The sequence below is a fragment of the Corynebacterium sp. HMSC075F02 genome (assembly GCF_001838335.1).
Lineage (GTDB): Bacteria > Actinomycetota > Actinomycetes > Mycobacteriales > Mycobacteriaceae > Corynebacterium > Corynebacterium jeikeium_D.
In genome coordinates this window covers 173015-230170 of record NZ_KV836306.1, presented here as the reverse complement: position 1 = coordinate 230170, position 57156 = coordinate 173015, and the positions used below count along the sequence as shown (strand labels likewise).

Below are 57156 nucleotides of genomic sequence, written 5' to 3'. Positions count from 1 at the left end.
GGCCCGTCTCCCGCAACCGGATATCACCCCAGCGCAGTTGAAGGCCCGAAATTGGTGGAGTGGTCCAACCATCAATGTCATCGTGGACGACTATGACCTCGTGGCCGGCTCGCGGGGTAACCCCTTGCAGCCGCTGGCAGAAGTCATCGCTCACGCCGCCGACATTGGGCTCAATATCTTTTTTGCCCGTCGAATCAGCGGGGCGTTGCGATCCCTCCACGACCCGGTCATGGGTGCGGTTAAGGACCAGGGTGCCAGCGTCTTTGTTATGGACGGCACACGCGACGACGGCCCCATCCTCGGCGTAAAGCCTTGCGAGCAGCCGCCGGGCCGTGGCTATTGGGTGGCGCACGGCCAGAGTCCGCAGGTTGTGCAGTTGGGGTGGTTGGATACCACTGGTGACCAGGAGGACAGTTGATGATTCGGGTCGAATCTTCCTCCACCACCCAGACCCCGACGCTGCGCCACGGCACCTGGCACCTGTGGGGACTCGCGGCACCTGCAGACACCGCAGAACCGGCGGTGCATGGCCCTAGACCGCTTCTCGAGAGCATGCAAACAGTCATTGTGCCCAGCTATTGGGGTGCTGTGCGACAGTGCCGGTTGGCCTCCGCGCTATTGGCTGCTGAACTCAATCCGTACATCCTGACGCTTGCCGACGCCGTTGTGGAACTCGATGAGGCAACTGTGTCTCATAGCGTGTTGGTGGAAGTAGAGGAAACGCGTGTCTGTGTCACTCGTCTGAGCGGGGGCCACATTGCCAGTCGGATGACACATTTGGTCGGAGCGAACGACAGCGCACCATTGGTGGAAACAGTCATTGCGCTGGCTTATCAGCTGACCATGTATCCGGATGCGCCCCAGGGGATACCCGATGATGTGGAAGTTAGTGGTGGGCGCGGTATCACTGAGTATCCGCCCCGCTGGCAGGAGGATATTGAGTTCATCGTCGGCGAAGTTCCACCCGGGCTAGCGAACCCGCGGCGAGCTCTACTAGTCGATCGTCTGCGCGACCGTGGATTTTTAGTCTTCGACTGCCCAGCATCGCGGCTCGGGGAGTGCGTAAATCCGGCCTGGTTGAAAAACATCGGCGACGCTGAAGCCGGTGAAGTGGAGCCGTCGGAGGATTTCGCGGGGCGGCGTCCTGCAGCCAGGGCAGAAGTCAGCTCAGCGTCGAATCAAAGCACAGTTGTGTCAGTAGCTGCCGTTGGTTTGTTGACGGTGGTGGTTCTGATTGTTGGGATTGCTGCATGGCTCTTTAGTGGCGGCATAGTTAGGGAGAACGAAGGGAGACAGAAGCAGCGTGAGACATCGCACGCACAGGCTCCTCCTGTAACTACGCCTCCTGTAACGACGCCTCCATCCACATCGAAACCAGTTCCCGATTCTGCTCCAATAGTCAAACTGACCAATGCGGGCGTGGAAGCTCGGTTTCCCGGCGGGTGGGAGCTTGACTCGGCAAGTCCGTTAGACCGTCTGATTGCGGTGGATGGCGGAGATATGCGCGTCTTGGTGCTCGCTAGCCCGCTTTCGCAGGACATGGCGCTTGAACATCTAGCCGCCGCTTTGAGCAGCTCCGTTGCCGGGGATGAGACAAAGTCCGCGCCGGAACGCAGACAAGTACTGGGCACCGATGTCGTAGTCGTAGAGGAGCGGCTGCCGTCAGGTAATTCGATAGTGCTCTGGCATCACAAAGTGATGTACGGAACTCAAGTCAGTGTGGGGTGCCAGTTCAGAGGAAGGACTATTGCGCCGGTACGACCCGTATGCGACCAGGCAGTAGTAAGCGCTCGGCCGGTGCCGTAATACGCGAGGGGCGTAGAGAAAGTGACTGGGGGATGGGCGGGGGGGGTAGGCAGGGGTAAAGGTTGGAAAACCAAAATGGAACCGAATCGGGGTTTTTCGCGCCAAACAATATGACGGGTTTTTAACGCGGGAAGCTGGCTGGCTCGCGCGGGGAGGTAAAAATGCCGTCGTTAATCAGTCACTCAACACGAATAAGGGGGAAACAGTGGCAAACCTATTTGCAGCCGAATCAGATCAAATGACCACTACCGCGGGGGACGTCGATGGCGTCAACTCGGAAGTACAGGGCGAGCTGGGTCGCATTCGAGGCGTCGTGGACGGTCTGGCGGGGGAATGGAAGGGCCAGGCTAAAGACAGCTTCGATGATCTGATGCTTCGTTGGGATGACGCAGCTATGCGTCTATCCAATGCGCTGACGGATATCGCGGATAACATCCGCGCAAATTCCAGCAGCTTCGATGCGGGCGAGGACGAGGGGGCGTCGTCGTTCAAGCAGGTGGCAGCAGCGGGTGCGTCGTTGCTGAACCTCTAAACGTTTTATCGAATCGCACAACCACAACACTGAATCACACAACACACATCACCTTTTGGGGAAAGGGTTCTTAATGCAACCAATTAGGTACAGTTTTGGCGGCATCGACGGTGCTGCCGATGACATTCGGTCCACTTCTGGCACCATCAACGGGCTGCTCGGAGATTTGAAGAAGCGCATCGCGCCGATGGTCTCTACGTGGGAGGGTGACTCTTCGGATTCTTACCAGGAGGCTCAGCGTGAATGGGACACAGCAGCGGAGGAGCTCAATATGATTCTCACGACTATCGCGGATACGGTCAGCGCAGGTAGCCAGCGAATGGCGGATATTAACCGCCGCGCGGCAGCTAGCTGGGGATAGCTTGGTTCCTGCTTGAGGCACTTTTGATTGAGCTATGTAACCGGGGGAGGGGAGGACATTGCTCAATTGAGATCTTCAGTTAGGTATCTGCCTTTGAAGTATTCTTGCTAGCAGCACTCCAGGGGGGGGAAAGGCCAGTCTCAGCAGTTTGCGGCTGAGACTGGCTTTGGCATTTTTTGTTCTAGTGCCATCTCAAGGTAGAGTAGTCAAACTGTGTGCGCACACGTGAATGTTGCCTCGGGTCTCCACCGGCCGCCGGGGAATAACAACAGTGTGCACGGTGGCTGGCAAATCTACACGGACCCTAAAAGGAGTCATGTTGTCTACTTTCCATCCGAAGGACGGTGACATCGAGCGCAAGTGGTACGTCATCGACGCTACCGACGTTGTTCTCGGCCGTCTGGCTACTCACGCCGCAGACTTGCTGCGCGGTAAGGGCAAGGCTTACTTCGCCCCTAACGTCGACTGCGGTGACCACGTCATCATCATCAACGCCGATAAGGTGCACGTCTCCTCGAACAAGCGGGAACGTGAGATGCGCTACCGCCACTCGGGCTTCCCGGGTGGCCTGAAGTCGATGACCCTGGGTCGTTCCCTCGAGGTTCACCCGGAGCGTGTTATCGCTGAGGCTATTGAGGGCATGATGCCGCACAACAAGCTTTCGCGTGCGTCCATCAAGAAGCTGCACGTCTTCGCCGGTTCCGAGCACCCGTTCGCCGGTCAGAAGCCTGAAAACTACGAGATCAAGGCGGTGGCACAGTGACCAACCCACAGGACGTCAATGAGAACCAGAACGTAGAGGCCACCGAGGCTTCCTACGATGATGTTCAGGCTGCCGCTGCTGCTGCCACTGAAGAGTTCACCTCTTCCATCGGCGACGCAGTTGCTACCGAGACCGAGGCTGAGGCTGCTCCGGCTGCACCGCTGACCCTGGATCGTCCGATTCAGACTGTCGGTCGTCGTAAGCGCGCTGTCGCCCGCGTCGTTCTGACCGCTGGTTCCGGCAAGATTGTCTGCAACGGCCGCGAGCTCGAGGATTACTTCCCGAACAAGCTGCACCAGCAGGAGATCAAGGATCCGCTGGTCCTGGTCGAGCGCGAGAGCCAGTTCGACATCAAGGCCAACATCAACGGTGGTGGCCCGTCCGGTCAGGCCGGTGCTCTGCGCCTGGCTATCGCTCGTGCCCTGAACGAGTTCAACCCGGAGGAGCGCAGCGTTCTCAAGAAGGCTGGCTTCCTCACCCGCGACGCTCGTGCTGTCGAGCGCAAGAAGGCTGGTCTGCACAAGGCCCGTCGCGCACCGCAGTACTCCAAGCGTTAAGCTTTACTGCTTCGAAAAGCACCTCAGTTTGCGTATTACACGCAAGCCGAGGTGCTTTTTTGGGTTAAAGTCCGCCGTTACCAGGCATGGCTGCATTTTTGAGACAAGCCCCGTACGTTAGACTTTTATCCGTTAAAAACTGCCACGAGAATCGTTTATCGCGGTGCGATTGCAGTGCGATGAAAGTGCGATTGCAGTGCGATGGGAAGAAGGAAACCGTATGGCGGTGAGCACCACAGCCACCAAGACCTCCGACGCGAAGAGCTCCTCTAGCTCGTCGTCGGTGGCGAAGCATCCCTTCCGCATTCGACGCGTACCAGGCATTGATGGGCTGCGCGGTCTGGCTGTTGCCACAGTGGTGATCTACCACTACTTCGATAATGTGCTGCCCGGTGGCTACATCGGTGTGGATATCTTCTTCGTGCTCTCCGGATTTCTTATCACCTCGCTTCTGGTGCGCGAACGCGCGGTCACTGGGCGCATCGATCTAAAGGACTTCTGGCTTCGTCGGCTGCGCCGCATCGCCCCGGCTGCGATGTTCGTGTTGTTTATTTCCATCGCCGTCGCAGGTCTGGTCGGCGGGGATCCCGCTGTTGGCTTGTCGACGCAGTTTCTCGGCACGGTCTTTTTCGTCAATAACTGGACGCAGATTGCGGGCTCTCAGTCCTATTTCGCGGATTCCGGAGTGCAGCTGTTAGCGCACTACTGGTCACTGTCGGTGGAGGAGCAGTTCTACTTGCTCTGGCCATTGATCTTTGTGGCTCTTCTCGCCTTGAAGCTGGCATCTCGCAAGCTGGCAGCAGTGGCGGGCATTGGGGCGGTTGCTTCTTTCGTGTGGATGGTCTCGCTCTACGATCCGAAGGTCGACCCCACGAGGGTCTACTACGGTACCGATACTCACGCCTTTGGTCTCCTGTTTGGCGCGGCCCTCGCATTGTGGTTGACATCGACGTCGTCACGCGCAGAGGCGGACTCCTGGCCACGCACGGAACCCCTCCTGCGGGACTTCTTTGGCAGTTCCGCCCAGGCTTTCGTAGTGGCCTCGCTGCCGCTGATCTTCCTTTCGTTGGTTCTGCTGATGATGTCGGATACCGCGTCGGCGACTTACCGCGGTGGGTTGGTGTTCGCCTCGTTGCTGTCGGCGGCGATTCTCTATCTTGTCGTTCGCGGTGTCTCACCCGTGCGTCAGATTTTTGAGTTCAAGCCACTGTGCTGGCTGGGAAAGATTTCCTTCTCGCTGTACCTGTGGCACTGGCCGGTCATCGTGCTCATCCGCGAACTGCTGGAGCGCAATGAGGCCATGCAGTATGAGAACCTCGCTGCCTTCGCAGGCATCGCGCTATCGCTGCTTTTGGCGAACTGGTCGTACAAGAATGTGGAATCGCCAATTCGCCGGATGGGTTACCGCCGTTGGATGTTGCAGTTTTCGGGCACGCAGTTTGCCGGTTCCTGGAAGCCGCGCGTTGCAGCAGGGCTGGCGCTGGTCGTCGTGGTTGGTGCAGTTGTGGGAATGGCTACGGCGCCGAAGATGACGCGTTTGGAGGCACAGCTACAGGAGGCAGCTGAGCGCCGTGCACAGGCACAAAAGGCGGAGGAAGCCGAGTTGGCCAAGCGTGTTATGCCGCGTGGTGACCAGATCACCGCTATCGGCGACTCTGTGATGCTCGCCTCGGCGTCGGCGTTGGAAGAGAAGCTGCCCGGTATCTATATCGATGCGGCTGTTTCCCGTGGTTATCCGGCCGCCCCGGAGATCATCGCGAGTATGAAGGCGGCGGGTACGCTCGATCCATTCGTCGTGCTGGGCCTTGGTATCAATCAGTCGGCTGCGGCATCGGACGAACACCTGTTGGATGAGATCCTCGATTCGCTGGGTGAAGACCGCATCATTGTCCTAATCAACCCGTACGGTGATCGTGTGTGGATGCCGCAGTCGGAGAGGGAAGTCCTCGACGCGGCAAAGAAGCGCGACAATGTCTATGTGGCTGACTGGTGCCATGGTGTGCGTGATGATTTGTCCAAGCTGCGCGCGGACCTTATCCACCCGACCCCGGATGGCGCCGAGGTCTATGCCAATGCCGTGGTCGATGCTTTCCAGCAGTATGCGAAGAACAAGAAACGCATTCCGGACACCTGCGGAATCTAATAAAAATCTAGTTAGTAGTGTTTCCACGGTAAAGTAAGTGGCTGTGGCCAAACAAAAGTCTTCCTCCAGTCACCGTGGATTAAAGATTTTCCTCGGCATCGTCCTCGGTATCTTCGCGCTCTTCGGTGTGTTTTACGCTGTCGATTACGTGCTGAACAAGGACCATGTCCCGCGCGGGTCTACCGTTGCGGGGATTGACATCAGCACGCTGAGCGCGAATCACGCTGAGGCGAAGCTCGAAGAGCAGCTCGGTGATCTTTCCACTCACCCAGTGGCGTTGCGTGCCGGCGAACGCACGGCGGAGGTTCTGCCCGAGGAGGCGGGGCTGAGCATCGACTGGGAGAAGACGGTCGCGCAGGCGGGCAAGCAGACGGCAAACCCAGTTACCTGGGTGCGCAGTTTCTTTACTACCCGTGAGCTGGATTTGGTCAGCGATATCGATAACTCTAAGTTCGAGCCGCAGGTCGACCGTCTCGTCGGCGAACTGACTATTGCTCCCGTCGATGGTGAGGTCAAGCTTGTCGACGGCCGCGTGGAAACAACTCCACCGGTCATCGGCCAAGATGTCGACCGCAATGCGGTCAGCGGGGATTTGGCCGCCAAGTGGTTGTCGCCGGAGGGCATCGATGTAGAGACCACCGCGCACGACCCGGCTATCGGTGAGGAGCAGGTCCGTGAGGCAGCTGAGGGAGAGGCCGCCGATGCGGTGTCGGGCCCCATTGTTGCCAAGGGCCGTGATGGCAAAGATGGTGTAATTCCGCCGGAGCGCATGGCTGAAATCATCAGCTTTGTGCCGCGCGACGGCGGATTGGCCGCTGATATCAATGTCGACCGCGCACGCGAGATCCTCGAGGAGGGGCTGGCTGCTTCCGAGGTTGATAAGCGCAATGCGTCGATACGCTTTAGCGGTGGTGCGCGTGAAGTGGTCCCCTCGGTTGATGGCGTGGCCGTGAAGTGGGATGAAACTATGAAGGACTTCGCCGAGCGTGTGACTTCGACGGATAAGCGCGAGTTTGATGCGGTCTACGAGGACAAGCCCGCCACCTACACCACCGAACAAGCGGAAAGTGCCACCTTCGATGATGTCATTGGTGAGTTCACCACCGGTGGCTTCAGCTCGGCATCGGGAACAAACATTGCCCTGGTGTCGCAGATGGTCAACGGCGCATTCGTGGCGCCGGGCGATACATTCAGTCTGAACGGCTACACGGGTCCGCGCGGTACTGCGCAGGGTTTTGTCGAGTCGGGCATTATCCTCAACGGCCATGCGGATAAGGCTGTCGGTGGTGGCATTAGCCAGTTCGCCACCACTTTGTACAATGCTTCGTACTTTGCGGGCATGGAGGATGTCGCGCACACCCCGCACAGTTACTACATTTCGCGTTACCCGGCCGGCCGTGAGGCGACGGTGTACGAGGGCGCAATCGACCTAGCGTTTAAGAACAGTTCCGACACTCCGATTCTTATCGAGGCCGTTACTACTGGTTCCGACGTCACTGTGCGCATCAAGGGTGTGAAGAAGGTCAACGTCGAGTCCATCAATGGTGGCCGTTGGGCATACACGCAACCACAGCGTATGCAGGTCAGTGGCAGCTCTTGCCAGCCGTCGTCGGGTGCGCAGGGCTTCACCACTTCTGATACACGCGTTATTCGGGACCTCTCGGGCGCGGAAATCTCGCGTGAAACTCAGACTACGGTTTATGACCCGCAGCCAATTGTGTCCTGTGGCTAGTCTGGATTCGCCTGCGCGACCGGCTAAAGTAATACAGCATTGACAATGCAATAGTCCGCGATACCAAAACTCATAAAACCCCCAAGGAGTGGTCTAGCAACAATGGCACGTCTTTTCGGAACTGATGGCGTCCGCGGTTTGGCGAATAAGACTCTGACCGCACCGCTGGCAATGCGGCTGGGTGCTGCTGCGGCCACTGTGCTGACTAGCGGCACGAATCCGTCGGGGCGTCGTCCCCTGGCCATTGTTGGCCGCGATCCGCGTGTCTCCGGTGAGATGCTCGCCGCAGCGCTGTCTGCCGGCATGGCTTCCCAGGGCGTCGACGTTTTGCGTGTCGGCGTGCTGCCCACTCCGGCTGTCGCTTTCCTCACCGACGACTACGGTGCCGACATGGGTGTGATGATTTCGGCTTCTCACAACCCCATGCCGGACAACGGCATCAAGTTCTTCGCCGCGGGCGGCACCAAGCTTGACGACGCGGTGGAGAAGGAAATCGAACACGCTCTCCACAACCTGCCGGAGACCGGCCCCACGGGCACCGGAGTGGGGCGTGTCATCGAGGAGGCCCCAGACGGGCTCGACCGCTACCTGTTCCACCTCTCCCGTGCGGTCAGCACCAAGCTCGACGGCATTCGCGTCGTAGTGGATTGTGCAAATGGTGCTGCTTCGCAGGCCGCCCCCATGGCGTACGCGGCCGCCGGTGCCGACGTCGTCGCTATTCATGACAAGCCGAACTCCTACAACATCAACGACAACTGCGGTTCCACCCACATTGAGGTTTTGCGCGCGGCAGTGCTGGAGCACGGCGCGGATCTGGGTCTGGCTCACGATGGCGATGCCGACCGCTGCCTGGCTGTGGACTCGCAGGGCAACATCGTCGATGGTGACCAAATCATGGCCATCCTGGCCGTCGCCATGAAGGAAGAGGGGCTACTGCACCACAACACGCTGGTGGCCACTGTGATGAGTAACCTCGGCCTCAAGCTGGCGATGGAGGAAAACGATATCGCCCTGCGTACCACCAAGGTCGGCGACCGCTACGTGCTGGCAGATTTGAACGCCGGCGGTTACTCGCTCGGCGGTGAGCAGTCGGGGCATGTGGTCATTCCGGATCACGCCACCACTGGTGACGGCACCCTCACCGGTCTGTACCTCATGGCGCGGATGGCACGCACCGGTAAGTCTCTGGCTGAGCTGGCCTCCGTAATGAAGGTGCTGCCGCAGACTCTTATCAACGTGCCGGTGTCCAACAAGGCCGCAATTCTGGAGTCTGATGAGGTCAAGGCCGCCATCGATGCAGCCGAGGAGAAGCTGGGTTCCACCGGTCGCGTGCTGTTGCGCCCGTCCGGCACCGAGGAGCTCTTCCGCGTCATGGTGGAGGCCGCCGATGCGGAATCGGCCCGCAAGATTGCCGGGGAGTTAGCTGCGGTTGTGGCCGCAGTCTAGAGTCAGGAGTGTGGAAATGAATGACGCGCCAGAGGACATTAAAGCCCGCTTTGCCCCGGGTGAAGCCGACATCCAGGTAGAGGTGGTCGATCGTGACGGTCGGGTTCTCGGTACCGTCGGCAAGCTTGAAGCACACGTTCCGCCGGGAATTTTGCACCGTGCTTTTTCTCTTTTCCTCTTCGATGAGCAGGGACGCATGCTGCTGCAGCGCCGTGCGGAGTCGAAGTATCACTCACCACTGCTACTGACGAATGCGACCTGCTCGCACCCACTGCCGGGGGAGCCGGTGGCCGATGCCGTTGAGCGTCGTGCGAAGGAAGAGCTCGGTGCGGATGTCTCCCAGTTGGAGGAAATCGGCATTGTTATCTACCAGGTCATCGATGATCGTTCGGGATTGGCAGAGCACGAGTACAACCACGTGTACGCCGGCATCGTCGATCCGAAGTCGGTGGATATCAACCCCGATGAGGTCGATGAAGTGGTGTACGTGACCCCGCAGGAGCTCGCAGAACGTCGCGCGAACGAACCGATGACGGAGTGGTTTAACCACGTCTGGGGTGTCGGGGCGGAGAAGTTCTCCAAGTACGGTTTCGACATTGCGGGTGTGCCGGGTATCCATGGCCCCGCAGAGGCGCAGGCTGCCGCACAGTCGGTTTCGGAAAAGGATGTGTAGCTTCGTGACCAGCGTAGAAAACGCCAGCGTCGACGACTTCGGCCTCGACAAGTCCGAGGAATTGGAGACCGGGGAGTTCTATGCCCTGGCCAATGAACAGGGTGCCGCATTCGGTGAAGGCCATGCCAAGTCGATTTTGTTGGGCGAGCACTCTGTCGTCTACGGCAAGCCGGCTATCGCACTGCCGGTGACGTCGCTGCGCACGATGGCGTGGATTGACCGCGTGGAGGATTCTCCAGTCCTGTTTTCCATGGACGGCGAGGTCATCGACATCGACGAGCTGCCGGAGCGCTTTGCCTCCATCGCCGCTGCACTCCGCGCTGGCCTGCGCACCTTCGGTATTCCCGAACGCGACCTGCTGGTTCGTCTCCGCTCTGGTATCCCGCCCGCCGCAGGGCTGGGTGGTTCTGCCGCAGTGGCACATGCGCTTATCGACGCAGTGCGTGACCTCGCCGATGGCACTCTGACCGAGCGTCAGCGCTTTGACCTGGTGCAGGAAGCTGAGCGTCTGGCGCACGGTAACCCCTCTGGCCTGGATGCCACGGTTGCCCGCGCATCGCGTCCGGTTTACTTCAAGCAGGGTGAGTTCCATCCGCTGAAGGTGGCCAAGAAGATGTTGCTGGTGCTGGGGGATACCGGTGTGCGTGGTTCGACGTCGCTGGCCGTTGCCCGCGTGCGTGGTTTCGTCGATTCCCACCGAGTCCACGGCCAAGAGTTGTTGGACCACTTGGGGCAGCTGGCCGATGGCGCGGTGCACAACCTGGCCAAGGGCGATTTTGCCCGTCTGGGACATCGCATGGACTCGGCGCAGGAAGCGCTAGAGGAACTAGGTGTTGGGCATGAGTCCATTACCGATCTCGTCACTGCCGCCCGACTGGCAGGTGCCCACGGGGCAAAGCTCACTGGTGCCGGTTGCGGTGGCTGTGTGATGGCGCTGGCAGAGTCCGCCGATCACGCGGAACTGATTAGCCATGCCATGATGGGCGCCAATGCCGTTGCTACTTGGACTGTGGAGGTAAATCCCTCGTGACCACGACCGCTACCGCCGTCGCTCATCCCAACATCGCTCTGATTAAATACTGGGGCAAGCGCGATGAGGCCGTGCAGCTACCGGCCACAGGTTCGCTGTCCCTTACTCTGGGCATCGCTCCGACGACGACCACGGTGTCGCTTATCGACGATCCCAGCGTCACCGCCGACTCGGGCACTCTGAACGGCCAGGAGATGGTGGGCAAGGACCTCTCCCGTGTCCAGAAGTTTTTGGATTTGGTCCGCGAGCGTGCGGGCAGCACTAGCTTCGCAGAGGTGACCAGCACCAACGAGATTCCGACGGGTGCGGGTCTGGCTTCGTCCGCGTCGGGTTTTGGCGCTCTCGCGCTGGCCGCGGCGAAGGCCTACGGCCTGGACTACACCCCGGAACAGCTCTCGGCTCTGGCCCGTCGCGGTTCGGGCTCGGCCTGTCGCTCTATTTTCGGCGGCCTCGTTGAGTGGCTGCCCGGCGATGACGATGCTTCCAGCCACGCAGTGGCTCTGCCGGATTCCGGCCTGGATCTCTCCCTGGTCGTGGCGGTTTTGGCCCCGGGGCGCAAGAAGATTGACAGCCGTGCCGCCATGCGTCGCACGGTCGAGACATCACCGTTCTTCCCGGCCTGGGTGGAGCAGGTGCCTCGTGATATCGAGGACATGAAGGCCGCCATTGCCGCTGCGGACTTCACTGCGGTCGGCGAGCTTGCCGAGGCCAATGCCATGCGCATGCACGCCACTATGCTGGGGGCTCTTCCTCCGGTGCGGTACTGGAATCCGGATTCGGTGGCGGCTCTCGATCTCGTCGCTACGCTGCGTGACGAGGGCACCGAGTGCTACGCCACCATGGATGCCGGGCCGAACGTGAAGGTGCTGTGCCGCAGCGGCGATGCCGAGACCATCGCGGATCGTTTCCGCGCAGAGTTCGAGGATATTGACGTGCTGGTTTCCGGCTCCGGCCCCGGCGCTTACCTGGTGTAGCTGGGGGAGTAGTTGAGCAACGCTAAAGGCGGACCTATCGAAGGCGAGTCCATCGGCCGTGGCTGCGGCAAGCTGTACCTCACTGGTGAGTATGCGGTGATGGATGTCGAGGGGCTGGCCGTCATCGCAGGTGTCGACCGCTATGTGACAGTTCGGTGCCGCGATGCCGAACCATCGCAGCCGGTCTCTCGCGTGTACTCCAGCTATTACGGCCCGCAGGGGCGCGTCATTGATATCGATGCACCAGATGACATCGCTACCCATACGATTTCCCTGGTCTATCGCATTGCTGCGGGCGAGTTGGAAAACACCCCAGAGCGCCCCATAAATATCGTCATTGAATCAGACCTCGATGACGCCGACAGTGGTGCGAAGTATGGCCTGGGATCCTCCGGGGCTGTCGCTGTGGCTGTAACTCGTGCGCTGGGGACGCACCTGGGTCTGGAGCTGGATTCACTGGACGTGTACAAGATTGCGATGGTGGCCACGCTTCTGGCTGGTGCAGCTGGTTCCGGCGGCGATATCGCGTGCTCCGCGCACGGCGGGGTGGTGCTCTATCGCCGGCCGAATCCGACGGCGCTCGCAGAGCTCGTGGCGGCTGATCCTGTCGCTGCCGTGGCGGCACCGTGGCCGAATCTTCGCATTGACGCCCGCACCGACCTCGGTGGGCTACAACTGTTGGTCGGCTGGACGGGCAGTCCGGTGAAGACGGACTCGCAGTTGAAGAAGGCCGGTGGCGCAGACCGTGATTTTGTGCGCGGGGTCTCGTCGATAAGCGAAAGACTCTGGCAGGCGCTTGCCGACGGCGACCACACGGCGGCGTTTGCCTGCCTGCGTGAGAATCGGACGCTGCTGCAGGACTATGAGCGTGAGCGTGCTGTGTGCATCGAGACGGAGAAACTGAAAGCGCTCGCCGACATCGCCGATGGCGCGGGGGCCGCGGGCAAGAGCAGTGGCTCCGGTGGTGGTGACTGTGGAATCGCGCTGGTGGGAGTCTCAAAAGATGCCGATGCCGAGGAGACTGCCGCGGACATCACCGCGCGCTGGCAAACCGCTGGCATCCAGCCGTTGCCGCTGAAGCTGGCCGCTCAACTTTGACCACAGTTTTTTGACCGTAGAATTTAAGACAGCTGAAATTTACAGAAGCTGGGAACCGAAGCTGCATGCAGCTAGAAAGGGTCGCTTAGGACAATGGCTGAAAAGAGCTCGCACGACCTGGAATATGCACACGTACCGCTGAGCTGGATTGGTCCGGTGCGCATTAGTGGCAACGTCATGAATGACGAGGTGAAGATTCCGCTGGCGACTTACGAGACCCCGCTGTGGCCGTCGTGTGGTCGCGGTGCGAAGGTCTCCCGCATGATCGAAGGTGGCATTACCTGCACTTTCGTCGGTGAGAAGATGACCCGATCGGTGATTTTCACTCTCGACTCGGCAGCTGATGCCGTCATTGCGCGCGACAACATCCTGTCTCGTTATGACGAGCTGAAGAAGGTCGTGGAGTCCTCCTCGCGTTTTGCCAAGCTGGTAGATATTCACTTCCAGATCGCATCGCGTCTTCTCTTTGTCCGCTTTGACTTCTTCTCCGGTGACGCCTCGGGCCACAACATGGCCACGCTGGCGTCTGAGCGTTTGATGTCCTACCTGATGGAACAGATGCCAGAGTTGGGCTATGGCTCGATCTCGGGCAACTTCTGTACCGATAAGAAGACTTCCGCAGTCAATGGCATTCTGGGCCGCGGTAAGTACGTGATCGCCGAGGCCGTCATTCCGGAGCCGGTTGTCCGCGAGCGTCTGCGCACAACTGCCAAGCGCCTGGCTGAGCTCAACGAACGCAAGAACCTCGTCGGCTCCATCATGGCCGGTTCGCTGCGCAGCGGTAATGCGCACTACGCCAATATGCTGCTGGGCTTTTACCTCGCTACCGGTCAGGACGCTGCGAATATCGTCGAAGGCTCGCAGGGGCTGACGCAGGTAGAGGCGCTTGACGACGGCTCCGTGCGCTTTAGCTGCACCCTGCCACATTTGATCGTCGGTTCCGTGGGCAACGGCAAGGGCTTGGACTTCGTGGAGAAGAATCTCACGGCGCTGGGCTGCAAGGAGGACCGTGAGCCGGGCGAGAATGCCCGTCGTCTAGCAGCGTGCTGCGCGGCAATCGTCTGGTGTGGTGAGCTTTCCCTGCTCGCGGCACAGACGAACCCGGGTGAGCTGATGGAGGCGCACGTTTCTATCGAGCGTGCGAAGTAGCGCGTCGCAACAATTCGCAAAACCTAAGACAAATCTCAGGTAAACGCGCTAGATTTCTGTAGTAGGCAATTAACATTTTGTGGGCAAAATATCCCGTGGTCTGATGACTGCTCTGATGGTCGTTATGAAGGTCGTTCTGATGACATGGGATGTTTTCGTTGCCCGTTATTTCTTAAAATCTGTAGAGGTAGTGAAGGCACGGTTTTGATGACAACAAGCAATGTGACCCCGGTCGGTATTGATGACATCGCTTTTGCGACGGGTTCGTACTGCATTGACCTCGCCGATATTGCGCCCCGACTCGGAGCGGAACCGGCAAAATATCACAAGGGCCTGGGGCAGGAACGCTCCAGCGTGGTTGCCTCTGATGAAGATCCGGTGACGATGGCCGCGACTGCGGTGAAGAAGATTGTGGATCGCCACGGTATCGACGGCGTGCGCACCATCATGTTCGCCACTGAGACCGGTATCGACCAGTCGAAGGCCGCTGCCGTCTATGTCCACGAGTTGGTTGGTCTTGACCCGCACGCGCGCTCTGTTGAGCTGAAGCAGGCTTGCTACTCGGGTACCGCGGCGCTGCAGTTTGCGTGCGCTCTGGTGGCCCGCAATCCGGAGGAAAAGGTCATCGTTGTCGCCTCCGACATTGCCCGCTATGACCTGGACTCCGCTGCGGAGCCAACCCAGGGCGCAGGTGCTGTGGCCATGCTGGTGACCGCTAATCCGCGCATCCTGGCCATCGATGCGGCTTCGGGCGTCTTCACCCGCGAAGTTATGGACTTCTGGCGTCCGAACCACCGCAGTCAGGCGTTGGTGGAGGGCAAGCTCTCTATTGGCGCTTACATCGACGCTGTTCAGGGTGCTTACGAGGACTACCGTGCCCGCGGCGGTGTGGACTTCAGCGAGATTGACTACTTCAGCTACCACCAGCCGTTTACCAAGATGGCCTACAAGGCGCACCGGCAGCTGTCGGCCAATAACGGTGTGGAGCTCACCGCAGAGGACGAGGCCCGCCAGCTCGGCCCAACCACTGAGTACAACCGCATCATCGGTAACTCCTACACAGCATCGGCCTACTTCGGCCTGCTCTCGCTGCTGGACACCGAGAAGGACCTGACTGGTAAGAAGATCGCTGTTGTCTCCTATGGTTCAGGCTCAGTTGCTGAGTTCCTCACCGGCAATGTGGTCGAGGGCTACGAGTCCCAGCTGCGCGCCGCAGATAATGCTCGTGAACTGGAAGAGCGCGTAAAGCTCGATGATCCGACCTACTACCGCCACGCTCAGGTGACGCATGAAGATCCGGGTGAGTACTCAAACCTGGGAGACGACGCACTGATTGGCACCGGTCCTTTCAGCTTCACCGGTGTTGAGGGTTGTAAGCGTATCTACCGCGCTCGTTAGCCCGGGGGCACCCGCACTAGTACTTCAACGGAACCGAATCCCCTTTTTTCGCGCCTAACAGTAATAAGAACTGTTTTTCGCGGGGAAGGGGATTTTTCGTGTCCGCAAGTTTTACTGGAGGCCGTGGCGGAGGCTTGCTGCACTTTTCGGAAGATGCAGTGACCTCGGCTGCCCGAGAGATTGAGCAGCGCGGCCGTGAAGGCCATGAGCGGTGGGGAAGCGCTCCTGATATTTCCGCAGCAGATTGTGGCCAGGGTTTTGCCGCCCAGGGGCGCCGTCTGCAGCAGGCGGCAGCGAGGCTGCGTGAGCACGGGCAATCGATGTACGCGGGACTTGGCAATCATGCTCCGGCAGTGCGGGAACAGTGGCGTGTCTTTGCAGGCTGTGACAGCGCCGGGAGCGCCGACCTCGGTGGAATTGAGGTAGTGGACTGATGCCATGGGTTGCTCGAATTCTTCCGATATTGGTGCGTGTTATTGGCCGTGGAAGCCGTATTGGAGCCAAGCGCGGGGTTGGCGGCATCGGCAAGAATCTGCCCAAAGTCTTGGATAAGGTGCGACGCGCTGACGGCTGGAAGGGCAGCGCCCTGTCCAAGTTCTCTAACTCCGTGGGGTTGATAGCCTCCGCGATAACTATTGCTATGGCTTTCGATTGGGGCGGTTTGAAAGGCGATGCCGCCGACGCCGCCAAGGAGCGCTGCGATAAAGCTGCGCAGGACTGTGCGAATCAGGATGAGCAGTCCGCCAATGGCGCGCAGAGCGTCGGCGAGTGCGGCAAGAAAGTCGACGAGGTCCTTGAGGATTGCGAGAAGCAGGCCGAAGATATGGCTGAGCAAACCGACGGCATCCTCTCTCAGTGCGAAGCGCTTGTCGACGATCCGGAGGTCGGCGCCGAAGCCGCACAAGTGGCCCAGCAGGTGTGTAACAGTCTCGTCGACTCCACTGGTCAGCTCTACGATGCGCGTAATAGTTGCATCGAGCAGTGTCTTGAGCAGGCAGCGTGTGACACTGAGGCCGCGGTGGTCGCCACCCCGCCGCAGCCTCCTACTGTTCCAGCCAGTTCGGGTGCTACCTCGGCGGCCTGTGCAGAGGTGGCTGAGTCTGGGAGTGGCGAAGGAGCTACTGTAACCGGTGGCAACGGTGCTACCGCTGGTGGAATTGGGGTCGTTGCCAACGTTGATATTGGGATAGAGGCAGGCGTTGCTGCTGGAATATCCGTTGGAGGTGCCATTGGCGCTGCCGGGGCGGCCAGTATCGCTGGAATTGCGGGAGCTGTCGGGGTTGCAGGCAGTGTCGCGTCCTCACTGCTCAACTTAGACATGTGCACGGAGACGGAAGAGCCAGTGTGCGAACAGGCACCTGCGCCAGCACCAGCACCAGCACCAGCTCCTGCGCCGGAGGACTGTGTGCCGGAACCCGAACCAGAACCCAAGCCCGAACCTGAACCCAAGCCCGAACCTGAACCCAAGAACAGCGAGCGGAACCGCAGCCAGAACCACAAGCAGAGCCGCAGCCAGCACCAGCCCAGGATTCGGCAGCATCAGTGCAGGAATCTGCTTCAGCTGTGCCCGAGCCCCCTGAGCAGCCCAACGCCCAGGAGCTTGTGGGCGCGGTCAATTCGCCAACGGCAGGTGAGTGGTAATGGGGAGTAAGCATGCCGCGAAATATGACCGGATTGGGCAGGCCTATTACGACGCTGCTGCAATGACTAGGCAGGAGTTCGATACGGCGGTACAGAGGGCACAGAAAGAATTGCAGGGTTTGGAGGAGCGTCGTAAAGCACGCGAAATTAAGGAGAGGGAGGTGGCGGCGGGCGTCGAAAAGCAACAAAAAACCGCCCGACCGAAGGGAACCGTTACGCGGTTGTTCGGGCGGGCGGGGAAAGGGACGCCGACGGTGAAGTCGATTCGGGGCGTGTCCTGAAGCGTGGCCTAGTGACTACTTGCCGGGAATCAGCGAGTGCTCCGGGTTTTCCGGCAGCTCCTTGATGAGCCACTCCATGTCGCGGTTAGTTGTGCCCTTGATAGTGGCGGTCGGGTCTGCGAAATCCGAGTACTTCTTGTCGTCACCGACCGTGGCCAGCAGGAAGCCTGTGAGTGCGGCGCGCGCAACCTCCTGGTACTTCACCTTGGAGGAAGAGAAGCCCGCTAGACGACGGAGAAGAGTTGTCTCCGAGAAGCTGCCCTGGTCAGCCTTGTCTACTTCGCGGTAAACGACATCGCCCTTCCACTGAACAGCCAGGCGAGCCGGGTTACCGCGATCGAGCCACTGATCCTCGCCAGGGGCCAGGACGAGGCCCGGGGCCGAGACATTAGTTGCAGCGGCGCTGGAGGAAGGCGCGGTAGTTGCGGGGAAGACGCAGCCAACGCCGGAGATGAGGTCGTGACCAGCGGCGGCGAGGACGGCTACGCCAGCGCCCATGCCGTGGCCGGCAACGCCGAGTTTCTTCGGGTGGACGACGACCTTGCCCTCTCCGAGGCGGACACCAGCGAGAATCTGGAGCGCTGTCTCCAAATCGTTGGCGAGACCACGGTGATCTGCCACGATGCCATTTTCGGTGTCCGGAGCAGCGACCGCGATGCCCCACGAAGCTAGGTGACGCAGCGTGGCGTGGTACTCCTCAATCGGTGTGCGCCAATCGTGTGCGAAGGCGATACCGGGGATGCCATTGCCCTCGGCAGGCGTGTAGACCTTTCCCGGCAGGCCAGTAAAAGCGAGATCACCGACCATGACGCGGTGCGGTCCACGCTTGGAAAGATTAGATGTCAGAGTCTTCAAGTTGTCAGCCACAGTGAATAGCTTAACTATAAGGTGCATACCTTTGCTGAAAAAGTGCCAGGATGAGCGAGAATGTCTATTTCGTTATGACGATTTTCCGCTTCGCGGGTTATTCTGTAGGACATGTGTGGAATCGTTGGATATGTGGGCCATCAGCCCGCCCTGGATATTGCTGTCGATGCGCTACGACGCATGGAATACCGTGGCTATGACTCCGCGGGGGTTGCCATTGTCGACGATCAGGGGCATATCACTGTAGAGAAGAAGGCCGGTAAACTCGCCAACCTCGAGGCTGCCCTTGATGCGGATGGGCGCGACAAAATCACTGGAACCACCGGAATTGGGCACACCCGCTGGGCTACCCACGGTCGCCCAATTGATGAGAATGCCCACCCACACCAGTCCTATGACGGCAAGGTGGCTATCGTCCACAACGGCATTATCGAGAACTTTGCTCCGCTACGTCAGGAGCTGGAGGATGCCGGCATTGAGCTGAAGTCCGAAACCGACTCCGAGGTCGCCGCGCACATGCTCGCCCGTGCCCTGGACGGTTCCGACGGCGGATCTACCGCTGGTGATTTCGAGGCCTCTGCGCTGTCCGTGCTCAACCGCCTCGAGGGTGCTTTTACGCTGCTGTTTACTCATGCAGACCACCCGGACCGCATCATCGCTGCTCGTCGCTCCACTCCGCTGATTGTCGGTGTGGGCGAAAACGAAATGTTCCTCGGCTCCGATGTTGCGGCTTTCATCGCACACACCCGCGAGGCCGTGGAGCTGGGTCAGGACAACGTCGTCATCATCACCGCAGATGATTACCGCATCCTGGATTTCGCCGGCAACGAGCAGCAGGGTCGACCATTCACCATCGACTGGGATCTCGCCGCAGCCGAAAAGGGTGGCTATGACTCCTTCATGATGAAGGAAATCCACGAGCAGGCTGCCGCCGTCCGCGATACGTTGGCCGGTCACCTCGTTGACGGCCGCATCGTTCTCGACGAGTCCCGCCTGAGTGACCAAGATCTGCGTGACATCGAGAAGGTCTTCGTCGTCGCCTGTGGTACCGCATACCACTCCGGTTTGTTGGCCAAGTACGCCATTGAGCACTGGGTTCGTATCCCGGTCGAGATTGAGGTCGCGTCCGAGTTCCGCTACCGCGATCCGGTGCTGGACCGCCAGACGCTGGTGGTCGCTATTTCGCAGTCGGGCGAGACTGCTGACACCCTTGAGGCCGTGCGACACGCAAAGAGCCAGGGCGCCCGCGTGCTGGCTGTCTGTAACACCAACGGTGCACAGATTCCGCGTGAGTCTGACGCCGTGCTCTACACGCACGCCGGCCCGGAGATCGGTGTTGCTGCAACCAAGTCGTTCCTGGCGCAGGTTGCCGCAAACTACTTGGTCGGATTGGCTCTGGCCCAGGCACGCGGCACTAAGTACCCGGATGAGGTCACTCGCGAGTTTGAAGAGCTGGAGACCATCCCGGCACTGATTGACAAGGTCGTCGCTAAGGGCGATGAGTTCATCGACATGGCCAAGGAAATCGGTGCTATTCCGACGATGCTCTTCCTCGGCCGACACGTTGGTTTCCCAGTCGCACTTGAGGGTGCGCTGAAGCTCAAGGAGCTTGCCTACATTCACGCAGAGGGGTTCCCGGCAGGCGAGCTCAAGCATGGCCCAATTGCACTCATCGAGGATGATCTTCCGGTCGTCGTCGTAGTGCCATCGCCGAAGGGGCGCGCCGTGCTGCACTCCAAGATTGTCTCCAACATCCAGGAAATTCGAGCCCGAGGTGCCAAGACCATCGTGATTGCCGAAGAAGGGGATCAGTCGGTGGTTCCTTTTGCGAACTACCTGATTGAGATCCCGGAGACCTCCACGCTGCTCCAGCCGCTGTTGTCTACGATTCCAATGCAGTTCCTGGCAGCTGAGATTGCTCGCCAGTGCGGTAACGAGGACATCGATAAGCCGCGCAACCTGGCTAAGTCAGTCACCGTCGAGTAGTTCGTCCTGCTTTCGTCGGTACTGCTCAATCTCCGCATCGAGTTCTTCATCCGTGAGGGACTCGATGCGTTTTGCTTCTTCCTCGGATAGGTCCCAGACCTCATCGGATACATGGCAAAATGACAACATCCAATCGAGGTTGCGTTTCTGAATCGTCTTCATCTTCCGTGTCACACGCTGATGAAAAGTTTGCTTGCCGACGTTCTTTAGCGGCCCAACCGGAACGCTAGTCGCGGTGTCCCCATTACGGGAAGTCCACACTTCTGTTCCGTCGGGGTATCTGTCGATATCCCAGCCCTCGTGCGTTTTTAGATTGTGGTGTCGGCGGCAGAGACAGTGCAGATTCTCAGTGTCAGTCGGCCCGCCCTGCTTGGGATTGTCGTGGTTGTACGGCTGAATATGGTCCAGGTCGCACTTGGCTGCCGGGACGTCGCAGCCGGGGAAGCGGCAGGTACCGTCACGCCCACGGACGCGAGCCACCTGGCTCTCGGTGGGGCGGTAACCATCCACCTTGCTGTCGGCGGAGATACGGATGTGGGTTGCGCGGGCAAGCCATTCTTCGGTGGCTACCTCGCTCAACCAGCCGACGCCATCAATCCATGCTGGCCCACCGCCGACCTCGCGGTAGACATTGATGACAATCTCGGCATTGGTCGATTTCTGTGCCAGCTGTAGTAGCGCTTCCGCCTGCGTGCACTGTTCACCACGATTGATTGCTGTGTTGCGAATCCCCTGAATCCTGGCCATGAGCTCGGTCGCGCGGTCGTTTTCAAGGATTGCTGTGACCTTTTTGTGCTTGCCATCGCCCGTGTCGGAGAGTGCGACCGCTTCGCCTTCTGGAACCCGTTGGGTGCCGTCGTTGCGGGCGCAGTCGTTGTACTCAGAAACCAAGTCGCCGATTAGACGAGACAGCGTGTAGACACCAACCATTGCTTGTCGAGGTCGCGTCGGAGTGAGCATTTCCAAAAGATGGGGCTCTACCGTGTCGAACTGATCTGGTGACAGCCCGGCAACGCCATTGGCGATGGCGCGGAGATGGGCTAACGAGAAACAGAAGGTGGATTCGATGAGAGCCCGGACTTTTGGTAGGCGTTCGAACATCAGCGCAATTTCGCACAGCGTAGAACACTTGCCGCGGCTAAGGCCGGTTCGAATGCTTATGCGGGCAAGATGGTGATTGACATCGACCTCCTCACCGGGAGCGCAGATATCGATCAGTTGAAGGTCTGCGGCGTTGATGGCACGGGCCGCGCTGCTAATCGGGTCGTCGGATTGCTGGTTGGCCCATGAGGGCTTTTGACCTGGTGCTGGAAGTTCTGTGGGCGACGATGACATTGGTTATCCCCCTGATTACTACGTGTCCGCCGGAGAATTGAAGATTGAGTTCTGTGGTGGAGAGAAGCATGGAGAGGCTGTGTCAACCAGTCCCGCCAACCCCTGTGCACCGGACAAAGAACTTTCGCTTACAAATTTTCCCTACAACCCAAATCGTACACCTGTTTGAAAAACTGTCAATAGAATTCTGGAAATATGTTCTAAAATTCTGTGCTGAATTAGATCCGGCCCCTCCGTCCGAGCCTCCTCCGTCCGAGGCCCCTCGGCAGGGCGCCGTACAAAGGCAGGACTCGCTGTCGCGGATGATGCGGAACATCACCAGCTTCAGCGCCATCCAGTTCCTCCAAGAACTCGTGAATGCGTTCGAGCGTATTGGGGGAGTAGAGCAGTGCGAGGTGATCAGACCAGTCGCCACCGCCAGTGGCATTGTTGACGTTCGTAATGTGGTGACCCTCTTGTTCGGGCAAAAAGGCGCCGGTCCACGGGCGAACCACGGTGTCAAAAGGGGTGCCGATATTCAGGTAGTGCGGACCACGTCGGGTAATGCCACGCGCTGCGCGGTTCAGAGTCGCAATGTAGTCAGAGTCCAGCAGCTGTTGAATGCAGGCACGGCCGACAAGGCGGTCGACGAGTTTGTGCATCGGTAGGCCGCATCGCTCAAGGGCACTGAGCCTTCGGCGCATGCCCCACGCAGTAGTGCCTCGGTGGTTTCCCGCAAGAGAGATGACTGCCCGCACGGGGCTGTTGTCGGAGGCGTACTGCTCGGCTGCTTCTTCGTTGAGGCCACGGTTCAGAGCTTCGTCGTAAAGCGAATCGATGCTCGCGTTGGCGTAGCTGCGGCAGTGTAGACCGCCCTGGGAATGACCGATGAGGTCGATGCGGGGTAGGGAGAGGTGGGCACGGAAGCGGTCGAGAAGGTCGGTGACTTCAGCGAGCGCATCGCTCAAATCGGTGGTGGCTTTGACGCTACGGAGACGGCTGACCAGCGCGGCGGGGTCGGAGCCGTAATCGAGTGAGAATACGGGGCGATTCCGGGCGAGGAACGGCCCCAACATGGCGAAGGAGTTGAACGAGTTCATCCAGGTGCCGTGAACCAGGACAATTGGTGTGCGACCGTTGTATCTGTCCAGTTCAGGAGTGACTTTGCCGTCGAGGATTTCGCGAACGTCCTGCACGCCGTGGGGGATCCATTCGGGATGACGCAACGAGCGCAGGTATGCCTGGGGAAAGGCGCGCAGTAGAGGGCCGAAAACTCGCGTGCTCGGGGAGTAGTCATCCATAGGGGCTAATCGTAGGCTGGGTTTATGACGTACTGCTACACAGCTGCCGAAATTCGCGCCGCGGAACAGCCCTATCTGGACGCACAAACGCGTGACGACGAACTCATGCGCCACGCAGCCGCCGCTGTGTCGGAGGTGGCGGAGCGGATGCTCTCAGAGGCATCTCCGGAGCCTGGTCGCGGTCGCGTGCTGCTGTTGGTCGGATCGGGAGGCAATGGTGGCGATGCACTCTATGCTGGCCGAAACTTGTCCTCGGATGGGCATGGCGTGGATGCGGTTTTGCTGGGCTCGAAGCCACACGAGCGGGCACTGAAAGCTTTTGAACTCGCAGGTGGGCGGGTGCTGCCGTTGGGGTGTGACCGGGAGACGGATTTATCGAAGATTCTGTGGTCGATTAGTGAAGACTACGCACTGATCATCGACGGCATCGTGGGGCTCGGAGGTCACGGCGCGCTGCGTGAAGAGGCCGCGTGGTTGGTGCGCGAAGCGCGGTTGGGCAAAGTTCCCATTCTCGCGGTTGATGTGCCGAGCGGCGTAGAAGCCGATACTGGGCGTACTTTTGACCCGCCTGCCCAGACCATCAATCCAGACCCTGATTTGGAGGAGGGACAGAACCCGTACTTGCCATCTCACGTCGAGGCCACGACAACGGTGACTTTCGGCGGTCTGCGCTACGCGCACTCGCTGTCCGAATCCTGTGGCACCGTCGAATTACACGAAATTGCGCTCGATGCCTTCTCCCTCGAACTTCCAGGACTGGGGCAGACGCTCTATGAAAACGGTACCTACAATGCCGTCCACCACCAGACTCCGACCGTGGAGTTCTACGAAGCCCTAGGCGGGAGCTTTCCGGCACCACTTGGCGCGATGACCCCGCTCGAACCCGGTGCTGCAGACCACAAGTACTCCACTGGAGTTACAGGAATCGCCGCCGGTAGCGAGGCGTATCCCGGCGCAGGTCAGCTGTGCGTCACCGCTGCCGTGCATGCGACCAGTCCCGCGGTCATCTATGTCGGCGACGCGGCCGCACGTAACCGCATCACCGCAGCCTTGCCGACGGTCATTACGCAGCAGGACTCGGTGGATCGCAAAGAGGTACGCGTCGATGCCTGGGTCGTCGGTCCCGGTCGGGGCACTGATGAGAAAGCCGCCGAGGAACTGCGAGACATTCTGGCCACTGACAAACCAGTGGTCATCGACGCTGACGCACTGACACTGCTGTCGAAGCATGAGGACATCCGACAGCTCGTTCGTGAGCGCGGCCAGGAGCGCAACCTGCGCACTGTTCTCACGCCGCACGCCGGTGAATTCGAGCGCCTGACCGGGCACGAGGTCACTAACCCCATCGCAGATGCGCGTGAACTTGCCGAGCAGTTCTCCTCCGAAGTGTTGCTCAAGGGACGCCGCACTGTGATGGTCAATCCGACAACGCAGCGCACAGTCGTGATTGACGCGGGTAGCTCCTGGGCAGCCACGCCGGGCTCTGGCGATGTACTGTCCGGGCTCCTCGGCGCCTGGGTAGCGCGTGGCGAAGCCCTCTATCTACCAGCAATTATTCATGCGCGCGCCGCATTTTTGGCCGCGCAGACAGAGTTCGGACCAGCACCCTGCAGCGCCCAGGACATCGCCGAATCCATCCGAGATGCCACCGCATGGTTCACCAACGAAGGAAGCAGTGGCAAAATACGGCTATGACTTCCTCGGCACCAGCCATCCTGACCCATACCGTTAATCTCGACGCGATCACCCACAATGTGAAGACCGTCAAGGCCATCGCAGGGGTGTCGGAATTCATGGCCGTCGTCAAGGCGGACGGCTACTCGCAGGGTGCGCTGCAGACCGCGCGTGCCGCGCTGGCCGGCGGGGCAACGCAGCTCGGTGTCGCAACAATCGACGAGGCGCTCTCCCTCCGCGAGGAACTCCGCGCCACGCTTGACGACGGCCACGCCATCCCCATCCTTGCCTGGATCTGGGACGCAGCGGCCACCTCGTTGGTGCAGCGAGCTGTGGCTGCAGATATTGACCTCGGTCTGCCGTCGATGGTTCATGCGCTGGCCGTGGCCAATGCCGGGCGGGCGCTGTCGGTGACACCACGTGTGACGGTGATGGTCGATACGGGCTTGGGGCGCTCGGGATTCTCTATGGCCAATGGGGACTTTGAGCATGCGGTCGCTCAGCTGGTTGAGCTGCACAAGACCGGTGCTCTGAACGTCACCGGTGCTTTCACGCACTTTGCGTGCGCGGATGAGCCGGGCCACGAGAGCGTCGATAAGCAGGCACAGAATTTCTGTGCTGCGATTGCGGCACTGCGTGAGGCGGGGCTGGACGAGCTGATTAACCATGCGGCGAATTCGCCGGCATCGTTGTCACGTCCTGACCTGGCCTTCGATATGGTGCGTCCAGGGCTGGCGATTTATGGTGGCGAGCCAATTGTGGGGATCACCCATGGATTGCGTCCGGCGATGAGGTGGGAAGCGTCGGTCATATTGGTCAAGAAGCTGCCGGCGGGGCAGTCGGTGTCCTACGGACAGACGTGGACAGCTGACCGCGATACCACCATCGGCATCGTGCCCTGTGGCTACGCCGACGGTATGATGCGCTCGGCCTCCGGGCATTTCGAGGTCAGCATCAATGGCACGCGCTATCCGCAGGTAGGGCGCGTGTGTATGGATCAATTCGTCGTCGACCTGGGGCCCGACACCGAAGTCGAGGCCGGCGACACTGCGGTTATCGTCGGTGATCCCACACTGGGGGAGCCCGGTCTCGATGACCTCGCGGAGGCATCCGGCACCATTAACTACGAAATCCTCACCGCACCGAAGGGGCGTAGCGAGCGAAAGTGGGTGCGCAGCCGGCTCGCGCCAACCGCAGAGGACATGCGTGACCTCGGCGAGGAGATTGGCCGGGAGTTGGCAGCTGGGGATCTGGTGATTCTCGATGGCCCACTCGGCGCGGGTAAGACCACTCTCACGCAGGGCATCGCCCGCGGCATGAATGTGCGCGGTCGCGTGACGTCGCCGACGTTCACAATCGCCCGCGAGCACCGTCCGCTCGCAAAAGGTGGCGTCACCCTCATCCACGTCGACGCTTATCGACTCTTTGGCGAAGAGGGGCCCGGCTCCGATGGCGAGGCCTTCGATGCGCTGGATTCACTCGATCTGGACACCGACCTCGAGGACAGCGTCGTGGTCGCCGAGTGGGGAATGGGGCTCGCCGAGGTGCTCTCCGAGCGCTATCTGCAGGTGAGCATCGATCGTTCGCGTGACGACGATACCCGCGTCGTCACCTGGAAGTGGAGCAAGTAGCTTCAAGTCGGTTCAAGTAGGTTACTGAGTATGAACATTTTGGCCGTTGACACATCGACTCCACAGGTCACCGCGGGAATTGTCCGCGATGGTGAAACCGTGGCCGAAAAGCTGCACCTGGATGCCCGTGCGCACAACGAGGTGCTGGTGCCGCTGATTCAGCAGTGCCTCACTGACAGTGGGGTGGCGGCAACCGAGCTAGATGCCGTGGTTGTCGGCTGTGGGCCGGGGCCGTTTACGGGCTTGCGCGTTGGTATGGCCACCGCAGCCTCCTTCGCCGACGCTCTGGGAATTCCCTGCTACGGCATCTGCAGCCTGGATGCGCTCGCGGGTGGCGTTGGCGATGAACTGGTCGTCACCGATGCCCGCCGCCGCGAGGTGTACTTCGCCGCCTACCGCGATGGCCAGCGAGTTTTCGGCCCGGGAGTGGCCAAGCCAGCCGACGTCATGGAGCTGCTCAAGGAAGAACTTGCAGCAGAAGCCGCCGACTTCGCGCCGAGCCAGGCCCGCGGCAGTCTCAGCCACATCGAGCAAATTGCCGGGCTTGAGGTTGCTGCCGAACAAGTCTTTCCCACTCCGACAGCCATGGTTGAAGCGGTCGACTTTGACTCCGCGCCGGGCCCACTGGTGCCGCTGTACTTGCGCCGTCCGGATGCCGTTGTCCCGAAGGCTATGAGATGAGCGTCGTCAAGCTAGTGCGTCTCGGACCTCCTGCGGCCAAGGCGTGTGCGGCGATTGAGGCGGAGCTATTTGCCGGCGACGATCCCTGGTCGGAATCGGCCTTTATGGCCGAGCTGGCCGCGCCGAACAATTTCTACGTCGGGCTGATTGCAGATGTAGACGAGGACGAAGAACTGTGCGGCTATGCGGGGATTACCAAGCTGGGGCCTGCGGGTGCCGCCGAGTACGAGATTCACACCATCGGGGTGGGGAAGAAGTGGCAGCGCCGGGGCTTTGGGACGCAGCTGATGGACGCGCTGATGGCAGCTGTGGCGGAGGATTCGGGCCCGGTGTTTTTGGAAGTTCGCACAGATAACGAACCCGCAATCGCCATGTATCGGCGCTATGGCTTCGAAAATATGGGGCTGCGAAAGAACTATTATCCGGGCTCTGGGGCGGATGCGTACACGATGTGTCGGCCTGAGTTGGCCAGCTAGATGTTGACGTATTGACTAATCTGCGTTAAACCAGGCACATGGCTAAAACCTTTGCAAAACAGCTCGTAGAAACCCTAGAGAAGCAGGGTGTCAAGCGAATCTTCGGACTCGTTGGAGATAGTTTGAACCCCATTGTCGACGCTGTGCGCGAGTCCTCCATTGAGTGGGTGCACGTTCGCAACGAAGAGGCTGCCGCCTTCGCCGCCGGCGCGGAGTCCCTGGTCACCGGCGAATTAGCAGTGTGTGCGGCCTCCTGTGGCCCGGGTAATACCCACCTCATTCAGGGCCTGTATGACTCCCACCGCAACGGCGCAAAGGTGCTGGCGCTGGCATCGCACATTCCTTCCCGCCAGATTGGCTCGAACTTCTTCCAGGAGACCCATCCGGAGTTCATCTTCAACGAGTGCTCCGGTTACTGCGAGATGGTCAACTCCGCTGAGCAGGGTGGCGTCGTTTTGCATCACGCTATCCAGTCGACCATGACTGGCCACGGTGTTTCCGTGCTGGTTCTGCCGGGCGACATTACAACGCATGAAGTGGAAAATGATGAGTTCGTCACCTCCACTATCAGCAGCGGTCGCCCAGTCGTATTCCCTGACGCCGGCCAGGCCGCCGCGCTTGCCGACGCAATCAACGAGGCTAAAACCGTCACGCTTTTCTGTGGCGCAGGTGTGAAGGACGCCCGCGAACAGGTGCTCAAGCTTGCGGAGAAGATTAAGTCGCCGGTGGGACATGCGCTGGGTGGCAAGATGTACATCCAGTACGACAACCCCTATGACGTCGGCATGTCCGGCCTGCTGGGCTACGGCGCCTGCCACGATGCCTCCAACGATGCTGATCTGTTGATTCTGCTCGGTACTGACTTCCCGTACAACGACTTCCTGCCGACCAAGAACGTCGCCCAGGTCGATATCGATGGTCGTGCCATCGGTCGTCGTACCACGGTGAAGTACCCAGTCGTCGGCGATGTGGCTGCCACGATTGAAACCATCCTGCCGCACCTGGATGAAAAGACTGACCGTTCCTTCCTGGACAAGCAGCTGCGGAACCACGAGCGCCTGCTCAGCCACGTCATCGAGGCATACACCCACGACGTTGAGAACATGCGACCGATTCACCCGGAGTATGTGGCCGACCTGATTGATAAGTACGCCGATGACGATGCCGTCTTCACCGTGGATACCGGCATGGGCAATGTCTGGGCTGCACGCTACGTCACGCCGAATGGCAAGCGAGAGCAGATTGGTTCTTTCCGTCACGGCACTATGGCCAATGCACTTTCGCAGGCCGTTGGTGTGCAGGCTGCTGACCGGGACCGTCAGGTCATTACCTTCAACGGTGACGGTGGCCTGTCAATGCTGCTCGGTGAGCTCATCACCGTGAAGCAGGAGCAGCTGCCCATCAAGATGTTTGTGTTCAACAACTCCTCGCTCGGCATGGTCAAGCTGGAAATGCTGGTTCAGGGGCTGCCGGAGCACGAGACCGACCACGACGCAGTGGACTACGCCGGAGTCGCAGAGTCGTTGGGTATCAAGGCCATCCGAATTGAAGATTCGGCCGATGCGCCTCGCCTGATTCAAGAGGCGCTGGCATACGACGGTCCGGTGCTGGTGGATATGATCACCGACCCGAATGCCCTGTCCATCCCGGCAAACATCACCTGGGACATGCTGATGGGATTCTCCAAGGCCGCTACTCGCACCGTCTTCGGCGGCGGCGTTGGTCAGATGATCAACATGGCACGGTCGAACCTCCGCAACATCCCGCGGCCATAGTGGGGGTAGCGCTCTCGAGATGCGGGAGCGGGTGCGGTGCGGTACCTCTGTTTCCATGATTAAAGGTTTTCTGGTGAACCCTGACCTGACGCATCGCATCGTCGAATTTGAGTTGGAGGCCGCTGCTACATTCCTCGGCGGAGTTTCCTCCGACCGTGTTTCGGTGGCGTTTCAGGAAGACGGCGCCGATTACGCCGCTCTCTACAACCCGACGGCCAAGGCTGAGGGCGCTGAACCGAATCCGGTCGCGTCCCTCGGCCGCAATGAGGCTGCTACGGGCAACTCGGCTTTCTTTACCGACCCCACCACCGCAATTTGCGGAACGGTCGTATTTGTCGACGCCGAGGGCAAGGATATCGGCGACGAGGAAATCGAGCGTATTAAGCACGGTATGCGCGCCGTGCGCCACTACCGCGATGACTACCCAGAGGAATACGCTCTCTGGCGTGCCGCTGTGCGGAACCTCGGTCGCCTCGAAATTTAAACTCGGTCGCTGGTAAGCGACCCGGTGGTGCGCTAGTACCATGACTGCTATGACCGAGTTGACCCTGCTGGCAATCGAGAGTTCCTGCGATGAGACTGGCGCTGCAGTGATGCGTGTGCGCTACGACGACACCGACACCAGCGCCCCCGCCATTCCCGAGGTGGAAGTGCTTGCCGACGTCGTCGCATCCTCCATGGAACAGCACGCCCGCTTCGGTGGTGTGGTCCCGGAGATTGCTTCCCGCGCTCATTTGGAAGCCCTGCAGCCAGTAGTCTCCGAGGCGCGCGCGCAAGCAGCTGCCAAGCTCGGTATCGATACTTTTATCCCAGATGCCGTCGCCGCTACCGTGGGACCCGGTCTCGCCGGTGCGCTGCTGGTCGGTTCGGCAGGCGCGAAGGCTTATGCCGCCGCCTGGGGTGTGCCTTTCTACGGCATTAATCACCTTGGTGGCCACGTTGCTGTCGGAGCTCTCGACGGCGCGGATCTATCCAACGCAGTGGCGCTCTTGGTTTCCGGCGGGCACACGCAGCTGCTGCGCGTGCAGGGGGTTGGTCGTCCGATGGAGGAGCTCGGATCGACGCTTGACGACGCAGCCGGAGAGGCATACGACAAGGTTTCGAGGTTGCTTGGGTTGGGTTACCCGGGCGGCCCGATTATCGATAAGTTGGCTAAGCAGGGAAATCGCAAGGCCATCGCGTTTCCTCGCGCCATGATGCGCCAGCAGGATGCGCGCCATGACTTCTCCTTCTCCGGCTTGAAAACCGCCGTGGCCCGCTATGTCGAAGCGGCAGAGAAGGAAGGTCGTGAATACTCCGTAGAGGACGTCTGTGCTTCCTTCCAGGAGGCGGTCTGCGATGTATTGACCAAGAAGGCCGTTCGCGCAGCTCAGGATGTGGGGGCCACTACGCTGCTGCTCGGTGGTGGTGTGGCTGCGAACTCGAGGTTGCGTGAACTCGCAGCGGCGCGAGCTACCTCGGCAGGAATTACGCTGCACGTGCCACCGATTAAGCTGTGCACCGACAACGGTGTCATGATTGGCGCAGCTGCCGCCTACCTCATTGCCGCGGGGGTCAAGCCCTCTGGCTACGCCTGCCCGACCGACCCCTCCATGCCTGTGGAAGATCCTGTAATGCAATAAGCAGTGATTGCCCCTCGGATCCATGTTAAATTTCGTTAACTGACTTTGACTTGTTTCTCTGCCATGGATCGCAGGACAATTACAGGAAAGCGCTTGCCCAAAAATGAGTAAAGACTACAGCGAGTGGGAACTTCAGCCATCCGATAATTCGCATAATCAGACTGAGCTGTTTGCGCCGCAGGGTGAACTGCAAACAACGCAAGCACCGCAAGTTGAACATCAGCGCGGTCGTGCTCGGGGAGTGCTATGGGCAGTCATCGCGCTGCTGCTTGTGGTGATTGTCGCTGTAGCGGCGGTGCTTTACCTAGTTGTGAGTGGTCGAGGTGAGCAATGGTTTGGTGCAGGTGCCAAGGATGAAGTAACGCCGAAGCTCACTGTTACTGCGACTGCGACGGAGACCGTGAAGGTGAAGTCGCCGGAGAAAGCCAAGAAGGAAACTACGAGTACGGCTACGCCCGATTATCCGATTAGTGGGGATTGCGAGGCATCGGCGTTCCCGACTACGGAGGAAAACTTTACGATTGTCGCCTGTGACGGATGGTGGGCGCTGGGTGGGCGCGCAAACAGTGGTGGACTGGCGGTCTACCAATGGGACGAAGGTGCCTGGCAAAGGAGGGAGCCAGACAGTCGTTACACAACCGGTTCTGGTGGCCCGTGCTTTAGCGATGAGTACATCAAGGAACACGGAATGACGGTTACTGTGTTCGGTCGTATGGCGTGTAACCCCGACAAGCTGACCAATTAGCATTAGCGCTCACTATTGTTGAGTGTTAGCACTTGCAGGGGTAGAGTGCTAACGAAGGTTGTTTGACACACAGTTGTTCACCCGCGACGACGGCTGTGCACGGCAGACCAACCGGCACAAGAACATCACATCACCGCATGTATGGAGGAATTCATCGTGGCGAACGTCAACATCAAGCCGCTGGAGGACCGCGTCCTCGTCCAGATCAACGAAGCAGAGACCACCACGGCTTCTGGCCTGGTTATCCCGGACTCCGCTAAGGAGAAGCCGCAGGAAGCTACCGTTATCGCAGTTGGTCCGGGTCGTTGGGCCGATGACGATGACCGCATTCCTATGGACGTCAAGGAGGGTGACATCGTCATCTTCTCCAAGTACGGCGGCACTGAGCTGAAGTACCAGGGCGAAGAGTACCTGCTGCTGTCGCAGCGCGACATCCTGGCTGTTATCGAGAACTAAAGGGAGGACGTACCCACACATGGCGAAGCTTATTGCTTTTAACGAAGAGGCTCGCGAAGGCCTCAAGCGCGGTGTGGACACGCTTGCCGACGCAGTCAAGGTCACGCTTGGCCCGAAGGGTCGCAACGTTGTCCTGGACAAGGCCTTCGGCGGTCCGCTGGTCACCAATGATGGTGTGACCATCGCCCGCGACATCGACGTTGAGGATCCGTTTGAGAACCTCGGCGCGCAGTTGGTTAAGTCCGTTGCGGTCAAGACCAATGACGTTGCCGGTGACGGTACTACTACCGCAACGCTGCTGGCACAGGCGCTGGTCCACGAGGGTCTGCGCAACGTTGCAGCCGGCGCAAACCCGATTTCGCTGAACCGTGGTATTCACGCTGCATCCGACAAGGCGGTTGAGCTGCTGAAGCAGCGCGCCACCTCGGTCAGCAGCTCTGCTGCCATCGCACAGGTGGCAACCGTTTCCTCGCGCGACACTGAAATTGGTGACCTGGTTGCAGGTGCCATGGACAAGGTTGGCAAGGACGGCGTCGTCTCTGTGGAGGAGTCGCAGTCGATTGCCACCGAGCTGTCCGTGACCGAGGGCGTGTCTTTCAACAAGGGCTTCCTCTCGCCGTACTTCATTACCGACGTCGAGGCTCAGCAGGCAATTCTTGACGGTGCACAGGTGCTGCTGGTCCGTGAGAAGATTTCCTCCCTGCCGGAGTTCCTGCCGATTCTGGAGAAGATTGCCGAGTCCGGCAAGCCGACTCTGATTATGGCTGAGGATATCGAGGGCGAGGCTCTGTCCGCACTGGTCATCAACGCTATGCGCAAGACCTTGAAGGTTGCCGCAGTGAAGGCACCGTACTTCGGTGACCGTCGTAAGGCGTTCATGGATGACCTGGCAGTTGTCACCGGTGCAACCGTCGTTACGGCTGACACTGGCATGCAGCTGAAGGACGTTGGACTTGAGGTGCTGGGTAACGCACGCCGTATCACCATTACCAAGGACGAGACCGTTCTGGTTGACGGTGCCGGCACCGCTGAGGCTGTGGAAGAGCGTCGTAACCAGATTCGTGCCGAGATTGAGCGCACTGACTCTGACTGGGATCGCGAGAAGCTGGAAGAGCGTCTGGCGAAGCTCTCTGGCGGCGTGGCTGTCATTAAGGTCGGCGCTGCTACCGAGACCGAGGTCAACGAGCGCAAGCTGCGCGTCGAGGACGCCATTAACGCTGCTCGTGCGGCAGCTCAGGAAGGCGTCATCGCCGGTGGCGGTTCCGTACTGGTGCAGATCTCCCGTGAACTCGAGGCATTCGCTGACGAGTTCGAGGGCGACGAGGCAGTCGGTGTCCGTGCAGTTGCCAAGGCTCTGACCCGTCCGGCTTTCTGGATTGCTGAGAATGCTGGTAAGGACGGCGCTGTCGTTGTCTACCACATTGGTGAGCTGGAGAACGGCAACGGCTACAACGCTGCTGCTGACACTTACGAGAACCTGATTGAGTCCGGCGTCATTGACCCGGTCAAGGTCACTCACTCCGCAGTCGTCAACGCAACCTCCGTGGCGCGTATGCTGCTGACCACCGAGGCTTCTGTTGTGGACAAGCCGGAGGAAGAGCCGCAGCACGATCACGCTCACTAATTGTCAGTGAGCTAGTGCCCGGGCCTTTGGCACGTAAAATGCTCCCCACCTTTCAATCTGAGGGTGGGGAGCATTTTGGTTTTTATGTGAACTGGATGGAGTCCGAGAGAGGAGAGGGACTACATGGCAGTAACTAGAACGCGTTCAAGTTCGCGTTCACGTGCGGCCGGCTTAGCTCGAAGGATTTCATTTCGTTCAGATTCGCTGAGACCGCCCCAGACACCGTATGGCTCACCAACCTTGAGTGCGTGACTACGGCACTGCATAAGAACAGGGCAAGAACGGCAGATAGCCTTCGCACGGGCTTCACGCAGGCTGCGTGCGCGTCCGCGCTCGCCTTCCGGGTGGAAGAAGGTCGCGGAGTCCTGCCCGCGGCAAGAGCCGTGCAGCTGCCAATCCCACAAATCCGCATTGGGCCCGGGCAAGTGGTCGATGTACGTCATCGGAATTGATGTCTCCTTCATTGAGCTTTCTTGAAGCAGTGAGCTCAAGTGTGGAGGCCAACAATGAACGGTTGGTAAACCTAAGGAGGCCAGCCGGGATACTACGCAAACAATTCCGTCAAACTCTTACCAAATTTTTAGAAACGGCCAGGTCGTCGAGAACGCAAACCGTCGACAAAGCCTGCGCAGTAGTCCCATGGGGCGTAACGGGAGGGGTCTGGATCGAATTGTGGCTCGTGAACCGGGGATGCCTGGCCAGACAGGAGCATCAGGTAGTGGTTTTCCAAAACCTCCCAGGTATAAAAGTGCTCGTCACCGCAGTCCTCACACAACATGCAGACGCCCAGTAATCCCTCTGGGCTCAAAGCGGTGCGGAATAGGCGAACTGCGGCCAGATCTTCAAGAACCTCTCGACGTTCCTGGTCTGTCAGTGGAGCAAACGGCTCATCCGGCTCGAGAAAGCTTGCCGGGTCATTGGGATCTCCTTCGAACGGATCCCGCGGCATGGATGAGAAAAAGTTGTGGTTCACAACCACTACCGTAACAGCTCTGTACGGCAATCCTGTCGATTGGCGATGCACTTAGTTGGGGTTTAGTTCACCTTGGAATAACCCTCAGCTAGCTTTCGGCTAACCCTTGTCGGGCACCTGTCGCTCCGCCTAATTGTCGCGTTTCATCACTTAAGGACTACCCTGTATATAACGTTTGGCAACCACGAAGCGATAGCGCCCCTGGCCGGATGTCGGCAAGGGTGGAGCAGGAGGAGTCCATGACCAACCCCACGGGAATTAGCCTCGGCGGAGACAATCCCAACAAGATTCCACTAGTCGGCCTTACATTCGATGACGTCCTGCTGCTGCCGGATGCTTCGGACGTTATCCCCTCCGGCGTTGATACTTCGACGCAGCTCACTCGTGAGCTGCGTCTGAACGTTCCGATTGTGTCCGCTGCTATGGACACCGTCACCGAGGCTCGCATGGCTGTTGCTATGGCCCGCCAGGGCGGTATGGGTATCCTGCACCGCAACCTGTCCATTGAGGAGCAGGCGCAGCAGGTCGAGATTGTGAAGCGCTCTGAGGCTGGCATGGTGTCCGACCCGGTGACCTGTTCCCCGGATGACACCATCGCCGAAGTAGATGCCAAGTGCGCTCGTTACCGCATCTCGGGCCTGCCGGTCGTCGACAAGGACGGCAAGCTGGTCGGTATCTGCACCAACCGCGACATGCGTTTTGAGGCAGACCTGAACCGCAAGGTTTCCGAAATCATGACACCGATGCCGCTGGTCGTGGCTGAGCAGGGTGTGTCTGGCGATGCGGCGCTGAACCTGCTGCGCGCTCACAAGGTGGAGAAGCTGCCGATCGTCGATGGCGAAGGCCGTCTGACTGGTCTGATTACCGTCAAGGACTTCGTCAAGAAGGATCAGTACCCGAATGCTTCCAAGGATGGTTCCGGCCGTCTGCTGGTCGGTGCTGGCATCGGTACCGGCGAGGACTCCTGGAAGCGCGCACACGCATTGGCTGACGCAGGCGTAGACGTGCTCGTTGTTGATACCGCTCACGCCCACAACTCAGGTGTACTTGGGATGGTCTCCCGCGTTAAGAAGGAATTCGGCGAGAACATCCAGATTATCGGCGGCAACCTGGCTACCCGTGGCGCTGCACAGGCCATGATTGACGCGGGTGCAGATGCCATCAAGGTCGGTATCGGCCCGGGCTCGATTTGCACCACTCGCGTTGTCGCAGGTGTAGGTGCCCCGCAGATTACCGCCATCATGGAAGCCTCTGTCGCAGCTAAGAAGGCTGGCGTTCCGATTATCGCCGATGGCGGTATGCAGTTCTCCGGCGACATCGCCAAGGCTCTGGCGGCCGGTGCATCCTCCGTCATGCTCGGTTCGATGCTGGCCGGTACCGCTGAGGCTCCGGGTGAGGTCACCTTCGTCAACGGCAAGCAGTACAAGATGTACCGCGGCATGGGCTCGCTGGGCGCCATGCAGGGCCGCGGCCTGACCGGTGAGAAGCGCTCCTACTCCAAGGATCGCTACTTCCAGGCTGACGTCAAGAGCGAAGAGAAGCTGGTTCCGGAAGGTATCGAGGGCCGTGTTCCGTTCCGCGGCAGCATCGACTCCATCGTTCACCAGCTGGTCGGTGGTCTGCGTGCAGCTATGGGCTACACCGGTTCCGCTACCGTCGAGCAGCTGCACGACGCACAGTTCGTCCAGATCACCGCTGCAGGCCTGCGCGAGTCGCACCCGCACGATATCCAGATGACTGTCGAAGCGCCGAACTACTACCAGCGCTAAACTGGCTTAGTCGAGTTAAATTCCACGGAAAGGGCATGTGAGGAAAGCTCATGCGCGACATCGTTGAAATCGGTATTGGCCGCGAGGCACGCCGGACCTACGAGTTGGACGATATTGCACTCGTTCCCACTCGGCGTACCCGGTCGTCCAAGGACGTCGATACCTCCTGGCGAATTGACGCCTACGATTTCGAACTCCCGATGATGATGCATCCGACAGATGCCATCGCCAGCCCGGAATCCGTCGCTGAGTTTGCTCGCCTGGGCGGTTTGGCGGTTCTCAACGCCGAGGGTATCTGGGCCCGTCACGCCGATGCGCAGGACAAGATCGCCGAGCTGGTGGAGTTGGCAAAGAATGCCGCCACCAAGCGTGAATCCGAGGCAGCGAACCGCAAGCTGCAGGAACTGCACTCTGCTCCAATTGATACTGACCTGTTGGTTGAGCGCATCAAGGAGATTCGCGCAACCGGCGCGATTACTGCAGTTCGTGTCTCCCCGCAGCATGCCCGTGAGCTGGCTCCGCTGGCTATCAAGGCCGGCATCGACTTGTTGGTTATCCAGGGCACGCTGATTTCCGCAGAGCATGTCACGGCTCAGGGTGAACCGCTAAACCTCAAGGACTTCATCGGCAGCCTGGACGTTCCAGTTATCGCCGGTGGCGTTGTCGACTACCAGACTGCGCTGCATCTGATGCGTTCAGGCGCAGCTGGTGTGATTGTCGGTACGGGCTTTACGACGTCCCCGGATGCGCTCGGTATCGATGTGCCAATGGCTACCGCTATTGCGGATGCTGCAGCTGCCCGTAAGGACTACCTCGATGAGACCGAGGGGCGCTACGTCCACATCATTGCCGATGGCGGCATTGATACCGTCGGTGACATTGCCAAGGCAATCGCCTGCGGTGCGGATGCTGTGGCACTGTCCAGTGTGCTGGCAACCGTCCACGAAGCTCCGGGGCAGGGCTACGCCTGGCCGTCTGTTGCGGCACACCCGAAGTACCCGCGCGGTGCGGTGTGGCCGGTCGTCGACGATGAGAAGGAATTGGTCAGCCTGGAAGAGGCTCTGTTTGGCCCGTCCGCTTCGCCGTTCGGTGACCGCAATCTCGCCGGTGGCCTGCGTCGCGCAATGGCCAAGTGCGGCTTTACCAACCTGAAGTCCTTCCACCGCGTTGAGCTGTCGGTACGTCCAAAGGGTTTTTAATTAAAGTAATCGGATAGTTTTTTCGCAAAACTACCTTACTGAAAAGCCACCTCCGCTTAGGGTTAGGAACATGAGTTCCGCGCATTAGTGTTACGCCCTTAGAGAAGGTGGCTTTTCCCATGAGTAAACAACGTGATTTCGATGTTGTAATCGTCGGTTCCGGTTTCGGTGGCTCTGTTTCTGCTTTGCGGTTGACCGAAAAAGGCTACCGAGTGGCAGTTCTCGAAGCCGGTCGACGGTTCGAAGATAAAGACTTTGCCAAGACCAGCTGGCGGCTTCACAAGTACCTGTGGGCTCCCAAGCTGGGGCTCTTTGGCGTCCAGCGCGTGCACATGTTGAAAGACGTCATGATTCTCGCTGGTGCTGGAGTCGGCGGTGGTTCCCTTAACTACGCAAACACTCTGTATAAGCCGGGTACCGAGTACTTTCAGCACCGTCAGTGGGGGCACATTACCGACTGGGAGTCAGAACTCACTCCGCACTATGACAATGCATCTCGCATGCTGGGCGTAGTCACCAACCCAACCGACACGCCTGCCGACGTCGTCATGCGTGAGGTAGCCGAAGATATGGGTGTGGGCCATACTTTCCGCTCAACCCCGGTGGGTGTGTTCTTTGGAGCCAAGACCGGTGGACAGGGTGTGCCAGGGCAAACAGTTTCCGATCCTTACTTCGGGGGGATCGGCCCGGACCGTACTGCTTGTACGGAATGTGGTGAGTGCATGACTGGTTGCCGTCACAATGCCAAGAACACCCTGGTTAAGAACTACCTCTACTTGGCGGAGAAGTTTGGTGCGCAGGTCTTTGACCGCACTACCGTTACTGGCCTGCATCCTCAGGCTGATGGCTCCTGGGTTATTGACACTGAGCGCACTGGCCGTTGGGTAGCTAAGGACAAGCAGCAGTTTAGCGCTAAGCGCGTCATTCTCGCCGCCGGTGCCTGGGGCACACAGAATTTGTTGCATCGCCAGCAGGCCGATGGGCACTTGCCGCTGCTGCCGAAGTCTTTGGGCAAGCTGACCCGCACTAACTCCGAGGCTATTTTGGGCGCGATGGGTACGAAGGTGGACCCGGAAAATGACTTCTCTAACGGTGTAGCCATCACTTCGTCATTCTTCCCGGACGAGGACACCCATATCGAGCCAGTGCGCTACGGTAAGGGCTCTAATGCCATCGCAATGCTGCAGATGATTATGACCGAAGGAGGTCGTGCAACTCCGCGATGGTTGCAGGCTGTGGGAACCGTCGTAAAGCATCCTAACTACCTGACGCAGCTCGTGAATCTGCGTAAGTGGTCGCAGCGCACCGTGATTTCTCTGGTGATGCAGAATCGCGACAACTCGATTACGACGTACCTGCAAAAGATCGGGCCGGTGCGTTTCCTGATGAGTAAGCAGGGCGAGGGGGAGCCGAATCCGACGTGGATTCCGTCGGGTAACGAAGCTACGCAACGTGCGGCGGACAAGCTCAGTGCACGTGGTCGGAATGGTCGTGTGCTGGCTGGGGGCACTATCGGTGAGTTGGCAAACATTCCTTTGACAGCTCACTTCATTGGTGGTGCGACGATTTCGGATTCACCCGAAAACGGCGTTGTTGATCCGTACTTGCGTGTGTGGGGTTACCCGACGCTCTCGATTCACGACGGTTCGGCGATGGCAGCCAACCCGGGAGTGAACCCGTCACTGTCGATTTCCGCGAATGCGGAGCGTGCAACGTCGCTGTGGCCGAATAAGGGTGAGGAAGATCAGCGTCCGGCGCAGGGTGAGTCCTACGTGCGCCTGGATCCGATTGCTCCGGTGAACCCGGCTGTGCCGGAAGATGCTCCGGCTGCACTGAACCTGGGTATGCCTGCAGTCCGTAAGTCTTGATAAGCTTTAGGGCGTGTCTGAACAGGTGACTAAGCCCGTCCTCGTCGTGGACTTCGGTGCGCAGTATGCGCAGCTCATCGCGCGACGTGTGCGCGAGGCAAAAATTTATTCCGAAGTGGTCTCGCATGATGCGACGACCGAAGAAATTAAGGCCAAGAACCCGGCTGCGCTGGTGCTGTCCGGCGGCCCGTCCAGTGCCTACGCCGAAGGTGCCCCGAAGCTCAACCCAGAGTGGCTTGAGCTGGGCATTCCGGTGTTTGGTATTTGCTACGGCTTCCAGGCGATGACTGAGGTGCTCGGCGGCACGATTGCTGCTACCGGTGACCGTGAGTACGGCCGCACGCAGCTGAACGTCGTCGACGGTGGCGGTGTCGCTCACACTGGTGTGCCGGAGACACACGAGGTGTGGATGAGCCACGGTGACGCGGTGTCTAAGGCGCCGGAGGGCTTCACCGTTACGGCGTCCACCAAGGGTGCTCCGGTAGCGGCTTTCGAGTGCTTGGAAAAGCGCATGGCCGGTGTGCAGTACCACCCGGAGGTCAACCACTCGCCGTATGGTCAGCAGGTTCTGGAGAAGTTCCTGTATGAGATTGCTGGCCTGGAGCCGGACTGGACTGCCGCTAACATCGCGGAAGAGCTGATTGAGCAGGTCCGTAATCAGGTCGGTGAGACCGGTCGCGCAATTTGCGGTCTGTCTGGCGGCGTTGACTCCGCAGTTGCCGCCGCACTTGTGCAACGCGCTATTGGTGACCGTCTGACCTGTGTCTTCGTCGACCATGGGCTGCTGCGCCAGGGCGAGCGCGAGCAGGTTGAGAAGGATTTCGTTGCCGCAACTGGTGCGAAGCTGATTACCGTCGACGATTCCAAGGTCTTCCTGGATGCTCTGGCTGGTATCACCGATCCGGAGACCAAACGTAAGACCATCGGCCGTGAGTTCATCCGCTCCTTCGAGCGCGCTGTCGCACAGGCGCTGGAGGGCGCTCCGGAGGGCGAGACCGTGGACTTCCTGGTCCAGGGCACCCTGTACCCGGATGTGGTTGAGTCCGGTGGCGGTTCTGGTACCGCCAACATTAAGAGCCACCACAACGTCGGCGGTCTGCCGGATGACGTTGAGTTCACCCTCGTTGAGCCGCTGCGCCTGCTGTTCAAGGACGAGGTCCGTGCGGTCGGTCGCGAACTGGGGCTGCCGGAAGAAATCGTCGCTCGCCAGCCGTTCCCGGGTCCGGGTCTTGGTATCCGCATCATCGGCGCTGTCGATGAGGGGCGTCTGGATACCCTCCGTCGCGCCGACGCCATTGCACGCGAGGAAATGACGGCCGCAGGTATGGACGAGGTTGTCTGGCAGTGCCCGGTCGTCCTGCTTGCCGACGTCCGCTCGGTTGGTGTCCAGGGTGATGGTCGTACTTATGGCCACCCAATCGTGCTGCGCCCGGTTTCCTCTGAGGATGCGATGACCGCTGACTGGACTCGTGTTCCCTACGATACGCTGGAGAAAATCTCCACTCGTATCACCAACGAGGTGCCTGAGGTCAACCGCGTGGTCCTGGATGTGACTTCCAAGCCACCGGGAACCATTGAGTGGGAGTAAGCCACTAGTTGGCAAGGGCCGTGTCTGTGAGTTGTGCAAACTCGCGGGCACGGCCCTTTTCCGTCAGGGCCGAATTGTTCTTGGCGATGGTGATGCGCTTATCGGCGGCTAGGGTGTGGAGAGCTGCGCTCACGGTATCGTCGTCAAGCATGGCGAAATAGGGGAGCTGGTCGGTGAAGAAGACGTAGCCGTCGCGTAGACGTGCGATGAAGAGGACTGTGAGGATGCGGGCCTCTGGTGAGTCGGCGGGGTAGGGGCAGCGCTGGGCGAAATTGTCAGGAAGATGCGCGGCGAGAGGGAGGAATCCGAATTGCCGCGGCAGGATTGCGCAGGTAGCGGTGATGGCGGACAGAACTAGGGTCATTATGCAGGCGACCGGTGTAGAGGAAATTCGTTCGGCGACGGCGGCAATGATCCATGCTCCGGGGAAGATGAGCAGCACGCTTATACTGCTATTCCACGAGATGTCGTTTGGTGACTCACGCATCGGCTCTGCGAAGTAGGAGGGCCGAGTTTCTTTGGTGGGTGTTTTTGCCTGGCGCACGAAAAGTGTGGTGCCGATGAGTACCAGTAAAAGCGCTATCATGATCCACCAGCCAATGGAGCCGATGATGTGGGCTTTAAGCAATGCGAGCAGTGCGATCACTGCGGTGGTGACGCCAATTGCCGTCCCCAGGCGCACGGGACTATTGATAAATTTTGTCGTGCGTTCGGCCCCGTCTTGGTAAGAGCCTGAAGAGTGTTGGTGCCGGCTGGAATCTGTCATACTTCTTAATTTTAGTAGCGATGGAACTATAGATTGTTGAGAGTTGTGTGGCTAGTGTTATGACCATGAGCATTGTAAAAATTAACGCTATTACCGTTCCTGAGGGTTCGGGAGAAGAGCTCGAACGTCGCTTTTCCGCAAACTCTTCAAAGATGAGCGATGTGCCGGGCTTCATTGGTTTCCAGCTGCTGCGTCCAACTGCAGGAGAGAGCCGCTACTTTGTCTTTACCGAGTGGGAGAGCGAGGAGGCCTACCAGGGGTGGCGTGAGGGCCGTGCCTTCAAGGCTTCGCATGAGGGCGAAAAGCGCAAGCCGGTGTCGTCGTCGGCTGATTTGCTCGAATTCGATGTAGTTCTCGATGTGAAGGCCTAAGTAGTACGAAATGTAGTACTCGGCTGAGGTTAGAGCGTCGCGCGGTGGTGTGCGGCGCTTTTCTTCGCACATTAATATCGAACGTACGTGCTATTTAGGGTAGTGTTTAATCCGCTTGTTGGGAAAGAATATTCGAGCAGTGTTCGTGGTGGGCAGGGCAGTGAGATGGCAGTGGGATAGCAGTGGGATGAGGTGGAATAAGAAGTGACAACGGCGGTCAATATTGCTGCGGGGCAGTCTAGGGAACAGACTATTGCGGCATTGCGGCAGGCGATGGCAGCCCAGTCTGGTGGGACTGCAACTGGTGCAACCTTTGGGCTCGGTGAGGCTCTGCCGGTGCCGGAGGCGTTGGAAAATACGTTGGCGGGAGCAGTGCGAAAAGGGGCTGTCAGTGTCATTGAACAGCCCGGTGCGGTATTGGCAGGCCTAATCGCGGAAGTTACGAAGACAGGTCATGTTGCGCTAGTTGGACTCGCTGAACAGGGGTTGCTCTCCGTAGTGGAGTTGGGCGGGAAGCTATCGAACATTGTCTGTGTACCAGATCCTGGAATGCAGCCACTTGAAGTAATTGGGCTGTTGGCGGACGGCGTTGACTTGGTGGTGGCTTCGTTGGCGCGCACTCCGCCGCCGTCGAAGGCACGTCCGCTGCAGGCACGACTGCGCACGAGTGGTTGTGCTCTGGTTTTTGTCGGGCAGCAGTGGCCGGGCGCTGAGTCGGAAATTTCCAGCTCTGTTGCTGGTGTTTCCGGGCTTGGTACTGGTTATGGCCGGATTCGAGCAGTGGATTACCAAGTCAGTGTGTCGGGGACGCGGTTTCCGCGGAGGCAGTGCCGTTGGCGGGTGGGGGAACAGGTGGAACAGAACAATGTGGTCGCCTTTCCCGCACAGAGGAGGTCCTAGTGGTAGCGGCGCAATCGAACCGTGTGGTGGCGCTCTGGCTTCCTGATTGGCCAGTGCAGGCAGCGCATCTAGCATCTGTGACGTCACAGGCTAATCCGCTCAGTCCAGTTGCGATTGTGGGTGATAGCGGAGTAGCTGTTTGTTCTCCGAGTGCGCGCCGTGCAGGGGTACGGCGCGGGCAAAGTCGTCGGCATGCGGAAGCGTTGTGCCCGGAGCTGGATGTTGTCGAGGAAAGTGCGGTGCGCGACGCTGCGGAATTCGAGTCCGTGCTGCAACGGTTGGAGGCGGTGGCAGCTGGGGTTGAAGCTCTACGGCCAGGCTTGGCGGTTGTGGCAGCGCGAGGGGTAATGCGTTATTACGGCGGACAGGATGTGGCCTTGGAAAAGCTGCTTGATGCCGCTGCGGTACCGGGCGTGGACTGCAACTTGGGGCTCGCGGACGATATTGTGACAGCTATTTTGGCAGCGCGCAGGGGAGTGCTGGTAGCTCCCGGGGAGGATGAAGGCAAAAGATTTCGGCAGGGAATCTCTCTGGTGGAGCTGAGGGCGGAAAGTGCACTGGAGATGCCCGCAGAGCTTGCGAAGTCGTGGCAGGAACTCGGCCTGCGCACATTGGGGGATGTCGCTGCGTTACCGAAGCGGGATATAGCCAACAGGTTTGGGGCGCAGGGGGCTAGATGGCACGATTTGGCCTGCCGTGGGGAAGTGCGGTTGGTGGCGCCGCGATCTTTGCCGCCCGGACTGGCTGTGAGTTACCAGTCTTGGGAAAGTCCACTCCGGAGAGTGGATGAGGCCTCATTCGTCGCGCGCTTTCTAGCTGGGCAACTGCATGAAAAACTTTTTAACCATGGGTATTCGTGTTACCGCTTAGCGGTGGTGGCGCAATTTAGTGACGGCTCAGAGGTGCGCAGAGTATGGCGCTGCACTGAGCCATTGGCAGAACAGACTACGGCTGACAGGGTTCGGTGGCAGCTGGATGGCTGGCTGAATAACAGGAATCGGCAGCAGCCACGAGGAGGCAGCGGCACTGTTGCTGGAACTGTTGACGGCGCTGAGGAAAATGATGGAGATGACAGCCGCGGAATTGTAGAGCTGCAGTTAGAGCCACTGGATGTGGTCGCCGCCGGTACTGTAAAACAGGATCTGTGGCACGGCAGCGATGATGCGCGAGCCAAAGCGCGCCGGGCTGCCGAGCGTGTGCAGGGGTTACTGGGGTCAGAGGCAGTACAGCAACCAATCATGCAGGGCGGGCGTGGCCCAGGGGAAAGAGTGGGATTTGTCGCTTTCGGAGAAAAACCCAAAAGCACAAAAACCGCGGAAAATAATCAGCCGTGGCCGGGAGCCGTTCTTGCTCCCAATCCGGCAACTATTCCCGCGACTGCTAATGCTGAGGTGGAAGTGCTCGATGCCAATGGGCAGATCGTGGGTGTAACTGGGCGAGCGACCATGACGGCGGAACCATCTCTGGTGCGGCATGGAGTGACAACGTACCGCGTGTCATCGTGGGCTGGGCCCTGGCCGATTGATGAGCGCTGGTGGGTGCCCGATGAGGCTCGTCGAGCGGCAAGAATACAAATCCGTGCGATGGCGAATGACGGTACCATCGCCGCCTGGTTGCTCATAGGGCATGCCGGCGCATGGAGAATCGAGGGGGCTTACGCGTAGAGGCGTAGCTCGGGGCAACCCGATTACTTCGATTGGAAGTCAATAACCAGGCGGTTCGGATTGCTCAACGAGAAAACCTTGAATGGGGTCTTATCTCCCTTGAGCCCGACGACATACTGAGTCTGTCCCTCGAAGGTGCCGGCGCCGACGACTTCCTTAATAACGGAAGCTGATGTCGGCTTGACCGAGTCAGAGGGGAAGTCCTCCATCTGGAAATCAAAGGGGTAGCCCATGCCCCGCAAGTCGATTACCAGCTTGGCTGTGCCGTCGACCGAAATCGGTTTGCCGGAGCCCTGTTGGGTCGGCACATCCTCGTAACGGACGAAATATCCCGGAGTGCCCTCGCCCGTGAGTTCAAAGACAATGCGGTCGTAACCGTCGTGGGAACCGACACGAACATCTTCAATACCCAAGTAAGCGCCATCGGAAGGGGCAGCTTCTGAGGAGGAACTATTGAAATCGCCCTCCGGAGCAGCATCGTCATCCATGGTGGTTTGCGCTGCCGCAGACGAGCTAGTGGAGCTGCTAGAGCTGCTTGACAAATCGGAGGTGCCAGCGGTTGAGTCAGTCTTCATAGACACTGCAGCAGCCGAGTCTGGGGATGAGTCAGAGGAGCAAGCGCCGAGAGCCAGGCCCAATGCGAGGCACAGGGATGCCGCGATACGGGTACGGGTGCGCGAAACATCCAGCGATTTCGTATTCATACGTCTGACGGTATGTGCGCAGTTACGGAATTTCAACAAGCTGAACTACAAAAGTCGAGGTCAGAAGTATTTGTTGTCAAAGTGTTGCACAATAGTAATAAAACAGGGGTGAACGCTGCGACCTAAGACCCAATCGCAGGGAGCACTCAATTACGCTTAGGCGTATGAGCCAGGCCAAATGTGATACCACCTGTTCTGCTCAGATGACTGAGCCGCTTCCCGGTACTGCGAAGACCGGAAAGCTCTTTATTGCGTTGGAGCACCAACTCGGTTGGTCGCACGATATTTTTGACGGCGGGGTATGGGGAGCAGAGATCACCGGTCAGGTAGAGGCCTGGTTGTCTGAACGCGGCGGCGCGTTGCAGCTGATTCGAAAGCCAGGCCGAATCGGCCAGCAGCCGTGTGATGGCGTTAACGTCTATATCGCGCATTGCGAGTCAGCGGATGGCTCTGAGGTTTTCCTCGAACATCGCATGGTTGCCGATGTTAAAGGCCTGATGACTCTGGATATCCGGCTTGGACAGCCCACCGAGGGGGCCACTCGTCTAGACCATCCACTGTTTCTCATCTGTACGCACGGTAAGCGCGATCGTTGCTGTGCGATTAAAGGTCGCCCGCTCGCTGCGGCGATGCACAACCTCTACCCAGAGGTCGTGTGGGAAACTTCCCACTCTAAGGGGCACCGCTTTGCGCCGGCTAGCGTACTGCTGCCATGGAATTACAGCTTTGGACGTCTGAGTGCGGTGGACGCCAAGGGGGTTATCGAAGACGCTCAGCGGGGCATCGTGCATGCAGAGGGCTGCCGCGGCCGTGGTATCTACACCCCGCAGGGGCAGGCGGCCGAGTTGGCTGTGCGTCGTCAAGCAGATACGTGGGGCGTAGACGACGTCGCACGCGTTGACGTCGACGGTACGACTGCGGTCGTCGCGCTTTACGACGGCCCCAGCGACCGCGACAAGGTCGTGGAATACGAAGTGGCCCTGGAGAAAATCACCACAGAAGGTGTTGTGTCTTCCTGCGGTGATGCTCCAGGGCCAAAGAAGGGCTGGGCTGCGGTCGAAGTAACCCGCCGCTAGCTAATGGCTAGCTAATGTGTGCGGCTACCTGCGCATAATCTTCTTGGAGAGCCAGTTGCCGAAGATCTGCGCCAACTGGACGATGAAGATGATGACCAGGGTTGTCACCAGGGTGACGTTCCAGTCGAATGCCTGGTAACCGTAGGTGATTGCGAAGTTGCCCAGTCCGCCACCGCCGATGTAGCCGGCCATAGCTGACATGTCGACCACGGCGATGAAGGCGAAGGTGTAGCCCAGTACCAGCGGGCCCAGTGCCTCCGGCACGACGACCGTCCGGATGATGCGCCACGGACTTGCGCCCATCGCACGGGCGGCCTCAATCACGCCGGGGTCGATGGACATCAAGTTTTGCTCCACCAGGCGCGCGATGGCGAAGGTGGCGGCAATCGACATGACGAACACTGCGGCTTCGGTGCCGATCGTGGTGCCGACCACGTTCTTTGTCAGTGGGCCGATGGCCGTAACCAGGATGATGAACGGGATTGGGCGGACAAAGTTAATCAGGACATTGAGGACCTGGTAGACAAACTTGTTGCGCAGTACGCCACCGTCGCGGGTGGTGTAGAGCAGCACGCCGATTGCCAGACCTGCGACACCGCCAATCAGCATGGCGACACAGACCATGTAGAGCGTCTGGCCGAATGCCTCGCCCAGCATCGGGCCGAGGCTATCCCAGTTGGTGTCCTTGCCACTCACCGATGGCAGAGAGTTTAAGAGACCGATCATGATGCAAGCTCCTCTACCTGTGTCAGTTCGGAAATAGCAGCAATGGCGGCATCGAAATCAGAGGAATCCGAGGCGGAATTGCCTGTCAGCGGAGTCAATCGCAAAGTAAGGCGGCCGTAGGACTTCGCCTGCACATTGGCGACCGCGCCGTGTGCCACCGAGGCGGCGACACCGTGGGCACTAGTGGCCTGTGCTAGGGCACCGAGGTCAACACCGTCATTGATAGTGATGGTGACCAGGCGAGCTGCTGCGCTCTCGGCAGACTGATTCACCGAATCGCGTTCACGGCCAATTGGAACATCGCGCAGTGCGGTGGTGGCGAAGCGGCGGCCAACCTCAGTCTTGGGGTTGGCAAAGACCTCGTGGACCGTACCGGTTTCGACGATGTGACCATTTTCCATGATGGCCATGCGGTCAGCGATACCGCGTACAACCGACATGTCATGAGTAATCAGCACGATAGTGACACCCATTTCGCGATTGATGCGACGCAGCAGATCCAGGACGCCGGAAGTAGTTTCCGGGTCGAGTGCCGAGGTGGCTTCGTCGGCAAGCAAGAGCGTCGGTTCGGTGGCGAGCGCACGGGCGATGCCGACACGCTGCTTCTGCCCACCCGAGAGCTGCTCGGGGAAGGACTCCGCCTTGTCGCCGAGACCGACGAACTCCAGCAGTTCCTGGGCGCGAGCGCGGCGCTTGGCCTTCGGCATACCGGCCAGTTCCAGCGGATATTCAACGTTGCGAATCGCGTTGCGCGAATGGAAGAGGTTGAAGTGCTGGAAAATCATGCCGATATTGCGGCGCAGACCCCGTAGCTGGCGCTCGGAGATGCCGACGATGTCGGTGTCATCTAGCAAAACCTGCCCGGAGGTTGGCTTTTCCAGGCCGTTAATCATACGGATGAGCGTTGATTTACCAGCGCCGGAATAACCGATGACGCCGAGGATTTCGCCGGGTTCAACGGTTAGGTTGATGTCGGCGAGCGCGGTGACGTCGCCGAATTGCTTGTTCAGCTCGCGGAATTCGAGCTTCGTTCCCTTGTTGGTCACGAGTGAATCAGTGCCCCTTGGTCTGTGTTCCCTGGTGTTGGGCGGTGCTTAGGTGGCAGTGGCGTTAGTTCTGCTCGCGCTGCTGCTCTTCGACGCGATCCAGAATGTCCTGCAGCTCCTTAGCCGAACGGTCAACCGGAACCGAGGTGCCCTTGGAGTCCTCAGCGACTGCGTCCTGGACCTCCTTGGAGTGCCAGATCTTGGAGAGCTCCGCGTACTTCGGGTTGTCAGCATTTTCAGCCTTGGTGACAAAGACGTTGATGTACGGCTCTGCCTCCGTGGAGTTCGGGTCATCCTGGAAGATGGCGGTGTTCGGGTCGATGCCAGCGCGGTCCAGGAAGGAGTTATTGATAATGGCAGGCTTGCCCTCACCGTAGGCGGCCGGAGTCTGAGCGGCATCCACCGGCAGAACCGTGACCTTGGAAGCTTCCTTATCGATGTCAGCAGGGGACGGGGTCAGCAGGTCATCCTGCTTCAGCTTCAGCAGGCCAGCCTGAACCAGCACGTTAATAGCGCGGCCCTGGTTGGACGGGTCGTTCGGGATGACGACCTCGGTGCCCTTCTCCAGCTCATCAACCGACTTGTGGTCCTTCCAGAACAGAGCCAGCGGGACAATTTCGCTCGAGCCAATCGGAGTCAGGTCCGACTTAGCGCCGACGTTGTACTCAGCCAAGAACTTGATGTGCTGGAAGAGATTGACGTCGAGCTGGCCCTCATCGAGTGCACGGTTCGGGGTCTGGTAGTCGGAGAAGGGCTGAACATCCAGATCGATGCCCTGTTCAGAAGCCTTCTGCTCGAAAACGGTCCAGGCCTTCTTGCCGGCATCCGTGGTGCCGATACGAATGGCGTCATCCGAGCTGCCACAGGCGGTAAGGCCGGTTGCGGCGAACGCGACAGTAAGTACACCGGCGGAAAAACGCTTGAGGTTCATCGAGGGGTCTCCTTATTTAATGGGATTTGTTAGCTGAAGTTTTAAGGCAGAACTAGACCAAGCTGTCTTTAATTCTGGGGTTAAGGCTAGCACTTGCCCAGGTAGTGCTGAAAATTCAACTTCAGCCTAAACAGTCGAACGTGGCTGAGGTGTGACTTACGGATGCGTCCCGGGGGTGGCGCTTAATGCACATACTAATCGAAAATACGTTTGAATGCAGTCCGTAGGGTGGGTTAATGTTCATGGCATGGAAAACATCTCGGACGGACAGTCGGAGCAGTCCGGTCGGCCACTGAGCTGGTCGCGGATTGAGCGTATTCTATCGGGTAAATTTTCAGGAAAACTACAGCCTAATGGCAGCTTCAATGGCTGGCGGGGGCAGCTGTCAGATTCCATCGTTGGGGCTTTTGAAGCTCCGGAAAGCGGTGTTAGTGGCGGAGGTGGCGTGTCATTTTCGCCTGCGGATATTAAGGCGGAATTGCACTGTCGTTCGAGCTATTCATTCCTGCATGGCGCATCGGATCCGGAAGAATTGGTGTCCGAGGCTGCGCGTTTGGGGTTAAACGTGTTGGGGCTCGCAGATCGCGATGGTTTCTATGGAATCGCTCGTTTTGCCGAGGCTGCAGCGGAGGCTGGTATCGCCACAATCATCGGCGCGGAGCTGGGGCTTCCGCAGCGGCCCCTCACAGTGCTGGGGCGGGGGCCCGAGGGCTATCGGCGCCTGAGCCACACGCTGTGTGATGCGCATATGTCGGCAGGGGAGAAGTCCGTCGTCCGCTATCCCTCGCTGCCAGAGTTAGGGGAGGCCGCAGGTGGTTTCTGGCAGGTGCTTGCCGACGTCAGCTGGGTCGGCGACTTGGAAGAGCTCATTGCGGCCTTCGGTGCGGAGAACGTGGCGCTCGAGCACCGCCTGAGCTCCACAGCAGAGGCGGCCGATGATGAGGAGGCTATTTCGGCCGCAGCTGTGAAGTATGGCCTGCGGGAGGTGGTTTCCTCTGCTGCGACGGCGGCCTCGCCTGCGGCAAGCCGGTTGGCCGGGGCGAAGCAGGCCCTTGCTGTGCGGGAGGACTTAGACGGGTTCGAGTCACGGCTGGAGCCCGCAGGCGGAGCTTGGTTGCGTTCGTGGGAGGAGCTATCGGCGGCAACACGGTATCTGGGGGCGCAGGTGCTGCAGGCAACACAGGACATTGCAGGTGAGTGTGCTTTTACGCTTGATCTCATTGCGCCTGAGTTGCCTCGCTGGGAGGTTCCTGCTGGTCACGATGAGGATTCGTGGCTACGGGAAATTGCTCGTGCGGGGGCGCGGCGGCGGTATGGTCCGGCCGATGGAGCTGGGGATAGCTCCGTGCAAGCGCGGGCGTGGGCGCAGTTAGAACATGAGCTGACTGTGATTCGAGAGCTGGGTTTTCCAGGCTACTTCCTCATCGTGCATGACCTCTGTGAGTTCTGTCGCCGGGCGGGAATTCTGGCGCAGGGGCGCGGTTCGGCCGCTAACTCGGTGGTGTGTTTTGCGCTGGGGATCACCAATGTTGACCCCATTAGTGCCGGGCTGTTGTTCGAGAGGTTTTTGTCGCCAGAACGGGATGGGCCACCGGATATCGATGTAGACATTGAGTCTGGTCGTAGGGAAGAGGTCATCCAATACGTCTATGAAAAGTATGGTCGTGACAATGCCGCGCAGGTGGCCAATGTCATTACCTACCGGCGGCGCGGTGCATTGCGCGATGCGGCGCGGGTGTTGGGGTACTCGCCGGGCGTTATCGATGCGTGGGTCAGAGACCGGGAGGCGTGCCCGCCGGAGCCGGTGCAGCAACTGGCGGAGCAGCTTCGTGGGCAGCCTCGGCATCTAGGTATTCACTCTGGCGGAATGGTGATTTGTGATCGGCCGATTGCGGATGTCGTGCCAGTGGAATGGGCACGCATGGAAGGTCGCTCGGTAGTGCAGTGGGATAAGGATGACTGTGCGGCAGCGGGACTGGTGAAGTTCGACCTGCTTGGCCTCGGAATGCTGGAGGCCATCCACCATTGCATTGACTTGGTCTATGAACAGCATGGGCGCCGAGTGAACCTGTGGGAAATAGATGTCGCCGAGCCGGGGGTCTATGAGATGTTGGCACGCGCGGACGCGGTGGGCGTGTTTCAGGTGGAATCGCGCGCGCAGCTGGCCACCTTGCCCCGACTGAAGCCGAGGGAGTTCTTTGATCTGGTGGTGGAGGTGGCACTCATTCGCCCAGGCCCCATTCAAGGCGGTAGCGTGCACCCCTACATTCGCCGCCGAAATGGACTCGAACCAGTGACCTATGAGCATCCAGTGCTGGAGAAGTCCCTCGGGAAGACACTGGGCATCCCGCTATTTCAAGAGCAGCTGATGCAAATGGCCGTCGATGCGGCGGGTTTCAGTGGGGCGGAAGCGGACTCGCTGCGTCGCGCTATGGGGTCGAAGCGCTCAGTGGCCAAAATGGAAGCGCTTCATGCCCGTTTTCTGGCTGGGCTGGAGCGCACCAGTGGCATTGATGCGGATATTGGGGAACAACTGTGGAACAAGATAGTGGCCTTTGCCGCCTACGGTTTCCCGGAATCACACGCGCAGTCGTTTGCCTCCTTGGTGTATTTCTCGGCTTGGTTTAAGTACCACTATCCGGCGGAGTTCTGTGTCGCATTGCTCCGTGCTCAGCCCATGGGGTTTTACTCTCCGCAGTCGTTGATTGCCGATGCCCGCCGGCACGGTATCGGCTGCGATGGTCCGGATATCGCAGTTTCAGGCGTGGAAGCCAGCGTCATCGATGGTCGTATTCGTTTGGGGATCGGTGCCATTGCCGGTGTGGGCAATGACGTGGCGGAACGTATCGTCGCAGCGCGGCCATTTGTCAACGCAGCAGATGTCGCCCGCAGAGCTCGGCTGGGTGTTGGGCACATGGAAGCACTGGCGCGCGCAGGAGCACTTGGGTCGCTGGGGATTGACCGTCGTCAAGCACTGTGGGCGGCGGGCGTGGCGGCGACGGAAAGTGAGGGCATGCTGCCGGGGCTCACGCTTGCCGACGCACCGGCGTTGCCCGGCATGACGGAGTTTGAGCTGGCAGCTGCCGATTTGATGGCAACGGGAGTGACCCCGGGGCAGTACCCGGTGGCCGCGTTGCGGGCAGACCTGCAGGAACGTGGAGTGGTGCCTGCGGCAGAACTGAAAGCAGTGCCCGACGGAACACGAGTAGAAGTGGCGGGAGTCGTGACACATAGGCAACGTCCAGGGACAGCTGGCGGAGTGACATTTTTGGGAATGGAGGACGAAACTGGGCTGGTGAATGTGCTGTGTACACCGGGGCTGTGGAATCGTTTTCGGCCGGTAGCGGTGAATTCGCGGGCGATGGTGGTGCGCGGTATCGCGCAGACAGCCTCTGGTGCGGTGACAATCGTGGCCGATCGTCTGGTGGATATGTCCGAGGCTCTGGGGCAGCCGGTGGTGGCAGGTCGAAGTAGAGATTTTCGCTGACTACTAGAATGGATTGTCATGCGCCAGACCTATGAATCCTCGTTAGCACCGGATGGGAGTGCAATCGCCTTTATTGTCCGCGATAGCGGCTACCCGCGTGCGGTACAGCAGGAGATTACTCCGGAGGGGCTAGGGGCGGAGCGCCCCGTGAAACTGCCGGTGGAAGGCCCGGTTACCAGGGTGCTGCACTCTCCGGATGGAAAGTGGATTGCCTGCGAGGTCTCTCCGTACGGTACGGAGCGTTTGCAGACCTGGCTGGTATCCACCGATCCGGAGGTCGACGGTGCCCGCCCCCTGCGTATGGATGCGGATATGCGCGCCACACTGGTGGAATGGGATAACGATCTCCTAGCGATGAACGCGGTCGATGCCCAGGGTATTAACTATGCGCGTTTGGTCAACCCGACGGACTCAAAGTATGAGGTCATTGATAAACGCACTGACAGCCAGCTGGTAGCGGCTGAAGGTGGGTTTGGCCTCGTGCGGGTGGGACCGCGAGGCCACCGGGAGTTACTACTAGTCGGGCCGGGGCAGCAGTGGCAGCCGCTGTTGCCATCCGATCCTGGCTCTACCACGGATGTCGGTGTCTTATTGGCGCATCCGGGGCAGGAGAAGCTGACCGCATTCGTGCTCTCAGATCATGGCGCGGAACAGCGTCGCATCCTGCGCCTGGGTATTACTCCCGATAGCGGTATCAGCACTACTGAGCCGCGCACAGCGGAATCGACCGCAGCGGAGGTTTTGGATATGAAGATTGGCATCGAAGTTGATGTCGAGGAGTTCATTGGCAATCCGGATCAAGACGTCGAAGAATTCGTCATTAGTGAGGATTCCTCCACCGCGGCTGTGCTGTGGAATAGCGGTGGGGTCAGCACGCTCGAGGTGCTAACCCTTGGCCTTCACCCGCAGACTGACGACATGCGGGTGATGGTGCGCCGCAATGTGGAATTGCCGGGCATGGTTGCGCGCGAGCTGTCAATCTCCGGGGACGGTGAGCTGATCTCCCTGACAGTAGAAGGGCCAGGCCTTGCGCCAACGGTGGAGATTCTGCGCAATATCGGTGGTGTCATTGAGCCATTGGATATGGAACGCACCGAACGGATTTTGGCTCTGGAAGAGAAGAACCTGGAGACCATGCCGGCCCCAGAACTGGTCTACTTTGTCTCCCGCGATGGGCTGGAACTCTCTGGCTGGCTCTACCTTCCAGAGTCGGTGCGCAATAGTTCTAATGACGTTTCCGGAAACGCACTACCGCCGGCTTTCATCCACATCCACGGCGGCCCAGAACTGCAGGCAAAACCCATTCACCACGATGTTCTAGCCAGCATTGTGGAGGCGGGATTCGTGGTGTTCACACCTAATGTGCGCGGTTCCTCGGGGTCCGGTAGGTCATTCGAGCACGCGGGCGACCGCTATGGACGCTTTGCCGCTATTGCGGATATCGCAGCGGCGCGTGCCTTCCTCGTTGATGCCGGGTTGGCGGACCCAGAACGCATTGCCCTGGGTGGGCGATCCTACGGTGGCTTCATGTCGCTGTTGGCCTCGGCGTGGTACCCGGATCAGTTTGCTGCCATCGTGGATGCCTGCGGAATGACAAGTTTTGAAACCTACTACCAATCCACAGAACCCTGGTTGGCGCAGGCCGCGTTCCCTCGATACGGCTACCCGTACCAGGATGCTGAGCTTCTGCGCGATATCTCGCCACTGCACCGTGCGGAGGAAATGAAGGCTCCAACCCTATTCATCCACGGCGAGTGGGATACCAACGTGCCTCCGCGAGAGTCCGGTCAGATGCGCAACGCCATGGACGCCTATGGTGTGCCCACTGATTTTCTGGTGGTTGAGGGAGAGGGCCATAAGTTCTCGAAGCCGAGGAGCCGAGCGCTCATCGGTGAGACCATCATCGCGTTTTTCGCCGAGCACGGCGTGTGTGATGCGGCACCCAGCGCGTCAACGGCAGTAGAAACTAACAACGATCAGTAATAGAAGCAGCGGAAAAGAACTGACAGAAGAAATGAATAGCGCCACGACCGAGCCGACGAACGCCGAGCCAACCAACTCCACAGACTGGATTAAGAGCCACACCTGCCACGTGCTTTTTGACCGGCCTGTCATCCCGCCGAACACCGGAAACGCTATCCGCATGTGTGCGGGCTCTGGAGCTATGTTGCATCTGGCCAAGCCACTGGGGTTCAACTTCGATGACAAGAATCTGCGTCGCGCCGGGCTGGATTACCATGACCTGGCCGATGTGCGTATTCACGATTCCATCGATCAAGCGTTGGAGACCTTTGCCAGCCAAGGGTGCCGCATCTTTGCCTTTACCGCACACGCTGACACTTGGCACACAGACATTGAGTACACGAACACCGATGTACTGCTCTTTGGCCCGGAGCCAACCGGGTTGGAACAGTCAGTGCTCGATGATTCGCGAATTACGCAATTAATCCGAATTCCCATGTTGCCCGCTCGTCGCAGCATGAATCTTTCCAACGCCGCTGCAGTGGCTGCTTATGAAGTCTGGCGTCAGCAGGGCTTTATGGGCGGTAAATAGGGTCAAAGGCGAGGGCGGTTACAGGGCGTTTCTGGGCATTATTCGCTCCTGTGCCTAAGATAAATGCCATGGCAGCGACAAAGCTTGATGGCAAACTCTACCGAGACGAAATCTTCGAAAACCTGGAAAAGCGCGTTGAGCGTTTGAAGGAAGCCGGCTACACCCCGGGGCTGGCCACCGTGTTGGTTGGTGATGATCCAGGCAGCCACTCTTACGTCAAGATGAAGCATCGCGACTGTGAGCAGATTGGTATCGCCTCTATCCGCCGTGATCTCCCAGCTGACACCACGCAGGAAGAACTCGAGGCAGTAATCACCGAGCTGAACGAAAGTCCGGAGTGCACAGGCTACATTGTTCAGTTGCCACTGCCGAAGCACCTGGATGAAAACCGTATTCTGGGCCTCATCGATCCGGAGAAGGACGCCGATGGCCTCCACCCGGTAAACCTGGGCAAGCTGGTCCTCAACGAGCCAGCACCGCTGCCGTGTACCCCAAACGGCTGTATCCACCTGCTGCGACGCTTCGGCGTCGAGCTCAATGGAGCCAAGGTTGTTGTTATCGGCCGCGGTGTCACCGTCGGTCGCCCGATCGGACTGATGCTCACTCGCCGCAGCGAGAACTCCACCGTGACGCTGTGTCACACCGGCACCAAGGACTTGGCCGCTGAAACCCGTCAGGCTGATGTCATCATCGCAGCCGCTGGTGTCGCCCATATGATTACTGCAGACATGGTCAAGCCTGGCGCTGCTGTACTCGACGTGGGAGTTTCGCGTGTCGACGGCAAGCTGGCCGGTGACGTTGCTGATGACGTCTGGGACATTGCCGGTTACGTATCCCCGAACCCAGGTGGTGTCGGCCCACTGACTCGCGCTTTCCTCGTACGCAATGTCGTCGAGCGCGCTGAAAAGCTCGCTGGCCTGGCCTAGTCAGCCAGGAGGAAGAAGTCATGTCGAAAAGGGAAATTGCGCAGCGTGCCCGGCGGGAAGATCTGCCGGATCCAATGCTGAACCCGCATAGTCCGAAGACCCCGCCGCCGGGGGCATCGTGGCCAATGTGGGTGCAGTATACGATTTACGGCGCGCTCTTTTTCGGCATGTCCGCCTTCGTTGTGTTCCTGGGGCTGGAGCGGTGGCGACGCGCCACATTCATGCTGGGAAGCACAATGATGCTGCTCGGCGTGGCTAGGCAGTACCTGCCGGACAGCATTTTAGGTGTGTTCTCCGTACGATCCCGGGCCTTTGACTTATGGTTTTGCTCCATAATCGGGATGGGAATCGTATTCCTCGCAGTAAGCGTGGATGCGCTGGGAAGCTAGCTGACATTAACTGACATCGCGAGCGAGGAAACTACGCACAATCGAATCCACTCGCTCGAACTCCGTCAAGAATCCGTCGTGACCCACGGCGGATTCAATCTTTTCCAGCCCCAAGCAGTTGCCCAGATTGCGGGCGAGGTGCTCCTGCTGGTGGAAAGGGTAGAGAATGTCCGTGTCCACACCGGCAACCATGGTCGGCACGGTTGACGAGTGCAGCGCCTCGTTGAGGCCACCGCGACCACGGCCAATATTGTGCCGATTCAAGGTATCGGTGAGCACGACATACGAGCCGGCATCGAAACGCTGAGCCAGCTTCTTCGCCTGATGATCCAAGTAGCTTTCTACCTGGAAGCGATCTTCCGTGCGCATCGCGCCCAGCGGATCCTCACCGGGCTGCGCTGCCGCGCCAAAGCGGTCATCCATCTCCAGCTCGCCACGGTACGTCAAATGCGCGACCCTGCGTGCAAAACCCAGACCTCGGGC

53 protein-coding genes and 1 pseudogene (2 of these 54 only partly in view) are annotated in these 57156 nt (G+C 59.4%); 43 read left to right on the top strand and 11 right to left on the bottom strand.

Going from position 1 to position 57156, the window contains the following annotated elements:
• The 18 genes from eccCa to HMPREF2920_RS02035 all read left to right on the top strand — a co-directional run.
• Positions 1-418, top strand: partial view of a type VII secretion protein EccCa gene (gene eccCa / locus HMPREF2920_RS02120; protein WP_141764633.1) — the 3' portion only. The gene continues 3410 nt to the left of window position 1, outside the view; the window shows 418 of its 3828 coding nt (coding positions 3411-3828); its start codon lies off the left edge, out of view; its stop codon occupies positions 416-418.
• Positions 418-1806, top strand: a complete 1389-nt coding sequence (locus HMPREF2920_RS02115; protein ID WP_070601258.1) for a type VII secretion-associated protein — start codon at positions 418-420, stop codon at positions 1804-1806. The genes eccCa and HMPREF2920_RS02115 overlap by 1 nt, the downstream gene beginning before the upstream one ends.
• 205 nt (positions 1807-2011) lie before the next feature.
• Positions 2012-2338 carry a WXG100 family type VII secretion target gene (locus HMPREF2920_RS02110; protein WP_005510029.1) on the top strand — a complete coding sequence of 109 codons (327 nt, stop codon included), beginning with the start codon at positions 2012-2014 and terminating at the stop codon, positions 2336-2338.
• A gap of 73 nt (positions 2339-2411) precedes the next feature.
• A complete protein-coding gene (locus HMPREF2920_RS02105) occupies positions 2412-2699 on the top strand; it encodes a WXG100 family type VII secretion target (RefSeq protein WP_016422090.1) in 288 nt (95 codons plus the stop codon).
• 319 nt (positions 2700-3018) lie between these two features.
• A complete protein-coding gene (rplM, locus tag HMPREF2920_RS02100; RefSeq protein WP_005509852.1) occupies positions 3019-3462 on the top strand; it encodes a 50S ribosomal protein L13 in 444 nt (147 codons plus the stop codon).
• Positions 3459-4019, top strand: a complete 561-nt coding sequence (rpsI, locus tag HMPREF2920_RS02095) for a 30S ribosomal protein S9 (protein ID WP_016422091.1) — start codon at positions 3459-3461, stop codon at positions 4017-4019. The genes rplM and rpsI overlap by 4 nt, the downstream gene beginning before the upstream one ends.
• A 220-nt stretch (positions 4020-4239) precedes the next feature.
• Positions 4240-6162: an acyltransferase family protein gene (locus HMPREF2920_RS02090; protein WP_016422092.1), complete on the top strand. Its 1923-nt coding sequence runs from the start codon at positions 4240-4242 to the stop codon at positions 6160-6162.
• A gap of 43 nt (positions 6163-6205) precedes the next feature.
• Positions 6206-7894, top strand: coding sequence for a VanW family protein (locus HMPREF2920_RS02085; RefSeq protein WP_042389147.1), 1689 nt, complete (start codon positions 6206-6208; stop codon positions 7892-7894).
• Between the two features lie 102 nt (positions 7895-7996).
• A complete protein-coding gene (glmM, locus tag HMPREF2920_RS02080; protein ID WP_016422094.1) occupies positions 7997-9340 on the top strand; it encodes a phosphoglucosamine mutase in 1344 nt (447 codons plus the stop codon).
• Positions 9341-9356: 16 nt separating this feature from the next.
• On the top strand, positions 9357-10013 hold the full coding sequence (gene idi / locus HMPREF2920_RS02075) for an isopentenyl-diphosphate Delta-isomerase (RefSeq protein ID WP_016422095.1): 657 nt from the start codon (positions 9357-9359) through the stop codon (positions 10011-10013).
• A 4-nt stretch (positions 10014-10017) separates the two neighbouring features.
• A complete protein-coding gene (mvk, locus tag HMPREF2920_RS02070; protein ID WP_241482029.1) occupies positions 10018-11043 on the top strand; it encodes a mevalonate kinase in 1026 nt (341 codons plus the stop codon).
• On the top strand, positions 11040-12017 hold the full coding sequence (gene mvaD, locus HMPREF2920_RS02065) for a diphosphomevalonate decarboxylase (RefSeq protein ID WP_048731502.1): 978 nt from the start codon (positions 11040-11042) through the stop codon (positions 12015-12017). The genes mvk and mvaD overlap by 4 nt, the downstream gene beginning before the upstream one ends.
• A 12-nt stretch (positions 12018-12029) precedes the next feature.
• Positions 12030-13115: a phosphomevalonate kinase gene (locus HMPREF2920_RS02060; protein ID WP_070438132.1), complete on the top strand. Its 1086-nt coding sequence runs from the start codon at positions 12030-12032 to the stop codon at positions 13113-13115.
• Between the two features lie 93 nt (positions 13116-13208).
• The gene (locus tag HMPREF2920_RS02055; protein ID WP_049190384.1) at positions 13209-14264 is read left to right on the top strand and encodes a hydroxymethylglutaryl-CoA reductase; all 1056 of its coding nucleotides are present in this window, start codon (positions 13209-13211) and stop codon (positions 14262-14264) included.
• Between the two features lie 207 nt (positions 14265-14471).
• On the top strand, positions 14472-15662 hold the full coding sequence (locus tag HMPREF2920_RS02050; protein WP_070601248.1) for a hydroxymethylglutaryl-CoA synthase: 1191 nt from the start codon (positions 14472-14474) through the stop codon (positions 15660-15662).
• Positions 15663-15760: 98 nt separating this feature from the next.
• The gene (locus HMPREF2920_RS02045; protein ID WP_070601246.1) at positions 15761-16096 is read left to right on the top strand and encodes a hypothetical protein; all 336 of its coding nucleotides are present in this window, start codon (positions 15761-15763) and stop codon (positions 16094-16096) included.
• The gene (locus HMPREF2920_RS02040) at positions 16096-17313 is read left to right on the top strand and encodes a hypothetical protein (protein WP_246821091.1); all 1218 of its coding nucleotides are present in this window, start codon (positions 16096-16098) and stop codon (positions 17311-17313) included. Before HMPREF2920_RS02045 ends, HMPREF2920_RS02040 begins: the two co-directional genes overlap by 1 nt.
• Entirely contained in the window at positions 17303-17584 is a 282-nt protein-coding gene (locus HMPREF2920_RS02035) for a hypothetical protein (protein WP_049190377.1), read from the top strand. The genes HMPREF2920_RS02040 and HMPREF2920_RS02035 overlap by 11 nt, the downstream gene beginning before the upstream one ends.
• Positions 17585-17599: 15 nt before the next feature.
• On the opposite strand, the gene HMPREF2920_RS02030 is transcribed toward HMPREF2920_RS02035, so the two are convergent.
• The gene (locus HMPREF2920_RS02030; RefSeq protein WP_049169967.1) at positions 17600-18451 is read right to left on the bottom strand and encodes a dienelactone hydrolase family protein; all 852 of its coding nucleotides are present in this window, start codon (positions 18449-18451) and stop codon (positions 17600-17602) included.
• 111 nt (positions 18452-18562) lie between these two features.
• Between HMPREF2920_RS02030 and glmS the strand changes: the two genes are divergently transcribed.
• Complete coding sequence (gene glmS, locus HMPREF2920_RS02025; protein WP_049190374.1) at positions 18563-20437, top strand: glutamine--fructose-6-phosphate transaminase (isomerizing); 1875 nt, start codon at positions 18563-18565, stop codon at positions 20435-20437.
• Here glmS and HMPREF2920_RS02020 read toward each other — a convergent pair.
• Both HMPREF2920_RS02020 and HMPREF2920_RS02015 read right to left on the bottom strand, forming a co-directional pair.
• The gene (locus HMPREF2920_RS02020) at positions 20420-21772 is read right to left on the bottom strand and encodes an HNH endonuclease signature motif containing protein (protein ID WP_070601244.1); all 1353 of its coding nucleotides are present in this window, start codon (positions 21770-21772) and stop codon (positions 20420-20422) included. The genes glmS and HMPREF2920_RS02020 overlap by 18 nt on opposite strands.
• A gap of 218 nt (positions 21773-21990) precedes the next feature.
• A complete protein-coding gene (locus HMPREF2920_RS02015; protein WP_070601242.1) occupies positions 21991-23052 on the bottom strand; it encodes an esterase/lipase family protein in 1062 nt (353 codons plus the stop codon).
• A gap of 24 nt (positions 23053-23076) precedes the next feature.
• Here HMPREF2920_RS02015 and HMPREF2920_RS02010 point away from each other — a divergent pair, with 24 nt between their 5' ends.
• From HMPREF2920_RS02010 to groL, 10 genes are all read left to right on the top strand, one after another.
• Positions 23077-24747, top strand: a complete 1671-nt coding sequence (locus tag HMPREF2920_RS02010; RefSeq protein WP_016422108.1) for a bifunctional ADP-dependent NAD(P)H-hydrate dehydratase/NAD(P)H-hydrate epimerase — start codon at positions 23077-23079, stop codon at positions 24745-24747.
• Positions 24744-26357 carry an alanine racemase gene (gene alr / locus HMPREF2920_RS02005; RefSeq protein ID WP_070601239.1) on the top strand — a complete coding sequence of 538 codons (1614 nt, stop codon included), beginning with the start codon at positions 24744-24746 and terminating at the stop codon, positions 26355-26357. Before HMPREF2920_RS02010 ends, alr begins: the two co-directional genes overlap by 4 nt.
• Positions 26358-26387: 30 nt before the next feature.
• Positions 26388-27038 (top strand): tRNA (adenosine(37)-N6)-threonylcarbamoyltransferase complex dimerization subunit type 1 TsaB, encoded by a 651-nt coding sequence (gene tsaB, locus HMPREF2920_RS02000; protein WP_049169958.1) that lies wholly within the window; start codon positions 26388-26390, stop codon positions 27036-27038.
• Positions 27035-27514 (top strand): ribosomal protein S18-alanine N-acetyltransferase, encoded by a 480-nt coding sequence (gene rimI, locus HMPREF2920_RS01995; RefSeq protein ID WP_016422111.1) that lies wholly within the window; start codon positions 27035-27037, stop codon positions 27512-27514. The genes tsaB and rimI overlap by 4 nt, the downstream gene beginning before the upstream one ends.
• A gap of 38 nt (positions 27515-27552) precedes the next feature.
• A complete protein-coding gene (locus tag HMPREF2920_RS01990; RefSeq protein ID WP_070853981.1) occupies positions 27553-29289 on the top strand; it encodes a pyruvate dehydrogenase in 1737 nt (578 codons plus the stop codon).
• A gap of 55 nt (positions 29290-29344) precedes the next feature.
• On the top strand, positions 29345-29773 hold the full coding sequence (locus HMPREF2920_RS01985; RefSeq protein WP_042388422.1) for a hypothetical protein: 429 nt from the start codon (positions 29345-29347) through the stop codon (positions 29771-29773).
• Between the two features lie 58 nt (positions 29774-29831).
• Complete coding sequence (gene tsaD / locus HMPREF2920_RS01980; protein ID WP_049170057.1) at positions 29832-30911, top strand: tRNA (adenosine(37)-N6)-threonylcarbamoyltransferase complex transferase subunit TsaD; 1080 nt, start codon at positions 29832-29834, stop codon at positions 30909-30911.
• A 103-nt stretch (positions 30912-31014) separates the two neighbouring features.
• Positions 31015-31656, top strand: coding sequence for a hypothetical protein (locus tag HMPREF2920_RS01975; protein WP_049169953.1), 642 nt, complete (start codon positions 31015-31017; stop codon positions 31654-31656).
• A 156-nt stretch (positions 31657-31812) separates the two neighbouring features.
• Positions 31813-32112: a co-chaperone GroES gene (gene groES / locus HMPREF2920_RS01970; RefSeq protein WP_005510054.1), complete on the top strand. Its 300-nt coding sequence runs from the start codon at positions 31813-31815 to the stop codon at positions 32110-32112.
• 19 nt (positions 32113-32131) lie between these two features.
• The gene (gene groL / locus HMPREF2920_RS01965; RefSeq protein WP_049193259.1) at positions 32132-33736 is read left to right on the top strand and encodes a chaperonin GroEL; all 1605 of its coding nucleotides are present in this window, start codon (positions 32132-32134) and stop codon (positions 33734-33736) included.
• Between the two features lie 119 nt (positions 33737-33855).
• On the opposite strand, the gene HMPREF2920_RS01960 is transcribed toward groL, so the two are convergent.
• Together HMPREF2920_RS01960 and HMPREF2920_RS01955 are read right to left on the bottom strand one after the other, a co-directional pair.
• Positions 33856-34179 carry a WhiB family transcriptional regulator gene (locus HMPREF2920_RS01960; protein WP_016422117.1) on the bottom strand — a complete coding sequence of 108 codons (324 nt, stop codon included), beginning with the start codon at positions 34177-34179 and terminating at the stop codon, positions 33856-33858.
• Positions 34180-34316: 137 nt separating this feature from the next.
• Positions 34317-34685 (bottom strand): DUF5319 domain-containing protein, encoded by a 369-nt coding sequence (locus HMPREF2920_RS01955; RefSeq protein ID WP_069359475.1) that lies wholly within the window; start codon positions 34683-34685, stop codon positions 34317-34319.
• Between the two features lie 263 nt (positions 34686-34948).
• Here HMPREF2920_RS01955 and guaB point away from each other — a divergent pair, with 263 nt between their 5' ends.
• From guaB to guaA, 4 genes are all read left to right on the top strand, one after another.
• Entirely contained in the window at positions 34949-36478 is a 1530-nt protein-coding gene (guaB, locus tag HMPREF2920_RS01950; RefSeq protein WP_070601284.1) for an IMP dehydrogenase, read from the top strand.
• 50 nt (positions 36479-36528) lie between these two features.
• Positions 36529-37677, top strand: a complete 1149-nt coding sequence (locus HMPREF2920_RS01945) for a GuaB3 family IMP dehydrogenase-related protein (RefSeq protein ID WP_048731529.1) — start codon at positions 36529-36531, stop codon at positions 37675-37677.
• Between the two features lie 119 nt (positions 37678-37796).
• Positions 37797-39545 carry an FAD-dependent oxidoreductase gene (locus HMPREF2920_RS01940; protein WP_070601236.1) on the top strand — a complete coding sequence of 583 codons (1749 nt, stop codon included), beginning with the start codon at positions 37797-37799 and terminating at the stop codon, positions 39543-39545.
• Between the two features lie 13 nt (positions 39546-39558).
• Positions 39559-41133 (top strand): glutamine-hydrolyzing GMP synthase, encoded by a 1575-nt coding sequence (gene guaA, locus HMPREF2920_RS01935; protein WP_048731530.1) that lies wholly within the window; start codon positions 39559-39561, stop codon positions 41131-41133.
• A 4-nt stretch (positions 41134-41137) separates the two neighbouring features.
• On the opposite strand, the gene HMPREF2920_RS01930 is transcribed toward guaA, so the two are convergent.
• Complete coding sequence (locus HMPREF2920_RS01930) at positions 41138-41899, bottom strand: hypothetical protein (protein ID WP_016422123.1); 762 nt, start codon at positions 41897-41899, stop codon at positions 41138-41140.
• A 65-nt stretch (positions 41900-41964) separates the two neighbouring features.
• On the opposite strand from HMPREF2920_RS01930, the gene HMPREF2920_RS01925 reads away from it, so the two are divergent.
• The 4 genes and pseudogenes from HMPREF2920_RS01925 (at position 41965) to HMPREF2920_RS10865 (ending at position 44834) form a co-directional block, all read left to right on the top strand.
• A complete protein-coding gene (locus HMPREF2920_RS01925) occupies positions 41965-42270 on the top strand; it encodes an antibiotic biosynthesis monooxygenase family protein (protein ID WP_070549744.1) in 306 nt (101 codons plus the stop codon).
• A 204-nt stretch (positions 42271-42474) separates the two neighbouring features.
• Positions 42475-43170: a hypothetical protein gene (locus HMPREF2920_RS01920; RefSeq protein WP_070429889.1), complete on the top strand. Its 696-nt coding sequence runs from the start codon at positions 42475-42477 to the stop codon at positions 43168-43170.
• Positions 43098-43625, top strand: a pseudogene (locus HMPREF2920_RS10870) (hypothetical protein); the annotation flags it as partial. The gene HMPREF2920_RS01920 and the pseudogene HMPREF2920_RS10870, both read left to right, overlap by 73 nt.
• A 477-nt stretch (positions 43626-44102) precedes the next feature.
• Complete coding sequence (locus HMPREF2920_RS10865) at positions 44103-44834, top strand: hypothetical protein (RefSeq protein ID WP_246821095.1); 732 nt, start codon at positions 44103-44105, stop codon at positions 44832-44834.
• A 23-nt stretch (positions 44835-44857) separates the two neighbouring features.
• Here HMPREF2920_RS10865 and HMPREF2920_RS01910 read toward each other — a convergent pair whose 3' ends face one another.
• Positions 44858-45538, bottom strand: coding sequence for an AMIN-like domain-containing (lipo)protein (locus tag HMPREF2920_RS01910; RefSeq protein ID WP_070601231.1), 681 nt, complete (start codon positions 45536-45538; stop codon positions 44858-44860).
• 164 nt (positions 45539-45702) lie between these two features.
• On the opposite strand from HMPREF2920_RS01910, the gene HMPREF2920_RS01905 reads away from it, so the two are divergent.
• A complete protein-coding gene (locus HMPREF2920_RS01905) occupies positions 45703-46614 on the top strand; it encodes a sucrase ferredoxin (protein ID WP_070601230.1) in 912 nt (303 codons plus the stop codon).
• A 24-nt stretch (positions 46615-46638) separates the two neighbouring features.
• On the opposite strand, the gene HMPREF2920_RS01900 is transcribed toward HMPREF2920_RS01905, so the two are convergent.
• From HMPREF2920_RS01900 to HMPREF2920_RS01890, 3 genes are all read right to left on the bottom strand, one after another.
• Positions 46639-47271, bottom strand: a complete 633-nt coding sequence (locus tag HMPREF2920_RS01900; protein ID WP_224433327.1) for a methionine ABC transporter permease — start codon at positions 47269-47271, stop codon at positions 46639-46641.
• Between the two features lie 65 nt (positions 47272-47336).
• Positions 47337-48386 (bottom strand): methionine ABC transporter ATP-binding protein, encoded by a 1050-nt coding sequence (locus HMPREF2920_RS01895; protein WP_049190340.1) that lies wholly within the window; start codon positions 48384-48386, stop codon positions 47337-47339.
• 64 nt (positions 48387-48450) lie between these two features.
• Positions 48451-49317, bottom strand: a complete 867-nt coding sequence (locus HMPREF2920_RS01890) for a MetQ/NlpA family ABC transporter substrate-binding protein (RefSeq protein WP_016422131.1) — start codon at positions 49315-49317, stop codon at positions 48451-48453.
• Between the two features lie 247 nt (positions 49318-49564).
• On the opposite strand from HMPREF2920_RS01890, the gene HMPREF2920_RS01885 reads away from it, so the two are divergent.
• The 5 genes from HMPREF2920_RS01885 to HMPREF2920_RS01865 all read left to right on the top strand — a co-directional run bounded on the left by HMPREF2920_RS01885 (position 49565) and on the right by HMPREF2920_RS01865 (position 56673).
• Positions 49565-52804, top strand: a complete 3240-nt coding sequence (locus HMPREF2920_RS01885; RefSeq protein WP_070853985.1) for an error-prone DNA polymerase — start codon at positions 49565-49567, stop codon at positions 52802-52804.
• 18 nt (positions 52805-52822) lie between these two features.
• Positions 52823-54787 (top strand): alpha/beta hydrolase family protein, encoded by a 1965-nt coding sequence (locus HMPREF2920_RS01880; protein ID WP_070601227.1) that lies wholly within the window; start codon positions 52823-52825, stop codon positions 54785-54787.
• A gap of 31 nt (positions 54788-54818) precedes the next feature.
• Positions 54819-55358 carry a tRNA (cytidine(34)-2'-O)-methyltransferase gene (locus HMPREF2920_RS01875; protein WP_038627766.1) on the top strand — a complete coding sequence of 180 codons (540 nt, stop codon included), beginning with the start codon at positions 54819-54821 and terminating at the stop codon, positions 55356-55358.
• Between the two features lie 68 nt (positions 55359-55426).
• Positions 55427-56284 carry a bifunctional methylenetetrahydrofolate dehydrogenase/methenyltetrahydrofolate cyclohydrolase gene (locus HMPREF2920_RS01870; RefSeq protein WP_070549723.1) on the top strand — a complete coding sequence of 286 codons (858 nt, stop codon included), beginning with the start codon at positions 55427-55429 and terminating at the stop codon, positions 56282-56284.
• A 20-nt stretch (positions 56285-56304) separates the two neighbouring features.
• Entirely contained in the window at positions 56305-56673 is a 369-nt protein-coding gene (locus HMPREF2920_RS01865; protein WP_005510063.1) for a DUF3017 domain-containing protein, read from the top strand.
• A gap of 6 nt (positions 56674-56679) precedes the next feature.
• Here the strand turns inward: HMPREF2920_RS01865 and HMPREF2920_RS01860 are convergent, their stop codons facing one another.
• Positions 56680-57156, bottom strand: partial view of a homoserine O-acetyltransferase MetX gene (locus HMPREF2920_RS01860; protein ID WP_070549724.1) — the 3' end only. The gene runs 660 nt beyond the window's last position; 477 of the gene's 1137 nt are visible here — the last part of the coding sequence; its start codon lies off the right edge, out of view — the gene reads right to left on this strand; its stop codon occupies positions 56680-56682.

What these genes read in the sequence shown, in the direction of transcription:
- rimI (WP_016422111.1), top strand. Translation starts at nt 27,035, where the DNA reads ATGAGCGTCGTCAAGCTAGTGCGTCTCGGACCTCCTGCGGCCAAGGCG.
- HMPREF2920_RS02020 (WP_070601244.1), bottom strand. Translation starts at nt 21,772, where the DNA reads ATGTCATCGTCGCCCACAGAACTTCCAGCACCAGGTCAAAAGCCCTCA.
- HMPREF2920_RS01875 (WP_038627766.1), top strand. Translation starts at nt 54,819, where the DNA reads ATGAATAGCGCCACGACCGAGCCGACGAACGCCGAGCCAACCAACTCC.
- HMPREF2920_RS02115 (WP_070601258.1), top strand. Translation starts at nt 418, where the DNA reads ATGATTCGGGTCGAATCTTCCTCCACCACCCAGACCCCGACGCTGCGC.
- HMPREF2920_RS02035 (WP_049190377.1), top strand. Translation starts at nt 17,303, where the DNA reads ATGGGGAGTAAGCATGCCGCGAAATATGACCGGATTGGGCAGGCCTAT.
- HMPREF2920_RS01900 (WP_224433327.1), bottom strand. Translation starts at nt 47,271, where the DNA reads ATGCTGGGCGAGGCATTCGGCCAGACGCTCTACATGGTCTGTGTCGCC.
- HMPREF2920_RS01945 (WP_048731529.1), top strand. Translation starts at nt 36,529, where the DNA reads ATGCGCGACATCGTTGAAATCGGTATTGGCCGCGAGGCACGCCGGACC.
- glmM (WP_016422094.1), top strand. Translation starts at nt 7,997, where the DNA reads ATGGCACGTCTTTTCGGAACTGATGGCGTCCGCGGTTTGGCGAATAAG.
- HMPREF2920_RS02105 (WP_016422090.1), top strand. Translation starts at nt 2,412, where the DNA reads ATGCAACCAATTAGGTACAGTTTTGGCGGCATCGACGGTGCTGCCGAT.
- HMPREF2920_RS01960 (WP_016422117.1), bottom strand. Translation starts at nt 34,179, where the DNA reads ATGACGTACATCGACCACTTGCCCGGGCCCAATGCGGATTTGTGGGAT.
- HMPREF2920_RS02055 (WP_049190384.1), top strand. Translation starts at nt 13,209, where the DNA reads ATGGCTGAAAAGAGCTCGCACGACCTGGAATATGCACACGTACCGCTG.
- HMPREF2920_RS01905 (WP_070601230.1), top strand. Translation starts at nt 45,703, where the DNA reads ATGAGCCAGGCCAAATGTGATACCACCTGTTCTGCTCAGATGACTGAG.
- tsaB (WP_049169958.1), top strand. Translation starts at nt 26,388, where the DNA reads ATGAACATTTTGGCCGTTGACACATCGACTCCACAGGTCACCGCGGGA.
- HMPREF2920_RS01925 (WP_070549744.1), top strand. Translation starts at nt 41,965, where the DNA reads ATGAGCATTGTAAAAATTAACGCTATTACCGTTCCTGAGGGTTCGGGA.
- HMPREF2920_RS01865 (WP_005510063.1), top strand. Translation starts at nt 56,305, where the DNA reads ATGTCGAAAAGGGAAATTGCGCAGCGTGCCCGGCGGGAAGATCTGCCG.
- HMPREF2920_RS01975 (WP_049169953.1), top strand. Translation starts at nt 31,015, where the DNA reads ATGAGTAAAGACTACAGCGAGTGGGAACTTCAGCCATCCGATAATTCG.
- HMPREF2920_RS01930 (WP_016422123.1), bottom strand. Translation starts at nt 41,899, where the DNA reads ATGACAGATTCCAGCCGGCACCAACACTCTTCAGGCTCTTACCAAGAC.
- HMPREF2920_RS02010 (WP_016422108.1), top strand. Translation starts at nt 23,077, where the DNA reads ATGACGTACTGCTACACAGCTGCCGAAATTCGCGCCGCGGAACAGCCC.
- groL (WP_049193259.1), top strand. Translation starts at nt 32,132, where the DNA reads ATGGCGAAGCTTATTGCTTTTAACGAAGAGGCTCGCGAAGGCCTCAAG.
- glmS (WP_049190374.1), top strand. Translation starts at nt 18,563, where the DNA reads ATGTGTGGAATCGTTGGATATGTGGGCCATCAGCCCGCCCTGGATATT.
- HMPREF2920_RS01890 (WP_016422131.1), bottom strand. Translation starts at nt 49,317, where the DNA reads ATGAACCTCAAGCGTTTTTCCGCCGGTGTACTTACTGTCGCGTTCGCC.
- HMPREF2920_RS02040 (WP_246821091.1), top strand. Translation starts at nt 16,096, where the DNA reads ATGCCATGGGTTGCTCGAATTCTTCCGATATTGGTGCGTGTTATTGGC.
- HMPREF2920_RS01940 (WP_070601236.1), top strand. Translation starts at nt 37,797, where the DNA reads ATGAGTAAACAACGTGATTTCGATGTTGTAATCGTCGGTTCCGGTTTC.
- HMPREF2920_RS01955 (WP_069359475.1), bottom strand. Translation starts at nt 34,685, where the DNA reads ATGCCGCGGGATCCGTTCGAAGGAGATCCCAATGACCCGGCAAGCTTT.
- HMPREF2920_RS01870 (WP_070549723.1), top strand. Translation starts at nt 55,427, where the DNA reads ATGGCAGCGACAAAGCTTGATGGCAAACTCTACCGAGACGAAATCTTC.
- HMPREF2920_RS01885 (WP_070853985.1), top strand. Translation starts at nt 49,565, where the DNA reads ATGGAAAACATCTCGGACGGACAGTCGGAGCAGTCCGGTCGGCCACTG.
- HMPREF2920_RS01990 (WP_070853981.1), top strand. Translation starts at nt 27,553, where the DNA reads ATGGCTAAAACCTTTGCAAAACAGCTCGTAGAAACCCTAGAGAAGCAG.
- HMPREF2920_RS01880 (WP_070601227.1), top strand. Translation starts at nt 52,823, where the DNA reads ATGCGCCAGACCTATGAATCCTCGTTAGCACCGGATGGGAGTGCAATC.
- idi (WP_016422095.1), top strand. Translation starts at nt 9,357, where the DNA reads ATGAATGACGCGCCAGAGGACATTAAAGCCCGCTTTGCCCCGGGTGAA.
- guaB (WP_070601284.1), top strand. Translation starts at nt 34,949, where the DNA reads ATGACCAACCCCACGGGAATTAGCCTCGGCGGAGACAATCCCAACAAG.
- HMPREF2920_RS02050 (WP_070601248.1), top strand. Translation starts at nt 14,472, where the DNA reads ATGACAACAAGCAATGTGACCCCGGTCGGTATTGATGACATCGCTTTT.
- HMPREF2920_RS01985 (WP_042388422.1), top strand. Translation starts at nt 29,345, where the DNA reads ATGATTAAAGGTTTTCTGGTGAACCCTGACCTGACGCATCGCATCGTC.
- HMPREF2920_RS01910 (WP_070601231.1), bottom strand. Translation starts at nt 45,538, where the DNA reads ATGAATACGAAATCGCTGGATGTTTCGCGCACCCGTACCCGTATCGCG.
- HMPREF2920_RS02090 (WP_016422092.1), top strand. Translation starts at nt 4,240, where the DNA reads ATGGCGGTGAGCACCACAGCCACCAAGACCTCCGACGCGAAGAGCTCC.
- alr (WP_070601239.1), top strand. Translation starts at nt 24,744, where the DNA reads ATGACTTCCTCGGCACCAGCCATCCTGACCCATACCGTTAATCTCGAC.
- HMPREF2920_RS02015 (WP_070601242.1), bottom strand. Translation starts at nt 23,052, where the DNA reads ATGGATGACTACTCCCCGAGCACGCGAGTTTTCGGCCCTCTACTGCGC.